The 57,671-nt window shown below is 69.2% G+C and carries 47 protein-coding genes, 1 tRNA gene and 1 pseudogene (2 of these 49 running past the window's edge); 31 read left to right on the forward strand and 18 right to left on the reverse strand.

Features of this window, described 5'->3' with window-relative positions; genetic code table 11:
- The 4 genes and pseudogenes from KZ829_RS36315 to arsM form a co-directional block, all read right to left on the reverse strand.
- On the reverse strand, positions 1–80 hold the 5' portion of the coding sequence (locus KZ829_RS36315; protein WP_220148364.1) for a hypothetical protein. It extends 475 nt beyond the left edge of the window; 80 of the gene's 555 nt are visible here — the first part of the coding sequence; its start codon is at positions 78–80; its stop codon lies off the left edge, out of view.
- 132 nt (positions 81–212) lie between these two features.
- Positions 213–503 (reverse strand): class I SAM-dependent methyltransferase, encoded by a 291-nt coding sequence (locus KZ829_RS36320; RefSeq protein WP_220148424.1) that lies wholly within the window; start codon positions 501–503, stop codon positions 213–215.
- A 119-nt stretch (positions 504–622) separates the two neighbouring features.
- Positions 623–776 (reverse strand): annotated as a pseudogene (locus KZ829_RS36325) (thioredoxin-disulfide reductase); the annotation flags it as partial.
- Between the two features lie 105 nt (positions 777–881).
- Entirely contained in the window at positions 882–1,781 is a 900-nt protein-coding gene (gene arsM / locus KZ829_RS36330; RefSeq protein ID WP_246636870.1) for an arsenite methyltransferase, read from the reverse strand.
- Positions 1,782–1,901: 120 nt separating this feature from the next.
- Here arsM and KZ829_RS36335 point away from each other — a divergent pair, with 120 nt between their 5' ends.
- On the forward strand, positions 1,902–2,198 hold the full coding sequence (locus tag KZ829_RS36335) for a YnfA family protein (RefSeq protein WP_220148365.1): 297 nt from the start codon (positions 1,902–1,904) through the stop codon (positions 2,196–2,198).
- A 45-nt stretch (positions 2,199–2,243) separates the two neighbouring features.
- Here KZ829_RS36335 and KZ829_RS36340 read toward each other — a convergent pair whose 3' ends face one another.
- Positions 2,244–2,618 carry an ArsR/SmtB family transcription factor gene (locus KZ829_RS36340; protein WP_220148366.1) on the reverse strand — a complete coding sequence of 125 codons (375 nt, stop codon included), beginning with the start codon at positions 2,616–2,618 and terminating at the stop codon, positions 2,244–2,246.
- Between the two features lie 96 nt (positions 2,619–2,714).
- On the opposite strand from KZ829_RS36340, the gene KZ829_RS36345 reads away from it, so the two are divergent.
- From KZ829_RS36345 to KZ829_RS36355, 3 genes are read left to right on the forward strand one after another with little or no spacing between them, the layout of a single operon-like run.
- Entirely contained in the window at positions 2,715–2,861 is a 147-nt protein-coding gene (locus KZ829_RS36345) for a hypothetical protein (RefSeq protein WP_220148367.1), read from the forward strand.
- Between the two features lie 47 nt (positions 2,862–2,908).
- Complete coding sequence (locus KZ829_RS36350; RefSeq protein WP_220148368.1) at positions 2,909–4,324, forward strand: FAD-dependent oxidoreductase; 1,416 nt, start codon at positions 2,909–2,911, stop codon at positions 4,322–4,324.
- 5 nt (positions 4,325–4,329) lie between these two features.
- Positions 4,330–5,649 carry an MFS transporter gene (locus tag KZ829_RS36355; protein WP_220148369.1) on the forward strand — a complete coding sequence of 440 codons (1,320 nt, stop codon included), beginning with the start codon at positions 4,330–4,332 and terminating at the stop codon, positions 5,647–5,649.
- Here the strand turns inward: KZ829_RS36355 and KZ829_RS36360 are convergent.
- Together KZ829_RS36360 and KZ829_RS36365 are read right to left on the reverse strand one after the other, a co-directional pair.
- Positions 5,582–6,412 (reverse strand): bile acid:sodium symporter family protein, encoded by an 831-nt coding sequence (locus KZ829_RS36360; protein ID WP_220148370.1) that lies wholly within the window; start codon positions 6,410–6,412, stop codon positions 5,582–5,584. The genes KZ829_RS36355 and KZ829_RS36360 overlap by 68 nt on opposite strands.
- The gene (locus KZ829_RS36365) at positions 6,409–7,476 is read right to left on the reverse strand and encodes a flavin-containing monooxygenase (RefSeq protein ID WP_220148371.1); all 1,068 of its coding nucleotides are present in this window, start codon (positions 7,474–7,476) and stop codon (positions 6,409–6,411) included. Before KZ829_RS36365 ends, KZ829_RS36360 begins: the two co-directional genes overlap by 4 nt.
- Positions 7,477–7,541: 65 nt before the next feature.
- Between KZ829_RS36365 and KZ829_RS36370 the strand changes: the two genes are divergently transcribed.
- The 9 genes from KZ829_RS36370 (at position 7,542) to KZ829_RS36410 (ending at position 27,195) form a co-directional block, all read left to right on the forward strand.
- Positions 7,542–7,868, forward strand: coding sequence for an ArsR/SmtB family transcription factor (locus KZ829_RS36370; RefSeq protein WP_220148372.1), 327 nt, complete (start codon positions 7,542–7,544; stop codon positions 7,866–7,868).
- 484 nt (positions 7,869–8,352) lie between these two features.
- Positions 8,353–9,963, forward strand: coding sequence for a recombinase family protein (locus KZ829_RS36375; RefSeq protein WP_246636879.1), 1,611 nt, complete (start codon positions 8,353–8,355; stop codon positions 9,961–9,963).
- A gap of 517 nt (positions 9,964–10,480) precedes the next feature.
- Positions 10,481–10,726, forward strand: coding sequence for a hypothetical protein (locus tag KZ829_RS36380; RefSeq protein WP_220148373.1), 246 nt, complete (start codon positions 10,481–10,483; stop codon positions 10,724–10,726).
- On the forward strand, positions 10,723–11,763 hold the full coding sequence (locus KZ829_RS36385; protein WP_308285814.1) for a tyrosine-type recombinase/integrase: 1,041 nt from the start codon (positions 10,723–10,725) through the stop codon (positions 11,761–11,763). Before KZ829_RS36380 ends, KZ829_RS36385 begins: the two co-directional genes overlap by 4 nt.
- 340 nt (positions 11,764–12,103) lie before the next feature.
- Entirely contained in the window at positions 12,104–18,490 is a 6,387-nt protein-coding gene (locus KZ829_RS36390) for an NIDO-like domain-containing protein (RefSeq protein ID WP_220148374.1), read from the forward strand.
- Between the two features lie 29 nt (positions 18,491–18,519).
- Positions 18,520–25,356, forward strand: coding sequence for an RHS repeat-associated core domain-containing protein (locus tag KZ829_RS36395; RefSeq protein WP_220148375.1), 6,837 nt, complete (start codon positions 18,520–18,522; stop codon positions 25,354–25,356).
- Complete coding sequence (locus tag KZ829_RS36400; protein ID WP_220148376.1) at positions 25,353–25,727, forward strand: hypothetical protein; 375 nt, start codon at positions 25,353–25,355, stop codon at positions 25,725–25,727. Before KZ829_RS36395 ends, KZ829_RS36400 begins: the two co-directional genes overlap by 4 nt.
- 571 nt (positions 25,728–26,298) lie before the next feature.
- The gene (locus KZ829_RS36405) at positions 26,299–26,583 is read left to right on the forward strand and encodes a recombinase family protein (RefSeq protein ID WP_220148377.1); all 285 of its coding nucleotides are present in this window, start codon (positions 26,299–26,301) and stop codon (positions 26,581–26,583) included.
- Positions 26,584–26,601: 18 nt separating this feature from the next.
- Positions 26,602–27,195 (forward strand): recombinase zinc ribbon domain-containing protein, encoded by a 594-nt coding sequence (locus KZ829_RS36410; RefSeq protein ID WP_220148378.1) that lies wholly within the window; start codon positions 26,602–26,604, stop codon positions 27,193–27,195.
- Positions 27,196–27,338: 143 nt separating this feature from the next.
- On the opposite strand, the gene KZ829_RS36415 is transcribed toward KZ829_RS36410, so the two are convergent.
- Positions 27,339–27,422 (reverse strand) — tRNA-Leu (locus tag KZ829_RS36415).
- A 174-nt stretch (positions 27,423–27,596) separates the two neighbouring features.
- On the opposite strand from KZ829_RS36415, the gene KZ829_RS45075 reads away from it, so the two are divergent.
- The 5 genes from KZ829_RS45075 (at position 27,597) to KZ829_RS36440 (ending at position 36,699) form a co-directional block, all read left to right on the forward strand.
- Positions 27,597–29,480 (forward strand): tetratricopeptide repeat protein, encoded by a 1,884-nt coding sequence (locus KZ829_RS45075; protein ID WP_220148379.1) that lies wholly within the window; start codon positions 27,597–27,599, stop codon positions 29,478–29,480.
- Positions 29,481–29,629: 149 nt separating this feature from the next.
- Positions 29,630–32,161, forward strand: coding sequence for a fibronectin type III domain-containing protein (locus tag KZ829_RS36425; RefSeq protein ID WP_220148422.1), 2,532 nt, complete (start codon positions 29,630–29,632; stop codon positions 32,159–32,161).
- Positions 32,155–33,129 (forward strand): AAA family ATPase, encoded by a 975-nt coding sequence (locus KZ829_RS36430; RefSeq protein WP_308285815.1) that lies wholly within the window; start codon positions 32,155–32,157, stop codon positions 33,127–33,129. The genes KZ829_RS36425 and KZ829_RS36430 overlap by 7 nt, the downstream gene beginning before the upstream one ends.
- A 43-nt stretch (positions 33,130–33,172) precedes the next feature.
- Positions 33,173–34,282 (forward strand): DUF58 domain-containing protein, encoded by a 1,110-nt coding sequence (locus tag KZ829_RS36435; protein WP_220148381.1) that lies wholly within the window; start codon positions 33,173–33,175, stop codon positions 34,280–34,282.
- Positions 34,283–34,287: 5 nt separating this feature from the next.
- Positions 34,288–36,699, forward strand: a complete 2,412-nt coding sequence (locus KZ829_RS36440; RefSeq protein ID WP_308285816.1) for a transglutaminaseTgpA domain-containing protein — start codon at positions 34,288–34,290, stop codon at positions 36,697–36,699.
- A gap of 98 nt (positions 36,700–36,797) precedes the next feature.
- On the opposite strand, the gene KZ829_RS36445 is transcribed toward KZ829_RS36440, so the two are convergent.
- The 5 genes from KZ829_RS36445 to KZ829_RS36465 are packed head-to-tail and all read right to left on the reverse strand — an operon-like array spanning position 36,798 to position 41,277.
- Positions 36,798–37,748 carry an ABC transporter substrate-binding protein gene (locus KZ829_RS36445; RefSeq protein ID WP_220148383.1) on the reverse strand — a complete coding sequence of 317 codons (951 nt, stop codon included), beginning with the start codon at positions 37,746–37,748 and terminating at the stop codon, positions 36,798–36,800.
- A gap of 30 nt (positions 37,749–37,778) precedes the next feature.
- Positions 37,779–38,135, reverse strand: a complete 357-nt coding sequence (locus KZ829_RS36450; RefSeq protein WP_220148384.1) for a 4Fe-4S dicluster domain-containing protein — start codon at positions 38,133–38,135, stop codon at positions 37,779–37,781.
- Complete coding sequence (locus KZ829_RS36455) at positions 38,132–39,709, reverse strand: FAD-dependent oxidoreductase (protein WP_220148385.1); 1,578 nt, start codon at positions 39,707–39,709, stop codon at positions 38,132–38,134. Before KZ829_RS36455 ends, KZ829_RS36450 begins: the two co-directional genes overlap by 4 nt.
- The gene (locus KZ829_RS36460; RefSeq protein ID WP_220148386.1) at positions 39,706–40,416 is read right to left on the reverse strand and encodes an ABC transporter ATP-binding protein; all 711 of its coding nucleotides are present in this window, start codon (positions 40,414–40,416) and stop codon (positions 39,706–39,708) included. Before KZ829_RS36460 ends, KZ829_RS36455 begins: the two co-directional genes overlap by 4 nt.
- Complete coding sequence (locus KZ829_RS36465; RefSeq protein ID WP_220148387.1) at positions 40,417–41,277, reverse strand: ABC transporter permease; 861 nt, start codon at positions 41,275–41,277, stop codon at positions 40,417–40,419.
- Positions 41,278–42,088: 811 nt separating this feature from the next.
- On the opposite strand from KZ829_RS36465, the gene KZ829_RS36470 reads away from it, so the two are divergent.
- Positions 42,089–42,829, forward strand: a complete 741-nt coding sequence (locus tag KZ829_RS36470; protein WP_220148388.1) for a DUF8817 family protein — start codon at positions 42,089–42,091, stop codon at positions 42,827–42,829.
- On the opposite strand, the gene KZ829_RS36475 is transcribed toward KZ829_RS36470, so the two are convergent.
- Together KZ829_RS36475 and KZ829_RS36480 are read right to left on the reverse strand one after the other, a co-directional pair.
- Complete coding sequence (locus KZ829_RS36475; RefSeq protein WP_220148389.1) at positions 42,769–43,746, reverse strand: hypothetical protein; 978 nt, start codon at positions 43,744–43,746, stop codon at positions 42,769–42,771. The two genes, KZ829_RS36470 and KZ829_RS36475, sit on opposite strands and share 61 nt — an antisense overlap.
- An 84-nt stretch (positions 43,747–43,830) precedes the next feature.
- A complete protein-coding gene (locus tag KZ829_RS36480; protein ID WP_220148390.1) occupies positions 43,831–44,166 on the reverse strand; it encodes a hypothetical protein in 336 nt (111 codons plus the stop codon).
- Positions 44,167–44,297: 131 nt separating this feature from the next.
- On the opposite strand from KZ829_RS36480, the gene KZ829_RS36485 reads away from it, so the two are divergent.
- A complete protein-coding gene (locus tag KZ829_RS36485) occupies positions 44,298–44,747 on the forward strand; it encodes a hypothetical protein (RefSeq protein WP_220148391.1) in 450 nt (149 codons plus the stop codon).
- Between the two features lie 36 nt (positions 44,748–44,783).
- Here the strand turns inward: KZ829_RS36485 and KZ829_RS36490 are convergent, their stop codons facing one another.
- Entirely contained in the window at positions 44,784–45,383 is a 600-nt protein-coding gene (locus KZ829_RS36490) for a hypothetical protein (protein ID WP_220148392.1), read from the reverse strand.
- Between the two features lie 408 nt (positions 45,384–45,791).
- Between KZ829_RS36490 and KZ829_RS36495 the strand changes: the two genes are divergently transcribed.
- From KZ829_RS36495 to KZ829_RS36505, 3 genes are all read left to right on the forward strand, one after another.
- Positions 45,792–46,319 carry a DUF3592 domain-containing protein gene (locus KZ829_RS36495; RefSeq protein ID WP_220148393.1) on the forward strand — a complete coding sequence of 176 codons (528 nt, stop codon included), beginning with the start codon at positions 45,792–45,794 and terminating at the stop codon, positions 46,317–46,319.
- A 112-nt stretch (positions 46,320–46,431) separates the two neighbouring features.
- Positions 46,432–47,571: a hypothetical protein gene (locus KZ829_RS36500; RefSeq protein ID WP_220148394.1), complete on the forward strand. Its 1,140-nt coding sequence runs from the start codon at positions 46,432–46,434 to the stop codon at positions 47,569–47,571.
- A gap of 58 nt (positions 47,572–47,629) precedes the next feature.
- Positions 47,630–48,235: a hypothetical protein gene (locus KZ829_RS36505; protein WP_220148395.1), complete on the forward strand. Its 606-nt coding sequence runs from the start codon at positions 47,630–47,632 to the stop codon at positions 48,233–48,235.
- Positions 48,236–48,581: 346 nt separating this feature from the next.
- Here KZ829_RS36505 and KZ829_RS36510 read toward each other — a convergent pair whose 3' ends face one another.
- Positions 48,582–49,733, reverse strand: coding sequence for a polysaccharide deacetylase family protein (locus KZ829_RS36510; protein ID WP_220148396.1), 1,152 nt, complete (start codon positions 49,731–49,733; stop codon positions 48,582–48,584).
- 7 nt (positions 49,734–49,740) lie between these two features.
- Here KZ829_RS36510 and KZ829_RS36515 point away from each other — a divergent pair, with 7 nt between their 5' ends.
- A complete protein-coding gene (locus KZ829_RS36515) occupies positions 49,741–50,235 on the forward strand; it encodes a hypothetical protein (protein ID WP_220148397.1) in 495 nt (164 codons plus the stop codon).
- 104 nt (positions 50,236–50,339) lie between these two features.
- On the opposite strand, the gene KZ829_RS36520 is transcribed toward KZ829_RS36515, so the two are convergent.
- The gene (locus KZ829_RS36520) at positions 50,340–50,858 is read right to left on the reverse strand and encodes a hypothetical protein (protein ID WP_220148398.1); all 519 of its coding nucleotides are present in this window, start codon (positions 50,856–50,858) and stop codon (positions 50,340–50,342) included.
- Between the two features lie 73 nt (positions 50,859–50,931).
- Here KZ829_RS36520 and KZ829_RS36525 point away from each other — a divergent pair, with 73 nt between their 5' ends.
- The 7 genes from KZ829_RS36525 to KZ829_RS36555 form a co-directional block, all read left to right on the forward strand.
- Positions 50,932–51,363: a PPOX class F420-dependent oxidoreductase gene (locus KZ829_RS36525; RefSeq protein ID WP_220148399.1), complete on the forward strand. Its 432-nt coding sequence runs from the start codon at positions 50,932–50,934 to the stop codon at positions 51,361–51,363.
- A 20-nt stretch (positions 51,364–51,383) separates the two neighbouring features.
- A complete protein-coding gene (locus KZ829_RS36530) occupies positions 51,384–52,259 on the forward strand; it encodes a DUF6929 family protein (protein ID WP_220148400.1) in 876 nt (291 codons plus the stop codon).
- Between the two features lie 180 nt (positions 52,260–52,439).
- Positions 52,440–53,213 carry a slipin family protein gene (locus KZ829_RS36535; RefSeq protein WP_220148401.1) on the forward strand — a complete coding sequence of 258 codons (774 nt, stop codon included), beginning with the start codon at positions 52,440–52,442 and terminating at the stop codon, positions 53,211–53,213.
- Positions 53,214–53,287: 74 nt separating this feature from the next.
- Positions 53,288–53,836 (forward strand): hypothetical protein, encoded by a 549-nt coding sequence (locus KZ829_RS36540; RefSeq protein WP_220148402.1) that lies wholly within the window; start codon positions 53,288–53,290, stop codon positions 53,834–53,836.
- Complete coding sequence (locus KZ829_RS36545; protein WP_308285817.1) at positions 53,833–54,513, forward strand: PIG-L deacetylase family protein; 681 nt, start codon at positions 53,833–53,835, stop codon at positions 54,511–54,513. The genes KZ829_RS36540 and KZ829_RS36545 overlap by 4 nt, the downstream gene beginning before the upstream one ends.
- Positions 54,510–55,841, forward strand: a complete 1,332-nt coding sequence (locus tag KZ829_RS36550; RefSeq protein ID WP_220148404.1) for a glycosyltransferase family 2 protein — start codon at positions 54,510–54,512, stop codon at positions 55,839–55,841. The genes KZ829_RS36545 and KZ829_RS36550 overlap by 4 nt, the downstream gene beginning before the upstream one ends.
- A protein-coding gene (locus KZ829_RS36555) for an ATP-grasp domain-containing protein (RefSeq protein WP_220148405.1) crosses the window boundary here: on the forward strand, positions 55,838–57,671 show its 5' portion. 305 nt of this gene lie beyond the right edge of the window; 1,834 of the gene's 2,139 nt are visible here — the first part of the coding sequence; it begins with the start codon at positions 55,838–55,840; its stop codon lies off the right edge, out of view. The genes KZ829_RS36550 and KZ829_RS36555 overlap by 4 nt, the downstream gene beginning before the upstream one ends.

The raw sequence follows: 57,671 nt of genomic DNA on the forward strand, positions 1-57,671 counted from the left end.
GTGAGGAACACGGTGCGCGCGATGCGGCGGTTCGTGGCAGGCCCTGGATTCTCCGACCCGTCGGTCTCGGCACCGTCCACAGTCGATCTCCTTCCGCGGCCCCACTCGGCAGGAGCCTAGTTGTAGCAGGCCCATTGTGTCTCGGTTGCGGTCGGGGCCCGGGAACGCCAAAGCTACGGCTAGGCCCGAGTGCGCAGCCACGGCTCGCGCCTTCAACCCGTTCCGCTACCTTGGAAGTGGAACAGGGCTCGGCGGCGGCCGCGCGGGTCGGCTCCACCATGCGCGGCGCAAGGTCGATGCCGGTGAACCCGACCCGGCGGCCCGGTGGCAGCGGCGGCCGGAAAGAGCACGGTGCCGCGCCCGCAGCCGACGTCGAGCACCCGTTCGCCGGGCGCGATGGCCGCCGCCTCGGCCAGGGCCGCGCCGAACGGGCTGAAGAAGTCGACGCCGACGCTGTCGTAGTCGTCGGCCGCCTCGTTGAAGATTTCGATCTGCCGCTGCATACGCCGAGAATGCCCGCGCCGGCCTGATCGGAGGAAGCCGATCTACGGCGGACAAAATCGGTACGCGAGCCGCCGTGGTCGATCATGTCGGGGTGTCCGGTGCCGGCCTCGGTCGGCTTGTCGGTCAGCTCGACCCGGGTGACGTCGTCGGTCAGGAACTCGGCGCCGAACCGCTCCGCCTGGGCGCGCATGTTGTCCATCAGCGCCGGGCCCATGATCCCGTCCCGGTTACCCGGGAAAGTTCTCCACCTCGGTGGTGGTCATCAGGGCGCCGACGACGAGTGATCGAGTCACCGCCGTCTCCTCGCGCTGCCGCGCACAGACCTGTACCCGAGCCCAAGGGCTCGGGTACAGGCAGCACCCGGCGCGTGCAGTGGGTCACGGCCGGCAGGCGCGAACGATCGCGGCGTGCATGCTTTCCGCGTACGCGCCGGTGAACTCGACGCTGACGTCGGTGAACCCGGCGGCGGTGAGGCCGGCGATGTACTCGCTACGGGAGAGCGCTCCGGCGATGCATGCGGACCAGTCGCCGATGACGCCGCGCTGCTGCGGGGTGAGGTGGTCCTCGGCGACGACGTCGGAGATGCCGATCCGGCCGCCGGGCCGCAGGACGCGGTGCATTTCGGCGAAGACGGCCGGCTTGTCGGCGGACAGGTTGATGACACAGTTGGAGATGATCACGTCGATCGAGGCGTCGGGCAGCGGGATGTCCTCGATGTGGCCCTTGTGGAACTCGACGTTGGTGGCGCCGGCCTCGGCGGCGTTGCGGCGGGCGAGTTCCAGCATCTCGTCGGTCATGTCCAGGCCGTGTGCGGTGCCGGTCGGGCCGACCCGGCGGGCGGAGAGCAGGACGTCGATGCCGCCGCCGGAGCCGAGGTCGAGGACGGTCTCGCCGGGGTTGAGGTCGGCGACCCGTAGCGGGTTGCCGCAGCCGAGGCTGGCGCGCAGGGCGGCTTCGGGCAGTTCGCCGCGTTCGTCGCCGTCGTAGAGTTCCTCGTTGCCGCACCGGTCGCCTTCGGCGGCGCGGGTGGCGGCGCTGGCGTAGCGGGCGCGGACCTGTTCACGGATCGACGCGCCGTCACCGCTGGTGCCGGTGGCGGTGCCGCAGCAGCCGCCGGCGGCCGGTTCGGTGCTTGCGGCGGGTCCGCAGCAGGTCGCGCCGGTGGTGACGGCTTCGGTCTTGGCGGCCGGGTCGCAGCAGGCTTCGGCCTGCTCGGCTGCCGCGGTGGTCCCGCAGCAGGGGTTGGTACTGGTGGAGATGGTGATGGGTTCGGTCATGGCGAACACCCCTCCTGATTTCGATGGCTGTCGAATCCACCTTCAGCCTGCACCGCTGTTTAGATGATTGTCAAACTAGATAAGTGCCGAAATCAGATTTGCTGAGCGAGCCGGACCGCTGTGCGCGATGGCGCCGAGTCGCTGACCGAGACGGGCGCCGTCACGCTGGCGCAGAGGTTCAAGGCGCTCGGCGGCCCGGCCCGTACGCCGCGATCGACTATTTCCTCGCTGGCAAGCGGCAAGATCGCTACTGAACCCCCGGGGGGTCCGAACGCCGCCCGGATCTTGGCTGCCGACGGCGGTGTCTTCGTCGCCGGTTCGCTGATCTGGCGCATGGTCGTGGACGGTTTCCGCCCCGATCGGTGGGATCTGTTCGGTGCCGAAATCTGGCCGCTCAACGTCGGTGTGATCATGTGAGTGCCTCGCGTGGCCGTCCGCTCTTGATGCCGATCGGCCTGGTTTTCAGCAGGCGGCAGAGTCGATGGTGAGCAGGGTGGCGAGCTGCCGCATGATGCCGGGCCGGGAGCGGTAGTACACCCAGCTGCCGCGGCGTTCCGCGTCGACCAGGCCGGCCTCGCGCAGCGTCTTCAGGTGGTGCGAGATGGTCGGCCCGGACAGCTCGAACGCCGGGGTCAGGTCGCACACGCACACCTCGCCACCCGGTGCGGACGCGATCATCGACATCAGCTGGAGGCGGACCGGGTCGCCGAGCGCCTTGAAGGCCGGTGCCAGGGCCGCGGCGGTCTCCGCCGGGATGCGGCTCTGTGCCAGGGGCGGGCAGCACGGCTCGTCCGCGGTGACATCGATGAGCGTGAGCGACACGGCTGGTTTCGACATACGTCTAGGTTGACAGCTGTCTAAGCCGTGTGCAAATCTCTGTTTCGAGAAACATCGAATTCGACAGGTGTCGAGACGAGTTGTGAGGGGTTCATCATGTTCCGTTTCACCCGCCGTACCCGCGTCGCCGAAGGCGTCCGCTTCTGCGACAGCTGCGCCGAGGTCACCACCGCCGACCAGCGCGCCGCACAGCACTACGCACGCGCCCGTGCCCACTGGCCGGCGTTCGGCCTGCCCCGCTGACCCGCCCGAACACGCCACCGACTGCTGACCGACTCAGGAGCTCTCTCATGAACAGCCACTTCCCGGAACTGCCCGTCGTGGTCATCGGCGCCGGGCCCGTCGGCCTCGCCGCCGCCGCGAATCTCGCCGAGCGCGGCCTGCCGTTCCTCGTCCTGGAAGCCGGGGACGGTCCGGCCGCCGCCGTCCGCGACTGGGGCCACGTGCGGCTGTTCTCGCCGTGGCGGTACAACATCGACCCGGCCGCCGCGCGCCTGCTCGACGACTCCGGCTGGGTCCGCCCCGACGACGACAAGCTGCCCACCGGCGCCCAGCTCGCCGCCGACTACCTCCAGCCCTTCGCCGACCTGCCCGCCGTCAAGCCGCACGTCCGCTACCGGGCACGCGTCGTCGCGGTGACCCGGCTCGGCCTCGACCGGGTCCGTACCCTCGGCCGCGAGCGGGCCCCCTACCTGGTACGCCTCGACGACGGCGACGACATCCTGGCCCAAGCGGTCATCGACGCCTCCGGCACGTGGACCGTACCCAACGTCCTCGGCGCCTCCGGCATCCCCGCGCACGGCGAGAACCGTGCTTCGGCGTACGTCGACAGCGCTCTCCCGGACGTCCTGGGCCGCGACCGTGACCGATTCGCCGGAAAGCGCACCCTGGTCGTCGGCGCCGGGCACTCCGCCGCCAACACCCTGCTCGCCCTGGCCGACCTCGCCGCCCAAGCCCCCGGCACCACGGTCGGCTGGGCGATCCGCGCGACCAGCCCGGCACGCACCTACGGCGGCGAGTCCGCCGACGCCCTGCCCGCCCGCGGCGCGATCGGCTCCCGCCTGCGCGCACACGTCGACAACGGCACGATCACCCTGCACACCGGCTTCTCCGTGCAGAGCATCAACATCGCCGGCGACGAGGTGCACATCTCCGACGGGCAGCGCACTGTCACCGCGGACCGGATCGTGTCCGCGACCGGATTCCGCCCGGACCACACGATCACCGGCGAGCTGCGCCTCGACCTCGACCCGATCCTCGGCTCCACCCGGGCACTCGCCCCGCTGATCGACCCCAACGAGCACTCCTGCGGCACCGTCCCGCCGCACGGCATCGACGAACTCACCCACCCCGAGCCCGGCTACTTCGCCATCGGCGTCAAGAGCTACGGGAGGGCGCCGACGTTCCTGCTGGCCACCGGCTACGAGCAGGCCCGCTCGGTGGTCGCCGCCCTCGCAGGCGACTGGGAAGCGGCCCGGGACGTGCAACTGGACCTGCCGGAGACCGGCGTCTGCAACAGCGACCCGATCTACGAAGACGACACCACCTCCGCCGGCGGCGGATGCTGCGGCACGTCCACCCCGGCGGCCGAACCGGCCGGCCGCGGGCTCGCCACCGGCATCGCCGGGGGACTGCTCACCGCCCCACTGAACCTCATCACCCTGGACGACAAGCCCGCCGAGGGACGATCCGGCTCCTGCTGCTGAACGGCATGACAACCACGAACCCGCCGGCCGCCGGCCGCGGCCGGCGGGTGTTCCACGGCTGGTGGATCGTCGTCACCTTCGCCGTCACGCAGACCATCGGATACGGCAGCCTCTACTACGCCTTCGCCGTCCTGCTCCACCCGATCTCCGCTGACCTGCACACCTCCCCGGCCGTAGTGACCGGAGTGTTCACCACGGCGATCCTCGCCCAGGCCGCGGCCGCGGTTCCCGTCGGCAGGTGGCTCGACCACCACGGCGGCCGCGCCCTCATGACCGCCGGCGCGATCCTCGGCGCCGGCATGCTCGTCGCCTGGGCACAGGCCCGAACCGTGTGGCAGCTATACCTGATCTTCGCCGGGCTCGGCGTCGCGAAGGCGATGGCACTCTACGAGGCCGCCACGCCGGTGCTGGTGTCCTGGTTCGACGCGACCCGCAGGCCGAGAGCGATCCTCGGGATGATCGTCGTGGCCGGGTTCGCGAGCACTATCTTCATGCCGCTCACCGGCTGGCTCAACGACCGGCACGGCTGGCGTGCCACACTGCTGATGCTCGCCGCCCTCTACGCGAGCATTGCCGTCCCGCTGCATGTGCTCGTCGTCCGCCGCGCACCGTCGGCCCTACACGTATCGCGGCACCATGGCTCCGTACACCGCCGGACCCTTATCCGGGCCGCGGTCCGCGACAGGCGGTTCTGGTGGCTGGCCGCCGCGTTCGTCGCCCATGCCGCCGCGATGACCACCATGACCGTCCACCTCGTCGGCTACCTCACCAGTCGAGGCCACCCACCGACCTTCGCCGCGAGCGTCGCCGGGCTGCTCGGTGTCCTGTCGGTCACCGGCCGGCTCCTGCTCACCGCCGCCGGACGCCGTATCCGGCTGCACCGGATCGTCGCCGTCGTCTTCGCCCTGCAAGCCGCCGCCGCGTTCACGCTGCCCGCGATCGCCGGCACCCGGCTCGGGGCGATTCTCGGGGTGACCGCCTTCGGGCTGGGCTTCGGCATCGCCAGCCTCGCCACCCCGCAACTGCTGGCCGACCGGTACGGCACCGGCGCGTACGCCAGCATCGCCGGCACCCTCGCCGCGTTCGTCACCCTCGCCAAGGCCGGCGCGCCACTGGCCGCCGCCGGGCTGCTCACACTGACGGGCGACTATCTGGCCGTGCTGTCCGCCATCGGAACCGCCGGCCTGATCGCCGTCGGCGGCATCCTGGCCCGCGCGGGCACGCCGCGGCCCGTGCCGCCGGTCGCTGACTCGACGGCTACCGCACCGCGACGGGCTTCGACCGGGCCAGGGCCAACGCCACCGGGACACACATTCCATACATGAGCAGGCCGTACGTCAGGACGGTGAGCGCGACGGTCGGGGAGGCTACGGCCGCGAAGAACAGACCGAGCGTCAAGTTGCGTACCCCGGTCGTCATCGCGACCGCCCGTCGCTGCGGCACCGACCCCAGCCACGGCAGCAGCACCGGCGTCACACTGACAGCGACCAGCACCGCGATCACCACGACACCCGCCCCGCCGACCTGCGGCAGCCGGCCCACACCGGTGATCAGAAAATACAGGACCAGACCGGCCAGCAGTACGTCGGCCGCGCGCCGTGCCACCGGATGGACCCACTCCGCGATCCGTGGCCGTGACCGGCGCAGCCACATACCCACCGCCAGCGGCACCACCTGACCGAGCAGCCCACCAGCCACCACCAGCAGACCCGCGTCACCCGCCGGAACCACATTCTGACCCGCGGCCGCCGCCCACACCGGCACCGCCAGCAGTCCCAGTGGCCCCAGCAGGACTTGCAGGCCGGTGCTGACCGCCAGGTCGCCGCGCGCGTGCAGCGTCAGCAGCGCGCCGGTGCCGCCGCCCGGAGCCGCAGCGGCCAGCACCACCCCGAGCGACACCTCCGGAGCCAACCCCGTTGCGCCGACCAGGCCGACCGCCAACCCTGGCAGGACGATCGTGTTGGTCGCGACCGTGAGCATCACCAGCCCACGCCGCCGCGCGAGGGCGCGGAATTCGTCGATGGTTGCTGTCGTGCCGACGGCCAGCATCGACGCGACCAGCAGGGCCGCGACCGCCGCCGTGCTCACCGAGCCGCCGCGGCATGACGGCCCACACGGCGCAGCACCCGATCCAGCACGAACTCGGCGTCCCGGCCGACGCCGCGCAGCGTGGCCGAGGCGAAACTGCGCTGTCGCTCCAGCCCCACGAAACCCAACCCGGGCAGCACTGTCGACATCTCGCCATCATGCAGCGGGACGCCCGCCTCGTCGACGGCGCCGGTTCCAGCCAGGTACGGCAGATCCGGCCGGTAGCCGGTGGCCAGAACCACCACGTCCACCTGCTCGGTCGTACCGTCGCTCCACACCACCCGGCCGCCGTCGAACCTCTGCGGGAGCGGGCGATGATCCGGCCGGCCATCGCTGATGGCGGCCCGGTACCGGCCGTCGTCGATCACCGGAACCGTCCCCGACACCAGCCTCGGCCCCCACCGCGAGGCGTCGAGTCCGGTGCGGGCCAGCCACCAGTGGAAGTCACGACCGAGGATCCGCTGCCGCTGGAACCGCAACGGCCCGCGCGTCGTGATGCTCACCGTCGCCACGCGGGCGAGTTCGGCAGCGATCTGCACCGCCGAGTTCCCGCCGCCGACCACCACCACCCGCGAGCCGGCCAGCCCGTCGGCATTGCGGTACTCGGCGGCGTGCAGCACCCGGCCGGTGAACGACTCCAGGCCCGGCAGCGCCGGCCGGAACGGCGTGCCGAACCCACCGGTCGCCGCGACCACCGAAGGCGCCCGCACGACTCCACCGTCCGTCGTCGAGACCACGAACCCGCCGTCCGCGAACGTGACCTGCTGGACACGGGCGCCGAAACGGACATCGGCGTCGAGGGCCGCGGTGTATGCGGCGAGGTAGTCGACGACCTCGTCACGCACCGGGTAACGATCCGGATCACCCGGGAACGGCCTGCCCGGCAGTGCCGAGAACCGGGCCGGAGAGAACAGGGTCAGGCTGTCGTAGTAGGCCGGCCACGACCCACCCGGCCCAGCGGACGCGTCCAACACCAGCGGGCGAAGCCCGCCTCGAGCGGCGACGTGGGCGGTGGCGAGACCGGACTGGCCGCCACCGATGACGACAAGGTCTACGGAAGTCATACCCAGCAATGTATCGTCACATCGGGAAATGACGAAATGAATGTTCGAGGGGACACTGGAAACCGATGACCACACCCACACCGCTCGACGGCCCCACCCAGGACTTCCTCAAAGCCCTCGCCAGCGAAACCCGCCAGCAGATCCTCATGCTGTTCATCGGCGGCAAGGAACTCACCGTCGGCGAGATCGCCACCACCTGCGGCCTCGGCCAGTCCACCGCCAGCGAACAACTCGCCATCCTGCGCCGCGGCGGCCTACTCACCTCCACCCGCCACGGCAAACTCGTGCGCTACCGCGCCGACCCCACCGCCATCGACGCCCGCATCACCGACCTCCAGGGATACCTCGCCTGCTGCTGCCCGCCCTCACCGGCCGACGCCACCACACCTTGAGCCCTACCCTGTGAGGGGATGCGCTCAGGTCGCCCGCCCATCGAGAGGTGACGTTCTCACCGCGCCATCCGGAGCGCAGGATGAATTCAGGTTGTATCCCGATTGGACAATCCCCGTAGAGCCGCAGTTTCGAAGGGCGAGACAAACGGAGATCCGGTCAACGTCGAATGCAATTCTTATGATTCAGCAGTCGGCGGAATCCGAATCTCGTGAACCAATCTGACGGTGACTCGTACGAGACGCCGTGCATCTTGGCCCTGGACTCGACTCCTGCTGAAGCGTTGGTACTGCCAGCGGGATCGGTGCCCGTCACCTTTGAGGATGGTGCCTCGCCTGCTGTGAGCGTCGTAAGGGTGAATGGTTTCGATGCCTCTATGTCTCGCAGGGCTCTGCGGCTGCTATCGATAGATAAGGGCTCGTTCCTCTCCATCGAGGTGGTTCGCGATGCCAACGCCTTTGCCTTCTCCTTCGCCGCCAACGGTTGATGCTTTCGATGCATGGCTGCAGAGCGGCCCGTCCGTACCACGGGCCCGCGGCCGTACGTATGCCCCGAGTACCGGTGGCATTCCGTTCGCCTTCTACGGGCGAATCTCGACGAGTGAGTAATCAGGATCCGGTGTCGTCGCGGGCGTGGCAGCTCGAGTCGGCGCAGCGGTTGGTTGCCGGCCGGGGCCGGATCGTGGCGGAGTTCTTCGACCCGGGTGCCTCGCGAAGCCTGCCGTGGCGCAGACGTCCGCAGGCGGCCGCGTTGCTGGCCGCTGCCGCCGGCCCGGACCGTCTTTTCGATGCTGTGGTGGTCGGGGAGTTAGAGCGGGCCTTCGCTGGCGGTGAGGCGCAACGGGTGATCGAGACTCTGCAGGGCCTCGGTGTGCAGGTGTGGTTGCCGGAGGCGCGAGGACCGGTCGACCTCGACGATGCCGAGCATCGGGCGTTGTTGATGATGCTGGGCCATCAGTCGCAGCGGGAGGTGCTGCGCAGCCGGTTTCGGGTGCGGTCGGCGATGGCGGCGCAGGTGCGCGAGCAGGGCCGCCATCTCGGTGGCCGTCCGCCGTACGGCTACCAGCTCGTCTACGCCGGCCCGCACCCCAACAAGGTCCACGCGAGTTGGGGCCGCCGTCAGCATCGCCTGGAGCTGGATCCGGTGACGGCCACTCACGTGCGGTGGATCTTCGCGCGGCGGCTGGAGGGAATGAGCACGGCGGGGATCGCCCGGGTGCTGAACGAGCGGCGGATCCTGTCACCGGCCGCCTATGACCGAGTACGGAACCCGCACCGTGATGGTGCGGTGTGGACGTTGCGGACGGTGGCGGCGATCCTGGCGAACCCGCGGTACACCGGCCGTGAGGTATGGAACCGGCAGTTCACCGACCATCGTGAGGCGGTGCCGGGGGACAAGCGGACCAGTCTGGGTCCGGTGCGGGTGTGGAATCCGCGGGAGGACTGGGTGGTCTCCCCGGAGCGGATGCATCCGGCGCTGGTCAGTGACGAGGACTTCACCGCGGCGCAGGCGATCACCGCCCGCGCGATGCCCGAGGACGGGCAGGTTCATCGGTATGCGCTGACCGGGTTGCTGGTGTGTGGCTTGTGTGGGCGGCGGATGTCGAGTCACTGGCTCCGCCGAGCGACCTACCGGTGTCGGCACGGGCGAACCAGCGCTCACCTGGCCGGTAGCCGGCCGAAGGCGGTGTACTGGGCCGAAGCCCGCATCACCGAAGAGATCCTGGCGGCGAACCCCGACCTGGCGCATCTGGCAGGCGCTGAGGGCGTGGCGTCGTATCTCCGGTCACGTGGCGCGGTGATCGTGTGCACGGCCGGCAGCTTGACGGTTCAGGACGCGAGCGCGGTCGTGGTCCAGGAGGAACTCTTCGCAGAATCGGAGCCGTCCCCCGAGAAGAGTGACGAGCCGGAAGTCACCGTCGCCGGCAGCGAGCCAGTGGAGGAGCCGAAGCCGGAGGAAGAACAGAACCCCGAGAACACTGCTGGCGAGGAGACGTCCCGGACAGAGCAGCGATCGCCGCACCGCCGGCCGCCATCACGACGGGTGTGGGCGGTGAAGAAGGCCTGGACAGCACAAACCCCACCAGGCACCACGTAAAACGTGAATGACCTGCGTGGGGTTTATCGTGTCCGAGGACTATTCCCCTCGATTGCGGCATTCCTTACACATTCGGACATCGGGTCAACGAGTGCGCCTGAACACCGTGGTGCGGCATCTATGCCACCCCGGGTTCAGGTCTTTCGCCTGTTCAGTACAGGCGGACCGGTCAACCGCCGGGCTGGCGAAGCCGCGGGCTGTGCAGTTGTCGAAGCGATCGTCCTGCTACTGACTGTAGCCCCGCAGCCGTGGTTGCGCAGTCGCTCAGGCGGGTGTTCGCAGTGGTGAGAGGAGTTCCGTTGCCTGCGCTGGTGCCGCGGATGAACACCGAGGACCGCGAAGGCCATCGCCGGGAGTCGGTCCGGCGGGCGAGGGTGAGCCGCAAACCGCTGCCCCTTCCCGACGCGCCGGCGCCGCCGCGCCGGGATGTCGTCTTCGGCATGTGCACCGTGGACGGTAAAGGCCGTATCTCCGATACCCGGGCCATGGCGACGCTCGGCTGGGTAGCCGGTTTGAGGTGTCGTTCACGGTCGCGCACAAGGTGATCGTGATCAGTGCTGACGATGCGGGCGGGCAAGGGGTGTGTGGCCGGCATTGTCTGCGGCTGCCGTCGAGCATGCGCCGAGCGGTCGGAATCGGTGTCAACGAGCGGGTGCTGCTGGCCGCGATCCCAAATCCGGGCCTGCTGGTGGTGCACCCTCTGGTCCAGTTGGATCACTGGTCGATGCCGATACACACGGCAGTGCTGGGCGGTGACCGGTGACCACGAGCCGGGTCAAGCCCGAGGTCCTCGAGGCGGCGCGGACGCTGCTGGATCAGATGGGCATCACCCCACAGGATCTACTACAGACACCGGGCATCCGGCCGCAGGTGCCGACGTTCGGCGAGTACGTGCCGGTGGTCTTGGCCGCGATCGGCGCCGGTGCGGCCCGCACGTACGGCAACTATCTGCGCAAGGTGGTGGACCGGTGGGGTGATCGGCGTCTGGACGAGGTCACCCCGACGGAGGTGGAGACGTTGATGCGGCAGGTGCAGGCCGAAGCGGTGCAACGCCGCAACTTCCGGGGCGGCACCGGCTCGGGTGAGCATCTGATCACCGCGTTGCGGTGTGTGTATCGGCGGGCGGTCGCGGACCGGCTGATCGCCGACGCCGACGATCCGGCGAGGAAGGTCGCCAAACCACGCCGGCCTGCCTCCCAGCGCATCGCGATACCAGACGAGCGCCTCGGCGAACTCGTGACCGCTGCGGCAACGCGGGGTCGGGATCCGGAACTGGACGCGTTGATCGTCCGGTTCCACATCGAGACCGCCTGCCGACGCGGCGGCCTGCTCCGCGTACGGCCGAAGGACCTGGACGTCCAGCAGTGCCTGGTCATGCTGCGGGAGAAGGGCGGCACGTTCCGCCGTCAGCCGGTATCACCGACGCTGATGTCGTTCCTGCTGCACCACGTCCACCAGCGCGGAGCACCGCCAGATGAGCAGCTGCTGCGGTATCTGACCGGCGGCCCGGTCGGGCGACGCCGCTACGACGGCCTGTTCATGCGGATCGGCCGCGAACTGCCCTGGGTGACCGCACAGGGCGTGTCCGCGCACTGGCTACGCCACACCACTCTGACCTGGGTCGAGCGGGTCTACGGCTACGGCGTCGCCCTGGCCTACGCCGGCCACGCCGAATCACCAAACGACACCGGCACCACCGCCCGCTACGTCAAAGCCACCCTGCAGGAAGTCGCCACCGCCCTGGCCGGCCTGACCGGCGAACCGCACCCGTTGGCGCTCAGCGAACAGATCGAGGAGTAGAGGTCCAGCCGGCACCGCGGTGGAGATCATCAGATTCCCAACCGGGTGCCCGCTGAACTGTCTGATTCAGACCACGATCCTGCCCGGTCGTGAATCGGCCCAGCAGCAAACGGCCAGGCCGACAGGCGGCCGATCTCCCGACTGCCATCGCGCGGCGCCGCTGCGCCTGGCCACGATGGCAATGTGCCGCTCGGAGCGCGTGCTATGGAACGTGACGATGCAATTGATCGATAGATCTCGAGGTTCTGTGCCTTGGTGCCTTCGAGCCCTTTACGTAGGTGATCTTGATTGTTTAAAGTCATCGATTGTTCGATCGTTGGGACTCTGCGGGGGAACGACAATGACTGCTGTCCATCTGCGGGTTTCGCAGCGTGTTGCCGTGCTTTGTGCTGCGACGATGGTGGCCGGTGGGCTACACGTTGTCGGGCTGCCAACACCAGCTTCGGCTGTGCCGCCGCCAGCGTGTGTTGCGGAGCAGGCTGACGCGACTGCTGCGAGCCGGATGGCGGTGATCTGCGGTCGCCCCGTGGAGATCCTCTCGGAGCGGACCGAGTACTCCCAGATCTTTGCCAACATGGACGGAACCCGGACTCTGGAGCAGAGTGTCGAGCCCCAGCGGGTGCGTCAGGGCGGCGGCTGGGTGCCGGTGGACACGACGCTGAAACGTACGGCCGACGGTGTGGTGCCGAAGGCTGCCTTGCTTCCGATGACGTTCTCCAACGGCGGCGACACCTTGGTGGGCCGGCTGGTCGACGGCGACCGTGAGTTCGCTCTGCGGTGGCCGAATGCGCTACCGAAGCCGAAGCTCAAGGGTGACACCGCCATCTATCCCAGCGTCTATCCAGGGGTCGACCTGCAGGTGACCGCATCGGCGACCGGGTTCTCCGAGGTGCTGGTGGTGCGAACCCGCAAGGCGGCGGCGAGTTCGAAGCTGGCGTCGTTGAAGTTCGGTCTGGAGACCAAGGGCATCGAGGTTCGCAAGAACGCGTCGGGTGGGTTGTCCGCGCACGATGCCTCGGGTTCGGAGGTTTTCTCCACGCCGGCGCCGTTGATGTGGGACTCGTCCAAGTCGATCGAAGAGTCGATGACGGTGCCGACGGCGGAGGACGAGGCCCCGCGCGACCTCGGCCCCTCGGGGGAGGATGTGCAGGGCGCCCGGTCCCGGCAGGCGGTGATACCGATCAGTGTTGGCGCCGAGTCCGTGACCATCACGCCAGACAAGGCGATGTTGTCCGATCCCCGCACCGAGTTCCCGGTCTACATCGACCCCGATGTGACCGGCTGGCTGTCGGGTGGGGCGTGGACGTCGGTGTGGAGCAAGTATCCGACGAAGTCGTTCTGGAAGAACACGACCGCGTTGACCGATGGCTCGATCACGGGATCCGCGGGCGTGGGGCGGACCGAGGACTGTGTCGGGTGCGCGGATCACATCATCCGATCGTTCTTCCGGCTGGACATGACGCGCGTCAAGGGTGAGATCAGCAGCGCCACGTTCTATATCCAGCAACGCTGGTCGTGGACGTGCAGCCCGGCCAGCTACGCCAAGGTCTGGCGGATGGGCAGCGACATCTCCTCGGCGACAACCTGGAACAACGCGCCGAAGAAGTGGGGTGAGTCCGCGCAGTCCGGGTCTAAGGCCAACCATAAGTACGGCGCGGTACACGGCTGCGACGGTGTTGGCGACATCGAGTTCAATGTCAAGGGCTTGGTCAGCAACGCGGACACCACCGTGACGCTGGGTATGAAGGCGATCGACGAGTCGACGAAGAACCAGTGGAAGCGATACAAGCCGTCGACGGCGCGGCTGTCGGTCACCTACAACGCGGCGCCGCTGCCGCTGGCGAACCAGCAGACTCACACCTCGAAGAAGTGCGCCACTGGCTCCAGCCGTTCCTATGTGACGACGACCACCGACGTCACGCTGTCGGGATATCAGGACGACCCTGACCCGGGGGATACGCACCTTACGACGTACTTCTACTATTGGCCGATCAGCCCACCGCAAACGGTCAGCTCCGTGTCGCAAAAGAGCAAAAAGGGCCTAGTGACGGGCACCTTGCCGATGCTTGTCGATGGTGCCACCTATGCGTGGAATGCGAAGACCATCGACCGTGACCCCAATGACAAATTGCGCATGGAGACCTGGTCGCAGAAGACCTGCGAGTTCACCGTCGATGCGACGCGGCCGCCAAAGCCCGGCCCGCTCAGTTCGCCCAACTACTCGGCAACCGATCCGAGCGGCGGGGTCGGCTATCCCGGTGCCTTCCAGATCGCTGCTCCAGTGATCACCGGCGTGTCTGAGGCGGTGGCTCTCAAACAGAAGCAGGACATTAAGGAGTACGCGTGGAGTTTTGATGGCGGCTCTCAGAAAGACGCCCCGACTGTGCCGGTGAACGTCGATTTCACCGGTTCGATCCCATCGTGGACCCCGAGGACCGACGGCATCAAAACCCTTTACGTTTGGGCGAAGGATCGTGCCGGCAACTTCTCGGCGGAGGCGGCGACCTACCGGTTCCAGGTGTTGAACGGCTCCGGTCCCGCCGCGGATTGGGATTTCGACGACGCCGGGAACACCATCACCGCGGATGACAAAGCTGAGCACAACAACACGTTGACCCTGACCGGAGGCACCCGGGTTCCCGGCCGGGGCAACGTCGGCAGCGCTCTGTCGCTCAACGGCACCTCCGCCCGGTCGGCTACCACCAGTGCGACGGTCACCTACCCGAACATCAGCGCTGGAACGTCGGTCCCGGTCCGCACCGACGCGAGTTTCACCGTGACTGCCCGGGTCAAACTCGCCACGACGACCGGGGTCACCGGGCAGCAGGTGGCGGTCGCCGCCAGTGGCAACCTGACATCGGCGTACACGCTCGGCTATGACGGGCCCGCCAACAAGTGGCGGTTCACCATGGCCGGCTCCGATGCGGCCAGCCCGGCGTTGCGCTCGGCAAATTCTGTTGCCGCGCCGACCGCGGGTAAGTGGACTCATCTAACAGGTGTCTACGACGCGACGACCAAGAAGCTGACCCTGTACGTCAACGGCGTTGCGCAGCCCAGCTCCGAACCACTGGTCGGCGGCTTCAACACGACCGGCCCGGTCACCATCGGCAAACGCAAGTGGAACGGCGCCGATGACGGATTCTTCAACGGCCTTCTCGACGATGTGCAGGTGTACCCCACTGTCGCCACGACCGAGGCGATCGAAAAGCAGGCCATGCCGCTGAAACCGGTGATCAGCTTTCCCGATGGGGCCAAGGTGACGGCCAACGGCACGTTGCGGGTCACCTTCGACGCCGGCGGTGACACCAACGTCACCAAATTCTGGTACAGCACCGTCAGCAGCAGTTCGGGGGATCCCGTCAACGCCACCACAGCCGGCGGCACCGCGACGGTGAGCATCCCCGCAGGATCCCTTCGTGGCCCTAGGCAGGTGTACGCCCTTGCGGAGGATTCCGTCCGCAAGGGCCCTGCGAACCAGGAGCAATTCGTGGTGATCGCGCCTGCCAGCCTGAACGGTAATGTCACCTACGACGGTGGGAAGGCCGTTGCGAACGCGGTGGTGGTGATGACACCGAGCATCGGTGGATCGTCGTACACCACGCAGACCGACGCCTACGGTTTCTACGACTTTCCGGATGTGGTGCCCGGCAACTACATCGTGAGAGCCACCGTTGACGGCCGTTGCGGCTCGGCGGGCAGTCAGCCGAAATCCGTCGACGAGACCGGCCCGGAGCTGCGGATCACCCTCTACCGGATCAAGGACGAGGCGAACTACCTCTGCACGGTGCGGACCGCGACGTTCGCCACCGGCAGCGCGGTGCTTCCGTTGACCGGCGACGACGCGTCTACCAAGGTGACCCTGCCGTTCGCGTTCCCGTTCTACGGCGGCGCCTTCCAGGATCTGTGCGTCGATACGAACGGTCTGATCGTCTTCAGTACGACGTGTACGTCCTTCCCGAACATCGGCAACCGGCAACTGGGATCGACCACCGATCCGAACGGCGGCCTGATCGCCCCGTTCTGGGACGACCTGGTGGTCGACGCGTCAGCGAACGTGCGGACAGCGGTCAGCGGCGCCGGTGCCACCCAGCAGGTGCTGATCGAGTGGAACAACGTGCACCGCAAGGGCGACACCGGCCAGCGGCTCAGCTTCTCGGTGACCCTGGGCGTGGACGGCGTGGTTACCACCAACTACTCGGGTCTGGACAACGCGGCCGAGCAGGGCGGCAACGCGCTGGTTGGTACCGAGTCGCCGACCGGTGACGTCGGGTTCTCCTACTCGGCCGGGGACCCGGTGCTGGCCAACGGAACGGCGGTCGTGTTCGCCGAGGAGAACGCGGCCCCGCTGGAGGTGCACAACCTGACCGGCAAGGTAACCAACGCCGCCGGTGCAGGAGTGGCAGGCGCGACCGTCAGCCTCGACCCGGGCGGGCTGACCGCGACCACCACCGCTGACGGCAGCTACGCCTTCTACGGGCTGATCGCCGACAGCTACACCGTCACCAGCAAGCAGGGCAGCCGCTGCGCGGCCAAGGCGGAAGCGGTCGTCGACCTGGCCGCCGACACCGTCCGGAACCTGCAGTACGGCCCGGACTACGGGCTGATGGGTTACGCCTGCACCGTCGGCGCCTCCGGCTACGCCGCTGCCGACACCAATACGTGGCTGACCGGAGACGACGCCGAAACGACCGTGTACCTGCCGTTCTCGATGCCGTTCTACGGCCGTTCCCACAACTACGCGACCGTCTCGACGAACGGATGGATCGGTATCGGCGGCGGCTACCTCACTCCGCTCTGGGGTGACCTGATCATCGACGATCAGGCCGGCGTGTACACCGCATCCCGGGGGACCGCACCGAACCGGTCCTTCGTGATCGAGTGGCGCAACGCCCAGTTGGGCGGCAGCAGCGACCGCACTAACTTCCAGGCGGTCCTGCACGAGGACGGCCGCATCGCCTACCACTACGGGGCGATGAGCACCGACGTGCAGAAGGGCAGCACGTCCACGGTCGGCATGGTGTCCATGTCCTTCCGGACCACGGCCTACTACTCCGACTGGGAACCGGCACTGACCGCCAACAGTTCCATCACCTACACCCCGGCCGCGTCCGGTGTTATCGCCGGTGTGCTGACCGAGGCGGTCAGCACCGAACCGATCGCCGGCCGGACGATTACCCTCAACCCCGGCGGACAGACCACGACCACCGGTGCCGACGGCAGCTATCAGTTCACCAACATCGCACCCGGCGCCTACTACGTGCTCGCCTCCGCCACAGACGATCGCTGCCTCGGCCAGTACGCCACCGCTGAGATCTACAAGACCCGTGGCGACGCGAAGGCCGACCTGACGGTGAACAACGACGCCGACCCCTTCTACACCTGCACCGAAACCGCCCGGCCGTTTACCGCCGCCGACACCGTGCAGACGTCCTGGACCGGCGACGACGCCGCGTGGAAGACCACCGCCCCGTTCCCGATCAAGCTGTACGGCGAGTCCACCACCACGCCGTGGATCAGCAGCAACGGCTTGCTGACCTTCGGCCCCGAAGGCGCGACCAGCCCCGACCACACCGCCATCCCGGCCCCGGCCGAGGACGGCACCCCCAACACCGCCGCCTATCCGTTCTGGCATGACTGGGTCGTCGATTCCTCCGCAGCGATCGCTACCAAGACCAGCGGCACCGCCCCGAACCGGCAGTGGATCGTCGAATGGCGCAACGTCGCTTCGTACGGCAACGGCGAGGTCCGCGCCTCCTTCGAGATCATCTTCGGGGAGGACGGGACCGTCGCCTACGCCTACGACGGCATCGACGACAACCCGATCGAACGCGGCGCCGAAGCCACCGTCGGCGTCGAAGGCCCCGGCGGTGCCGCAGGCTTCCAATACCTGTACAGCGCCGACCTGCTCCACAGCGGCCTGGGCGTGACGTACACGCCCAAGGTTACGGAGACGGGCTACGTCAACGGCACGATCACCTGCGCTGGCCAGCCTGTCGGCGGTGCCGTCGTGTCGATCGCGGGACAGAGCCTGACTACCGAATCCGACGGCGGCTACTTCATCGGCGACATCCCGGCCAAGACCCAGACGCTGCTCGTCACCATCCCTGACGGCGACTGCGCCGGAACGGTGACGAGGACCGTCCTGATCGGGGAGCCGATGCAGCCCGTCGACGTGACCCTCCACGCCACTGCGCAGGGCACCGGTTACACGCTGACCGAGACCGACACCGCCTACACCGCGCTGGGCAGCGACACAACCCTGGCCGGCGCCGACGGCTACCACACCTGGACCACCGTCGAGCTGCCGTTCGCGATACACCTGTACGGCCAGGAACACCACAGCATGTCCGTGGGCACCGAAGGCACGCTCGACTTCGCCAACGCATCCCTGTTGCCGTTGCGCGGCGACTGGGAGGCTGACAGCCAGTCCAGCGTCCGTACCACCGTCCGGGGCACCGCCCCGAACCGGCAGTACGTGGTGGAGTGGCGGGACGTCAGGCTCCACACCGACACCGACACGCGTGTCACGTTCCAGGCCATCCTCGACGAGACCGGCGGATTTACCTACGTCTACCCCGGCACCGACAACTCGTACATCCGTAGCGGCGGCGTCTCCACCATCGGCCTGCGTGCCAAGGACGGACTCACCGCGCTGATCTACGCCGACCGGCTCCCCGCCCTGCGTCCCGGCGTCGCCCTTCGGATCGACCCCCCCACCGCCGCATGATCCGGCTCTTTGCTTCCTCGGAGCGTCAGATGAACTCATCCCCGCCCGCCGACCGCCGGCTGGTGTCCAAGCCGCGCATCACGATCGCTGCGAGCCTCGCGGTCACTCTGGTCCTCGGGCTGGGACACGCCCCGGCCATGGCCGCCGAGCCGACACCGTACAAACCGCAGGCGGCCACGCCGGTGCCGACGGTACCGGTGAAACCCGTCAAGATCACTCCGCCGGCGAAGCGCGCCGACCCGCCGCCGGCTTCGGCAAGGCCCGCACCCGTCTGGCCGAAGGCCGCTGGCGAGATCATCAGCGTGCCCGCGCCGGGCATCGCCGCCCGGCAGGCCGATACCCTTCCCGTACGCGTGGAACAGCCCGCGAAGAAGCAGAACGTGCCCTCGCAGGTTCAGCTCGAGGTCCTCGACCGCAAGGCCACCGAACAGGCGGGCGTCCGCGGGGTGCTGTTACGGCTCGGCCGCGCCGACGGGGTCACCACGGCCGGCACGACCAAGGTCACTCTCGACTACAAGGGTTTCGCCGCCGCCTACGGTGCCGACTGGTCGAGCCGGCTTCGCCTGAGGTCGCTACCAGCGTGTGCGCTGACCACCCCGAGCAAGCCCGGATGCGAAGGCACCCCGCTTACCACCGACAACGACGTCACAGCACAGACCCTGTCGGCAGAGGTCGCCGTATCCAGCGCGTCGACGCTGGTCGCCGCCACCGCGGCGACGTCCGGGCCGGCCGGTGACTTCGCGGCGACCAGTTTGAACGCGTCGTCGACCTGGTCGGCCGGCGGTAACTCCGGCAACTTCTCCTGGAACTATCCGATGGCCGTGCCGCCGTCACTAGGCGGGCCCGCACCCCAGCTGGCGCTGGCGTACTCGTCACAGTCGGTCGACGGCCGGCACGCCGCCTCGAACAACCAGCCCTCTCGGGTCGGTGAGGGATTCGACGAACCGTCGGGCGGCTTCATCGAACGCCGCTACAAGGGCTGCGCCGACGACATGAACAAGTCGGCGAACAACGACAAGAAGACCGGCGACCTCTGCTGGGAGACCGACAACGCCACCCTGTCACTGGCGGGCCACTCCGGTGAGCTCATCTTCAACACCAGCGAGAACCGCTGGCATCTGCGCGGCGACGATGCCAGCAGGATCGAACGCAAGACCGGCGCCACGAACGGTGACAACAACGGTGAATACTGGATCCTGACCACCAGCGACGGCACCCAGTACTGGTTCGGCATCAACCGGCTCCCCGGCTGGACCAGCGGCAAGACGTTGACGAACTCGGTGCTGACCGCACCCGTGTTCGGCAATGACCCGGACGAGCCGTGCCACGCCACCGCTTTCATCGACTCGGACTGCATGCAGTCCTGGCGCTGGAACCTCGACTACGTCGTCGACACCTCCGGCAACTCGATGTCCTACTGGTACGTCAAGAAGACCAACAAATACGCCCGCAACCTCGAAAAGTCGGACGCCGCCTCCTACGACCGGGAAGCCCTGCTCGACCACATCCGGTACGGCACCCGCCGCAGCGGCGGCATGGACTCGGCCCACAAGACCGCGGCGCCGATGCGGGTGAACTTCACCTACCAAGACCGCTGCCGGAGCGAATGCGATACCCACAACGCCATCCGCTGGCCGGACGTGCCCTGGGATGCCGAGTGTACCGGCGCCACCTGCGAGGACCAGTACTCGCCCACCTTCTGGTCCACCCAGCGGCTGCACACCGTCACCACCCAGGTCCGTAACGGGACCGGCTACCGTGACGTGGACCGGTGGACCTTGACCCACACCTTCCCGGACCCCGGCGACGGCACCCGGGCTGGCCTATGGCTGTCGAAACTGGCACACGAAGGACTGGTCGGCGGCACCCTTGCCACCCCCGACGTCGAGTTCACCCCCGTGCAGCGAGCAAACCGGGTCGACACCACCGGCGACTTCGCGGGCAAGCTGACCTGGATGCGCATCGGCAGCATCCGCACCGACACCGGCGCCACGATCAGCGTCGAGTACTCCCAGCAGGACTGCACAGCCGGGGCAACACCATCCCCGGCAACCAACACCAGCCTCTGCTACCCCGTGAAATGGGTGCCCGAAGGCAAGACCGAGCCTGTCACCGACTGGTTCAACAAGTACGTCGTCACCGAAATCTACGAGCACGACAACACCGGTGGCGTCCCGCCGCTGGGCAGTCCCCGCAAGGTATACAAGTACACCTACTACAACGGCGCGGCCTGGCACTACAGCGACGACGACGGACTGACCAAGAAGAAGTACCAGACCTGGTCGGACTACCGCGGCTTCGCCAAGGTCGGCGTCACCGTCGGCGATCCCGGCCAGTCCAGCTACACCGAGACCCGCTACTTCCGCGGCATGAACGGCGACCGCCTCGACACGAACACCACCCCCGAACGCAGGGACATCAACGTCGACGGAATCGCCGACGAGGACTGGTTCGCCGGGCAGACACGCTCGTCGACGACCTACCTCAACGGCCCGAACAGCGCCATCGTCTCCCAAACCCTCCACAAGCCGTGGGCGTCGGCGGCCACCGCCACCCGCACCATCAACGGCGACACCGTGACCGCCCGCTACACCGGCGTCGAATCCACGACCAACCGCGTCACCCTCGACGGCGGCCGCGGCGAACATGTCACCAAGACCGTCAACACCTTCGACGAATACGGAATGATCGAAAGCATCGACGACCTCGGCCAGGACGGCGTCAACGGCGACGAACAATGCAAGCAGAAGACCTACACGCCACGGAACACCGACGCGTGGATCCTCGACCGCGTACACAGCGTCAAGTCCTACGCGGTCGGATGCGACGACATCACCTGGACCCTCACCGAAGCGAAGGTCATCGGAGAGACCCGCACCAGTTACGACAACCAGGACTTCGGCACCGCACCGACGAAAGGCCTGCCCACCCAGGTACAGGAGATGTCCGCCTGGAACAACGGAGCACCCAGCTTCGTCGTGACCGGCAAGACCATCTACGACGTGCACGGCCGGCCGACCTCCATCACCGACGCTCGGGGTTACGCCACCACCACGGACTACACCCCCGGGAGCGACGGTCCGGTCACCTCGACATTCACAAAGAACTACCTCGACCACAGGACGACGACGACGCTCGAGCCCGCGTGGGGCACGCCGACAGCGACTGTCGACGCCAACGACAAACGAACCGACACCGAACATGACCCACTCGGCCGGCTGACCGCGGTGTGGACACCTGGACGTACCAAGGGCAGCGACACGGCGAGCATCAAGTACGGCTACGCCCTCAACATCGACAAGCCGTCTGTCGTCAGCACCTCGATCCTCAACGCCGCCGGCGGCTACCTCACCTCGTACGCCCTCTATGACGGGTTGCTGCGCCCCCGGCAGACCCAATCACCGTCGCCGTCCGGAGGACGGATCCTCACCGAGAACTTCTACGACAGCGCCGGTCGGCAGGTTCTGGAGTACAGCGCCTACCATGCCAACGGCAGCCCCGACGGCACCCTTCTCACCAGCTCGGATGCGGCGACCATCCCGACGCAGACCCGCACCCTCTACGACGGTGCAGGCCGCGCCGTCGCGAGCGTCTTCCAGCCCCACGGTGTCGAACGCTGGCGAACCACCACGGCCTACGGCGGCGACCGCACCGATGTCACCCCGCCCTCGGGCGGCACCGCCATCTCCACCGTTACCGACGCTCGCGGCCGCACCATCGAACAACGCCAATACGCGGACGCCACGCCCACTCCGTACACCGCCGACAGTTGGGTCAGCACCGAATACAAATACGACGCACGCGGCTACCAGACTCAGCTCATCGACGACCTCGGCAACGACTGGAACTACACCTACGACATCCGCGGCCGACAGACGGAGGTAGACGACCCCGACAAGGGAATCATTAAGTACACCTATGACGACCTCGGCAACATGCTCACCTCGACCGACGCACGCGGCAAGAAGATCGCCTACGCGTACGACGCGCTCGGCCGTATGACCGACGTCTTCGATGACCGAATCGGTGGCGTCATCCGCGCCCAGTGGACCTACGACACCCTTGCCAAGGGCCTTCTGTCGTACTCCACCCGCTTCGTCGGCTCAGCGATGTACCAGGTCAAGATCCACGACTACAACGACCGCTACCAGCCCGGCACCACCGAGATCACCATCCCGACCACCGAGACCGGCCTGAGCGGCAACTACTACTACACCAACACCTACAACCTCGACGGCTCCATCAAGACCACCAACATCCCGAACCTCAACACCGACCTGGCGTCAGAGGAATTGACCTACGAGTACGACTCACTCGGTCAGCCCACGACCGTCGACAGCCTGTACGGCTCCACGAGCCAGCCATACGTCACCGGAACCGACTACAACGCCCTGGGCCAACTCGACCAGGTCAAACTCCAGACCGGAACCGGCGACGGCAGGATCTACACCCAGTACAAGCGCGAACTCGAAACTGGCCGGCTTACCGGAATCCGCACCGACCGCAACTCCGTCGCCCCCTACATCCTCACCGACACCACCTACCAGTACGACAACGCCGGAAACATCACCAAGATCGCCGACGCTGCACCCGCAGGCGACGACGACACCCAATGCTTCACTCACGACCACCTGGCCCGCCTGACCCGGGCATGGACACCCGGCAGCGGCGACTGCACGGTCGAACCTTCAACAGACTCACTCGGCGGCCCGGCCCCGTACTGGCAGAGCTGGACCTTTGACACCATCGGCAACCGCACCGAAGAGACCCTGCACACGACCGCCGGAGAAACGAAAACCGGCTACGTTTACCCCCCGTCGGGCAGCACCAGCGTGCGACCTCACGCGGTAACCAGTACCACCGGCGCCCGCACCGGCACCTACACCTATGACGCCGGCGGCAACACTCTCACCCGCCCCACCGAATCCTCGGGAACCCAAACACTGACCTGGGACCCCGAAGGACACCTCAACACCGCCACCGACAGCACCGGCACCACCACCTACATCTACGACGCCGACGGCAACCGCCTCATCCAACGCGACGCCAAAGGCCGCTCCCTATACCTGCCCGGCCAGGAAATCCGCTACGACAACAGCACCGCTACCACCAGCTGCACCCGCTACTACAGCCACGCCGGCACCACCATCGGCTCCCGCACCAGCACCGGACTCACCTGGCTGTCACCCGACCACCAAGGCACCGCCGGCATCGCCATCGACGCCACCAACCAGCAGGCCACTGTCCGACGGCAAACCCCCTACGGCACCCCCCGCGGCATCACCGCCGACACCTGGCCCAACAACCGCGGCTACGTCGGCGGAACCCTCGACAACACCGGCCTCGTCCACCTCGGCGCCCGCGAATACGACCCCACCAACGGACGCTTCATCTCCGTCGACCCCATCCAAGACCTAACCAACCCGCAACAATGGAACGGCTACTCCTACGCCAACAACACTCCCGTCACTCTCTCCGACCCTGGCGGCACCGACCCCGGCGGCGGCCAATGCGCCGAAGACCCGAAATGCAACCCTGGCGGTGACCCCCAACAGACGCCCGCCAACGACGACTCCGGCGGCGGCGAGGGTGGAGGAAACAGCGGCGGTGGCGGATGTGACCTCAGTTGTCAATCTGAGCCAGCGCCGAACCCGAAGCAAATTTCCTGGGAAGCGATGCACAACTCCGGCTACCAGGGAACCCGCGCCTACACCATGGGCGAGGCCCTCGCCTGGGCAGATCAATCAGAATCCGGATACCTCTTCGTCTGCCTAAACACCTTCGGGTATTCGCTGGACGTTTGCGACAAAGGAAACCCTTGGAAGAATCCTAATTCCGGAGTTGGCACCACAAAATCGCTCGTGGAAATCGCAGGCGTAATGGCCGCTACCGGCGGGATTGTGGGCTGTGCGGCTACCGGTGTCGTGCTCTGTGCCGCAGCCCTCGCGGATGACACGGCCGCCTTCGCCATGTACGGCGGAGGTAGCGTGCTGGGGCTCTCCGCAACGATGAGCGGAGTCAGAAGCGGAACGAAGATCTACCAAGGCTTGTGTGGGTTGAAAAGCTTCTCAGGAGACACGGAAATCCTCCTCGCCAACGGCACAACCAAACCATTGTCTGAGGTAGGGACAGGAGACGTGGTTCTCGCAACCGACCCCGAGACCGGAGAACAAGGTCCCCGCAGAGTCGAAAAGGTCTGGGTTCACGACGATGACCTGTACGAGCTTTTCATCGACGGTCAACGCCTGGTTACAACTGAGGATCATCCGTTCTGGAGCGAAACCGACCAGGCCTGGCGAGATGCTCAACTACTCGAGCGCGGCGACCTCATTCGAACCCCAACCGGTACCGTCGTCGTTGACGGGATGGATGAGGAGAGCCGCGAATACGCCCCCGCGTACAACCTCACCGTTGCTGACCTACACACGTACTATGTGCTTGCCGGTAAAGCCCCAGTCCTTGTACATAACACCCCATGTAAGCCAGGTCTATTTGATTTTCGTGCACCTAACGCCGCCCATCCGCCAAATGCAGCTGTCACCGAGGCTATGCGTCGCCAAAACATCAATGACTATTGTCTCGACTGCTCAGAGATTGCAAGTAGCCTGATGAGATCGGCCGACGGTAAGGGTCGTATCGTATCGTTCGTTGCTGGTTCAAATAATTGGTTGAAGGTCGCCGAAGACGGGGGTCGGTCAATCGCTGACTTTTCTTATCATCATGTGTACACTGACGGCCAGTACGCGTACGATCCGCGGCTTAGTATGACACCTGTCCCCTGGGGGGATTATATGAAAATGATGCGTGGTATTAATTCAGGTGGCATCAGGTTCGGCCCACCGGGATTTTCGGGATCATTCTCGTGATTGAAAGCGAAAAGGTTTTGGCTGCACTCGGGCGGCTTGGCGTTATTGAATGGTTTCGGATTTCTGTAGGCCTGGATCCGGCGGATGATCTAGTTCGGCCTGCGCTGATCGTCTGGCGATATTCAGTTCCACGACCGGAGGCCATTCTGGTTATTCGTGACGCTATTGGATCGCTGGACGGATCTGTTGAATGGCATTTCTCTGCTGGTCAGAGAAATTGGGGCTTGATGCCGGCGTTACTGAAGAGAGAGTTGGATCGCCATTTGGGGGACTCGTACACCGGCGTACTTGCTGATTTCAAGAGGTCTAACCAGGATCTGTGTCGTGCCGCAAATCGTGACCTCGAGGTTATGATCCAGTTCTTTGGATAGGTCATTTTTAATTCTAGGTAGCTGTCGACCGGCGGTTGTTTAGTATTCCAGCAGGAGATCCGTTCTACGGCTCTGCGAGGGCTTGGCCTCGACCTCGATCCGTCAGAGGGTTTGATCCTTCGCCGCCCGTTTCAGTTTGCCTGATCGAGACTCTGCGCAGCTTCGGTGTGCAAGTGTGGATACCCGAGGCGCTGGGGCCGGTCGATCTCGATGATGCCTAGCATCGGGCGTTGTTGATGCTGCTGGGTCATCAGGGCTCTTCGAACTTGAGCGGGGTGCGTTGATCGATCTGCCCTGGGGATGAGGGCTCGCAGCTCTTCGGTGATCATCTGAGTGTCGATTTCGGATGGTCACAAGTGAAGAGCTGCGAGCATGGTCAACGATACGACCCGGCTGCTGGGCCTGGACGGCCTGGTAGCTGATCGGGTCGAGCTGCGCCCGGACGGGTGAGCAAGGCAGTCATCTCGGTGGCTGGCCGCCGTACGGCTACCAGTTGGTGGATGCGGGCCAGCACCCGAACGAGGTGCGCGCGAGTTGGGACCGGCGTCAGCATTGCCTGGAGTTGGATCCGGTGACAGCCTCTCACGTGCGGTGGATCTTCGCGCGCAGGCTGGAGGGTATGAGCACGGCGGGGGTCGCGCGGGTGTTGAACGAGCGGCGGGTCTTGTCGCCGGCCGCGTATGACCGGATGCGGAATCCTCATCGTGAGGGTGCGGTGTGGACGTTGCGGACGGTGGCGGCGATCCTGGCGAACCCGCGGTACACCGGCCGTGAGGTGTGGAACCGGCAGTTCACCGACCACCGCGAGGCGGTGCCCGGGGACCGGCGCACATGCCTCGGCCCGGTGCGGGCCTGAAGCCCACGGGACGAGTGGGTGATCTCCCCGGAACGCATGCATCTCGCGCTGATCAGCGACGAAGACTTCACCACGGCGCAGGCGATCACCGCCCGGGCGATGCCGGAGGACGGACAGGCGCGCCGGTACGCGCTGACCGGGCTCCTGGTGTGCGGTGTCTGCGGGCGGCGGATGTCCGGACACTGGCTGCGGCGGGCGGCCTACCGGTGCCGCCACGGGCACACCAGCGCGCACCTGCCCACCACCGACCGGGTGCGGGCGGTGTACCGGCAGGAAGCCCGCCTGGCCCAAGACCTCATCACCGCCAACAGCGACCTCGCTCACCTCGGCGGCGTCGAGGACCTGGCGTCCTACCTGCGGGCACGGGACGCGGTGATCGTCTGCGGGTTCGGCACCCTCACGATCGAGGACGCGGCGGTAATGCCAGTGCAGGAGCTCTTCGCCGAGCCTGCCGAGCTCGCACCTGTGGAGGTGCCGAGCCTGGGGAGCAGGTCACGATTCCCGTCGCGCGCATGGACGACCTATCCGACCAACTTGCGGTATCCGACGAACTCGAGATTCTTGCCGGAGCCCTGGAGGCGTCTGCGTCGTGCGGCGAAGGGGGTGAGGTGATCGAGATGTCAGCAGTGCCAGCGCCGCGATCGCCGCATCGGCGGCCACCGGCCCGGCGGGTGTGGACCATGAAGAAAGGATGTAAAGCACAAAACCCCACCAGGTATCACGTGAAACGTGAATGACCTGCGTGGGGTTTATCGTGTCCGAGGGGGGACTTGAACCCCCACGCCCGTTAAGGGCACTAGCACCTCAAGCTAGCGCGTCTGCCATTCCGCCACCCGGACCTGCTCTTGCTCTGTACAGCTTACCGGGGCCGTCACCGGGGTTTTCACCTGGGGTTTCGGCTGCCCAGCGGGCCGCACAGGTCAGAACTATATACGGCTCCCGGGCGGGGTCGAAGCGGGGGTCGGGACCGTCACTGGGATCGGATGTGGCGTTGGGCGGGATGAGCGGGCAGCATGGCGGGCGTGTCGCAGCCGTCCCCTCTCACTCCGGCCCTCGAACGGGCCCGTGGTCTGATCGCCGCGGGCAACCTCGACGCGGCTCAGGTGCTGCTTGAACGGGCTGTCGAGCTCGGGCGGGAGAAGCTCGGGGAGGACGAACCGGACGTGCTCACCGCTCAGCGGGAGCTTGCCGGGGTCTATCTGCGGGCCGACGATCCGATGGGCGCCCGCCGGGTGCTGGAGGACGCCTACGCGGCCGGGCAGTGGCGGCTCGGGGACGCTGATCCGCTCATGCTGCGCATCTCCCATGATCTGGGCGTCGTCGCTCAAGAACTCGGGAACCGGCATGAAGCGCGCAAAGCCTTCGGGCGTGTCGCCGAGCACGGGCCGGCGGCTCTCGGCGCGGGGGACGGGCTGGTCGCCCGGGCGCAGGCTTATCTCTCCGAAGATCCTTCAACCGCGACGGTACGGACGACAGCACCGCCCCCACCCGCCCCCACACCCACTCCGCCGGCCTCGGTGCCCGGCCCCGCCTCACACCCGGCCCCCGGGCCCACGACGACTCCAGCCCTAGGCCCAGTTCCCGGACCGCATCCGGCCCCAGCGCCCGGTCCGGTCCACGGCCAGGGGCTGTCTCCCGTGCCCAGCCCGGCCCCAGCGCCCGGTCCGGTCCACGGCCGAGGGCCATCTCCGGCCCCCGTTCCTGCTCCGGGTCCGGGATCGGGGTCACTGCCTGCGTCCGGGCCCGGGCCAGCGCCGATTCGTGGCCCTCAGCCGACCTCGTCGCCGGATTCGCAAGGGGCGATGGAGCGGGCGACCGAGATGTTGCCGCTGGTTCGTCCGGAGTCGGTGGCTCCCGCGCGGCCTGACCCGGTCACGCCTCGGCCTGAGACGCCGCCCGCCGGACCGTGGATCGGTGCTCCCGCGCCCGGCGTCGATGGCCGCGACGGGCACGCGCACCCCGCTCCCTTCCCGGGCGACGCGACGGCGAGCCCGGCCGTCCCGCCGGTGTCCCAACCGGGCCAGCCGTATGGCTATCCGGCGAGCTGGGCCGGTCACCCGGCATCGCAGCCGGCCTATTCGGACCCGGCGTCCGCACACACGGGCACACACGCGGGTCAGGCGCCGGCGGGCTATCCGGATCCCGTGTCCGGGCGTGCCGGTGTTCAGCCTGGTCGGCCGGTGTCGGGGCCTGCGGGTGGTCACGCGGGTCAGGGCCAGCCGGGGTATCCGGGTCCGCAAGCGGGCCAGGCGAGCACGTACCCGAACGGCGGCGCTGCGAGCCAGATGCCGGCCCCGCACCAGGGGGCGTACCCGGGGCCGGGAAGCGGGGGCCATCCGGGGTATGCGGCGGGGCAGCCCGGAGTGTGGCAGCAACTGCCCGGGGGCTACCCGGGGGCGGGGCAGGCCGCGGCGGGTGCGCTCAGCCCGTACCCCATCGAAGGAAACAGGAGCGGGAGCCGCGGGATCGCGGTGGCCCTCACCGTGCTCGCGACGCTTGTCGCCATTGTCGCTGTCGGGGCGCTCGTCGTGGTGCTCGCGAACCGGTCGCAGGAGCCGGTGGCGCGGGAGACCGAGGGGACCGTCGCGCCGAGCGTGCCCGTTCTGGGTGGGGCGCCGCCGACCGGGCTGGAGCTTGACGACCGCGGGACCAGTGTGGGGCTGACCTGGGGTGATCCGGCCAGGGGCAAAGCGTCGTTCATCATCACGATGGCCCGCCGGGGGGAGCAGTTGAAGCCGGTCGGGCACGTCGGGCCGGGGACGGTGGAGTTCGTGGAGCTGGGGCTCAACAAGAACCTCGACTACTGCTTCGCAGTGGTGGCCGTCTATTCGACCAAGCAGGTCTCCAGTTCTGTCCAGGAGTGCACGAAGCGGGGGACCGCTCGTCCACAGCGATGAGACACGGGTACCCGCGGGCCAGCGGCTTTCCCTATGATGGCCTGCGTCCTTGAGGCGGATTGACCGGAATCGACAGGAGGACAGCCGCGGTGACCAGCGCAGAGGCGGTACGGAGGCGACGCCTGCCCAGCCGTGGGCAACTGGTCACGATGGCCACCGTGCTCGTTCTGGTGGCCGGGCTCGGGCTCACCGTGCGGGGGCTCGGCACCGCTGACAAGGCGCTGGCCAGCTTCGACGCGGCCTCCTGGGTGTGGAGCAAGGGCAAGGGCGAGCTGGCCCGGATCAACGGCACGGCCGCCCGCATCGACACCCGCGCGGACGTCAACCAGGCTCGCGGGCACGCGTTGCAGGTGAGCCAGAGTGACCGGTTCGTGCTGCTTCGTGACGTCAACACCGGAGCGATCGCCTCGATGGACCTCACCGATCTTCAGGCGTACTGGAATGCGCAGTCGGAGCCGGGCATCGGCGTGAGCGTGGCCCTGCACGACGACAGCGCCTTCATCGTCGACGCCGTTCAGGGCAAGGTGCAGCAGGTCGACCCGGGCAGCCTGCAACCCGTGGGGGAGGCGTTGCAGTTCCCGCCGGGCATCAGCGCTGGCATCTTCGACGGGGCGGGCCGGCTGTGGATCGCCGCGCCCAGCGAGGGCACCGTCACCGCGATCGACCCGGGTGCGGCCGCCCCGGTGCGGGTCCGCACCGACTCGGTGGCCGCCGCCAGCCACGACCTGGCTGTCTCCGCCCTGGACGAGGGCGTCGCCGTGCTGGACCGGACCACCAACGCGCTCACCGTGATCGGGGAGAACGGGCCGGGCCGGCCGACCACGCTGCCGCTGACCGGGCCGGGTGAGCTGCCCGAGCGCACCGACGGTGACGTCATCGCGATCACCGTGCCGGACGAGCGGCGCGTCTACACCGTCGGCACCGACGGGCAGGGCGTGCGTGACGTCACCGTCCCGGACGACGGCGGCGACCTCGGGCCGGCCGTGCCGTACGAGGGTTATCTGTATGTGCCGGAGGACGACGGCACGGTGCACGTCATCAACCAGGACGGCCGGCCGGAGCAGCCGATCGACTTCGAGCGGCCCGGCGGCGACCTGGAGCTGGAGGTGCGTGAGGAGCACCTGTTCATCAACGCGCCCGGCGCCACCACGGCCCGCGTCGTCGACGGCAACCACACGGTCCGCCCGGTCAACAAGGAGCGCGACGACGTCTACGGCGGCGACCCGCCCAAGGTGAAGACGCCGCCCGCCCCGCCGAAGCAGGAGAAGCCGAAGAAGCCGGTCGCCGCCAAGCCGGGCGCGCCCCGCGGTGTCCGTGCCGCCGCAGGCAACGCCGAGGTCCGGGTGTCGTGGCAGTCGGCGGCGGACAACGGCGCCCCGATCACCCGGTACGTGGTGGCCGGCGCCGGGCGCACGTTCCCGGTCGGCGCCGACCAGCGGTCGCTCGTCATCGACGGGCTGACCAACGGGCAGACCTACCGGTTCGAGGTGCACGCCGTGAACCGCAAGGGCGACGGGCCGGGCCGGATGAGCAACGCGGTCATGCCGACCGCCGAGGTGCCGGATCCGCCGGGCACGCCGGTCGCCGAGGCGAAGACCGACGGCACGGTCGGCGTCACCTGGCCGGCCGCCAACGGCCAGGGCCGCAAGATTCAGCGGTACGCGGTGACCGCCATCTCCGAGGGTGTCAGCTCCCCGATCGGCGAGTCGACCACCACCACCCTCGCGGTGGCCGCCGGTCAGCTCGAATTCGGCAAGCAGTACGCGTTCACCGTCGTCGCGGTCAACGACAAGGGCGCCGGCTCGAAGGCGTCCGCGGTCAGCAACACGATCGTGCCGTTCAGCAAGCCGGCCAAGCCGGAGAACGTCGAGGCCGCCACGGTCGCCGCGCAGGCGGGCGCGATCAGCGTCACCTGGACGGCGCCGGCCGACAACGGCCGCCCCATCACCGAGTACGTGGTGAAGGCCGGCGGTAGGGAGACGAAGGTCGCCGAGACCTCGGTGACCCTGACCGGGCTCGGCACCGGCGCCACCGTGCAGGTCGAGGTGACCGCGGTGAACGAGGCCGGCCCGAGCGACGCGGCGACCGCCACCGCCCGCACGGTGGCCGCGCCGACGGTCACCATGACCGGGGTCGACCCGACCTTCAACACGGCGAAGGTGTCGTTCACGGTGAACAACGGCGGCGGCACGGCCACCTGCACCCTCACCGTCTCCGGCGGCGGCAAGGGCTCCAGCGGCAGCTGCACCAGCCTCAGCGCCAGCGGGCTGAAACCGAGCACCGCCTACACGTTCACGGTCACCGCCAAGAACGCGGCCGGCAGCGCCGCGAAGAACATGGCCAAGACCACCGACGCCCTGTACGGCACGGCCACCTGCATCAACGGTGACAGCGGCGACCAGAGGACGTACTGCGACTCCGACGTGTCCGGCCGCAACGGCAACGAGATCTTCAAGGGCACCCGGCAGGACGACGATCAGCAGGCGGGCTGGGTCAAGAACGGGACCCGGCTCCAGGCGTACTGCAAGAAGACCGGTGAAGAGGTCTTCGCGTACGTCTACAACAAGAACAAGAGAAGCACGTGGTGGATCCAGGTGAACTACGAGGGCAAGACCTACATCCCGTGGGCGTGGCTGAACCTCGACGGCGGGGACGACCTGGCGGACCTGCCGACGTGCTGACGCCCGCTCACGTACAGGGATTCTCCGAGGTCGCCGGGGAACTGGCCGCCCGGATCGGCACCGTCGTCCTCGGCAAGCCCGAGGTGGTCCGGCTCGCCCTCACCGCGCTGTTCGCGCAGGGGCACGTCCTGCTCGAGGACGTGCCCGGCGTCGGCAAGACCACTCTGGCCCGGGCGCTCGCCGCGTCCATCCGCGGGCAGTGGCGGCGCATCCAGTTCACCCCCGACCTGCTGCCCTCCGACGTCTCCGGCGTCACCGTGTTCAACCAGGCCAGCCGTGGGTTCGAGTTCCATCCCGGCCCGGTCTTCGCGAACCTGGTGATCGCCGACGAGATCAACCGGGCGTCGCCGAAGACCCAGTCGGCGCTGCTCGAGGTGATGGAGGAACGCCGGGTCACCGTCGATGGCGTGCCGCACCCGGTGCCGCAGCCGTTCCTGGTCGTCGCCACGCAGAACCCGGTCGAGATGGACGGCACCTACCGGCTGCCCGAGGCCCAGCTCGACCGCTTCCTGGTCAAGCTGTCCGTCGGCTACCCCGACGAGGACGTCGAGATCGAGGTGCTGCGCGGCGCGGCCGTCCGGTCCCCGGACACCCTCGAACCGGTCACCGACACCACCATGATCGGCGAGATGGCGCGGATGGTCGCGGCCGTCCACATCGCCGACCCCCTTTATGCGTACGCCGTGCGCCTCGCCGCCGCGACCAGGAACCATCCGCAGGTCCGCGTCGGCGTCAGCCCCCGTGGGGTGATCGCGCTGACCCGCGCCGCCGGCGCCTATGCGCTGATCAACGGCCGGGCGTACGTGCTGCCCGAGGACTTCAAGGACCTGATCGAGCCGGTCTTCGCCCACCGGGTGCTGTTGTCCGCCGACGCCCAGCTGCGCGGGGTGACCGCCGCCGACGTGCTGGCCGACGCGCTGCGGTCGGTGAACGTGCCGCTGCCCGACCACCAGCATTCCCCGGCCTGATCCGTTGCCCGGCCCTCACGACCCGAAACGTCAGCGCAGTGGCATGACCGCCCGCGGCATCGCGCTCGCGGCCGCCGCCGGGATCCTGCTCGGCACCGGATTCCGCTACGGCTACCCCGACCTGGCGCTGCTGGGTTCGGCCGCCGGGATCGCGGTCGTCACGGCGCTGGTATTCGCGTTCTGGCGGCCCCGCCTCGACGTCGCCCGCGTCGCCGAACCCGACCGGGTGGCCCGTGGCGAACCCGCCGACGTCACCCTCACCATCAGCAACACCAGTAGGGTGCGGGCGGCCAGCCTGATCGCCACCGACCGCTGCGGCGCCGCGACCGTCGACGTGCCGCTGCTGCGCCTGCGGGCCGGGCACGACACCGTGGAGAGCTATCCGGTGCCCACCCATCGGCGCGGGCTCGTACCGATCGGGCCGCTGTACGTCACCCGCCGTGACCCGCTCGGGCTGATCACCCTGAAACGGGCCTACGGTGGCACCACGATCGTCCGCGTCTACCCGCGCGTGCACCCGATGCGGGCCGTCCCGGCGGGGCTCACCCGCAGCCTCGACGGGCGCGTCGACAAGGTGCCGCAGGGCACGATCACCTTCGACACGCTGCGGGAGTACGTGCCCGGCGACGAACTGCGGCGGGTCCACTGGCGCAGCAGCGCCAAGGTCGGCGAGCTCATGGTCCGCGAACAGCTCGACACCTCGGAGCCGCAGATCGTCGTCCTGCTCGACGACCGGGCCGCCGCCCACCGCGGGGACAGCTTCGAGGACGCCTGCGAGGCGGCCGCGTCGATCGTCGTCGCCGCGGTGCGCGAGGACCTGCCGGTCACCCTGCACCTGGTCGCCGCCACGCTCAGCGGGCCGCACCTCGACGTGCTCACCGAGGCGACCCTCGGCGACGGGGACCTCGACGCCACCCTGCGTCAGCTGCGGGCGCAGAAACTCGGCGACACACTGATCTTCCTGACCGGGCCGGGCGGGCGCGACGATCTCGGTGCGCTCAGTGGACTGCGCTCGGCGTACCCCGTCGCTCTGGCCGGAATCCTCGGCGACCGCGACTCCTCGCCCGCCGCGCCCACCGACCGCCTGTTGGTGATCGAGGCCGCCGACGGCGCCGAGTTCGCCGCCGCTTGGGACGGGGTCCGCGGATGGTGACCCGGGTGTTGCGGCGTGCTGTCGTGCCGGCCGCGCTGGCCGGGATGCTGATGCTGGCCGGGGCGGCGCTCGGCGGGATCTATGCCGACGGTCTGCTGTTCCGGCTGGTGGCGGGCGCGGCGATCGGGTCGGTGGCGGTCGGGGTGGCGGCCCGGCGGCTGCCCTCGTGGACGGTGGCGCCGATCTCGGTCGCGCTGCTCGGCGGGTATGCGGCGCTCGCCCTGTATCTGGCCGCCGGGGATGGCGGACTGACGCTCACGGTCGCCCGGGACGCGCTCGCCAACGGGATTCCGCGCCTGCTCACGGCCATGATCCCGATCGAGCCGACGCCGGACACGGTGGTCATCGCGGTGGGCGCGGTGTGGGTGGCGGGTCTCGCCGCCACCGAGATCGCGGTACGCGGTGGGCGGGTTCTGCTCGGCTGTCTGCCGCCGGCGCTGGTCTACGCGGGGGCGCTCTACGTGGTCGGGCCCAACGCCTCGGCGGCGACGATCTGGACGCTGACCTTCGCGGGGCTGGTCGTGGCCGCTCTCGCCGGCACGTCGGTGACCGGGGCGAAGACGCACGCGGCCGTGCGGGTGCGGGCGCTCGGTGGCGCGGCCGCCGGGCTGGCGGTCGTTCTCGGCCTGATCGCCGCCACCGGTCCGTGGGTCGCCGGCCGGGTCACCGCGACGCCGGTCGACCCACGACGGTACGTGCAGCCGCCCCGCGTCGACAGCCTGGACGAGAGTCCGCTCAACCGGATCTCGGGGTGGGCGCTCGACCCGGCCCAGCAGTTGCTGGAGTTCCGGCCGGGCCTCGTGCCGGCGGCCGCTCCGTCCGCTGGTGCCGCGGCCTCCGCCCCGGCCGCCTCGGGAAAGCCAGGAAAGCCTGGTGCCTCCGGCAAACCGGGCGCCTCCGGGAAGCCCGCCCAGCCTGATGTGCGGCTGCGGCTCGCGGTCCTCTCCGACTACGACGGGGTCACCTGGCGGGTCGGCGGCATCTACCGCAACGCCGGACGGGTGCTGCCCCCGCCCACCACGCCGGCCGGCACCCAGGTCAGCGAGTCCCAGCAGCAGATCACCATCACCGGGCTGACCGGGAGGCTCCTTCCGGCTGTGCCGACGCCGACCCGAATCACCGGGGCACGGGTCGCCTACGACGCGGCGACCGGCACCCTGATCCGCCCCGAAGGACTGACCGGCGGGCTCCGCTACACGGCCATCTCCCAGACACAGACGCCGGACCTGAACCTGCTGCCGATCGCCGAGGTGCCGTCCGGGGACGCGTGGGTCCGCTACCTGACGGTCGGTCAGAACACGCCCAAGCAGATCGAAGGGCTCGCCGAGCACCTCGCCGAGGGGTACAGCGCCGCCTACGACCGGGCCGTGGTGATCGAGCAGTTCCTGGCCGAGCACTACCGGCACGTGGCCGACGCGCCGAGCGGGCACGCCTATCCGAACCTCGCCCACTTCCTCTTCGGGCGCCGTGACCTCGGCGGGCAGAAGGGCACCTCGGAGCAGTTCGCGGCGGCGTACGCGCTGCTGGCGAGACTGACCGGTCTGCCCAGCCGGGTGGTCGTCGGGTTCACGGCGCCGGCCGCGGGTGGGGCGGTCACCGCCGGTGACGCGCTCGCCTGGCCGGAGGTGTACTTCGACGGGGTCGGGTGGGTGGCCTTCGACCCGATGCCGAAGAGCGACACCGTACGGCCGGTCGAAGAGGACTACACCCCGCCGAAGCCCACCCCGCCGCCGTCACCGTCGGACACCCCGGCGCCTACGACCGAGGAGTCGTCGGCTCCACCGTCCGCGGTCGTGGCCGCGCCGACCGCGGGTGGGCCGTCCACCGTGCTGGTCGCCTCCGGGGCGTCGGGTGGTGTGGTGTTCGTGCTGGTGGGTGCGGCTCTGGCGGTGGTGGCGCTGCGGTCCGCCCAACGGCGGCGGCGGCTCACCTTCGGGGATCCGGCACAGCGGATCACCGGGGCCTGGCTGGAGTTCACCGACGCCCTGCGGTTGGCCGGGCATCCGGTCTCATCGCATCTGTCGGCCACCGAGGCGGCCGGGCACGCGTCCGTGCTGCCACCGCCGCCGAAACGAACCGGACTGCTCCGCCGGGCCGTCCCGGTCGCACCACCCGCGTTGCCGACCGGCCCGCTGACACCGGTCGCAGGCGGATCGGAACCGGCACCGGATCCGGAAGCGCATTCCGCGGAACCGGCACCGCTGCCCCCACTGGACGCTTTGGTGGACGCGATCAACACGGCCGGATTCGCGCCGGAGGCCGCCGGCGGGGGGCAGGCGGACCGGGCGGGGGAGCAGGTGGTCGCCTACGCCACCGCGCTGCGGGCACGCCGCAACTGGTGGCAACGGATGCTGTGGACCGTACGCCCAGGGCCGTTGCGGTGGAATCGCTCACCCGGCGGCAAGCCGCCGCGCTGATGTGGCGCTGAGAGGGTGGCGGGAACCGCGCGGCCGTCGGCGAATCGCCTTGCTGAAAGACGGTGAGGGCCAGCACGTGATCGCGTGCCGGCCCTCGATCAGGCCGGATCCTTGACGCGCCAGGCGTCGAGGTCGAAGTCCTTGCGGATGAACTTCTGCTCGACCAGGAACTGCTTGGTGCCGGCGAGCAGCGCCAGCCCCTCCTGCGAGAACGGCTCCTCCACCCACTGGTCCTGCTTGAGGGACTGCTCCAGCACCGCCTTCGGGAAGCCCTGGATGCTCACCGAATAGTCGACGAACCCGGGCCAGTCACCCTTGGCGGCCTTGACCGCCGAAGCGTGCGCGCCCTGCCACGCGTCGACGACGCCCGGCTTGGCGGCCAGGAACTTCTCGGTGACCACCACCGAGCTGGTGCCCAGATACCTGGCGTGGGTCTCCGACGCCAGGTCGACCACCGGATATCCCTTGCCCTTGAGGGCGACGAAGTTGGCGATCGGCACCGCGGCCGCGTCCACATCGCCACGTTCGAGGGCCGCCTCCACGTCGGAGCTGTAGATGTGCACGACCTCGGCCGGTTTCACGCCGGCGTCGGCGAGCGCACCCAGCAGGTAGCGGTGGATGTAGGAGCCGGTCTGCACCGCCACCTTCTTGCCGGCCAGGTCGGCGATCGACGCGGGTCCACCGGACTTCTTGGCGAGAATGCCGGCGTCCAGGTTGATCTGTGACTGGGCGATCAGCCGGGTCGGCTGGCCGGCGCCCTTGGCGACCAGGGCCGGGGTGTCGCCGTACAGGGCCAGGTCGAGTTCGTCGGCGACCAGGGCCTGGTTGAGGTCCGGGCCGTTCGGGAAGGTGACCACTTTCAGGTCGGTGACCCCCAAGGACGCCAGCGCCGGCACCAGTTTGCCCTGCTTGTGCCAATAGCCGACTGGCCCGCTGATGGCGTTGGAGTTGCCGATCGCGCCGACCCGCAGCACGAAGCTGTCACCCGGCCCGGCGGCCTCGGATTCGCCGCCGCACGCCCCGGTGGCCAGGAGGAGAAACAAGACCATCACACGTCGCAACATGGTGCCGTCTCCCAATCAGGTCAGTGCCGGGGTGATGCGGGCCGGGCCGAGTTCGGGGCCGACCGCCAGGCGGGCGCCCGGTTTCCGGCCACGGCCCCAGCCGAGTTCGCGGCGGTAGCTGCCGAGCAGCCCGGCGCCGGCCAGATGCTCCTCGTCGCGCAGCGGGGAGTCCGCCGGCACCGGATGCGTGTGCGGGGCGACGAACAGGGCGTCCGCCGGGCAGTGCGCCTCGCACATGAAACAGGTCTGGCAGTCGCTCTGCCGGGCGATCACCGGGATCCCGCCGGGGCCGGCGTCGAACACGTTGGTGGGGCACACCGCGATGCAGACGTCGCAGCTCACGCAGCGTTCGGTGGAGACGAGCTCGATCACGAGGCCACCGCCAGCTCCCGGCCGGTGACCGCCTCGGGGCGGGTCCACAGCCGGTCCAGGCCGCCGACCGTGAGCCGGTGGTACTGGTTCGGGTCCAGCTGCGGGAACTCCTCGCGACGGGCCATCCCACGGCTTTCGGTACGGGCGAGCGCACTCGTGTACATCCACCGGGCGTGCGCCACCATGGCCGCCGCCTGCCGCACTCCTGGCAGGTCACCGCCGGTCACGATGTTCCCGCCACGCCGGCCGTCCCAGACCGCGTCGAGGTGGGCGAGGGCCGGTTCCAGGCGGGAGGCCGTACGCAGGTAGTTCTTGTCGTACGGGTGCACCTCACGCCGGATGACGTCGAGCGCCTCGGCCCTGTCGAAATGCCGCTGGATACCGGCCTCCCCGACCCCGGTGAGCTTCCGCCGGTTCGCGGCCGCCCCCAGCGCGGTCGCGAAGGCGGCGGCACCCCGCCCGGCGAACGTGCCGGACGACATGGCCCACGCCGAGTTGTGGCTGCCGCCGCCGGTGAAGGCGCCGCACACCAGCTCCCGGGTGGCGGCGTCACCGGCCGCGTACAGGCCGGGCACGGTGGTGGCGCAGTCGTCGGCGACGATCCGGATGCCGCCGGTGCCCCGGACCGTGCCCTCCAGCAGCAGCGTGACCGGGAACTTCTCGGTGAACGGGTTGATCCCGAGCCGGTCGAAGGTGAGGAAGAAGTTCGGCTGCCCGAGCCGCATCTGCTGCTGCTGTTCCGGGGTGGTCTGGTCGATCTGGCACAGCACGACCCCGGTACGCAGCAGCTCCTTCGCGATCACCGAGCGGCCGCCCTGGCTGCCGGCGCCTTCCAACAGCGTCCCGTCGCCACGGAAGAACGTCGCGAACCCGTAGTAGGCGGTCTTGGTGACCGAGGTGAACGCGGGCGCGATGGCGTACGCCGTGGAGAACTCCATCCCGGACATCTCGGCCCCCGCCTCGGCCGCGAACAGCGCGCCGTCGCCGGTCGCCACGTCGCAGCCGAGCGCCTTGCTCAGGAACGCGCACCCACCGGTCGCCAGCACCACCGCCCCGGCCCGGACCCGGTAGTCGGTGCCGTGCTGCCGCCGGTGCCCGCGCACCCCGGCGACCGTGCCGGTGCCGTCGACAAGCAGTTCGGTGGCCGGGCTGTGGTCGAGGATCCGTACTCCGGCCCGTTTGATCCAGGACCGCATCCGGCGCATGTACTCCGGCCCCTGCACACCCCGCTTGTGCGGCACCCCGTCGACGATCGGGAACGGGTAGCGCGCCTCGGCCTCCAGGCGGTTCATGTTCTCGTACGTCTGATCCAGCACCCGGGCCATCCAGCGCCGGTCCTGGAGGAAGCCGCCGAGCTTCTCCCGGCTGGCCATCGCCTTCTCCCGCTGTTCCGGATCGGGTTGCACGTACCAGACGCCGGTGCCGCCGGAGGCGGTCGGCCCGCTGGTGCCGCAGTAGCCCTTGTCCAGCAGCAGCACGTCGGCGCCGGCCTCGGCGGCGGTCAGCGCGGCCCACGTGCCGGCCGGGCCGCCGCCGACCACGACCACGTCGGCGGTCAGATCCAGATTGATCATCGGGGGTCCTCCGGTTCGGTGGTGACGCCCAGCCCGGCCAGCAGTTCGCGGCGCAGGGTGAGCAGTCGGGGGTGGTCGATCAGGCGGGGCCGGGGAACGTCGACGATGAATTCCTCGGCGATCCGCCCGTCGCGCAGCAGCAGCGCCCGGTCGGCGAGCAGCAGCGCTTCCTCGACGTCGTGGGTGACCAGCAGCACCGCCGGCCGATGTTCGGCCCAGAGCCGCGCGACCAGGCCCTGCGCCTTGAGCCGGGTGAGCGCGTCGAGCGCCCCGAACGGCTCGTCCAACAACAGAAGCTCAGGGGTACGGACGAGCGCGCGCGCCAGTGCGACCCGCTGGGACTCGCCGCCGGACAGGGTGCGCGGCCACGCGTCGGCACGGGCTTCGAGGCCCACCTCGGTCAGCGCGTCGATCGCCCGTTTCCGCAGGCCGGAGCCCTCCAGTCCGAGGGTGACGTTGCGCCACACCCGGCTCCACGGCATGAGCCGGTGCTCCTGGAAGACGACCGCCCGCCTGTCCGGGACGCCGAAGTCGCCGGTGGCGCCCCGGTCGAGCCCGGCGAGCGCCCGCAGCAGGGTGCTCTTGCCGGATCCGCTGGCGCCGAGCAGCGCCACGAACTCGCCCGGCGCGATGGTGAGGTCGACCCCGTCCAGCACGACCCGGCCGTCGAACTCCCGCCGGGCGTCCTCCACGACCACCGCGCTCACCTATTCACCCGCGAATCCGCGGCGCCACGCCAGCGCGCGCCGCTCGATCAGCCGGACGAACTGGTCGGTGGCCAGCCCGAGCAGCGCGTACAGGACCAGCACCACGAAGATGACGTCGGTGCGCAGGAACTCGCGGGCGTCGTTCATCAGGAAGCCGACGCCGCTGGTGGTGGCGGTCTGCTCGGCGACGACCAGGCTCAGCCAGCCGATGCCGAGGGCCTGGCGCAGCCCGACCAGGATCTGCGGCAGCGCGCCGGGCAGGATGACCCGCCGGATCAGCCCGAACCGGCCCACCCCGCAGGAGCGCGCCGACTCGACGAGCCGCTCGTCGACGCCCCGGATGCCGTGCAGGACGTTGAGATACAGCGGGAAGATCGGCCCGATCGCGATCAGCGCGACCTTCGCGGACTCGCCGATGCCGAACCAGATGATGAAGATCGGTACGAGCGCCAGGTGCGGCAGCATGCGCAGCGCCTGGATCGGGGCGTCGACGAAGTCCTCGGCGAGCCGGAGCAGCCCGGCCGCGAGACCGAGCAGCAGCCCCGCCGACAGCCCGATGGCCAGGCCCTTCGCCACCCGGGTCAGCGAGACCCCGAGGTGGTGGGCCAGCTCACCGGAGGCGATCAGCTCCTTGGCGGCGGCGAACACCTCGGCCGGGCTGGGGGTGGTGCTGCCCAGCCATCCGGAGGTGGAGCCGACCTGCCACAGGGCCAGTACGACGATGAGCCCGGTGAGGCGGCGGGCCGGGGTGAGGGCGGCGGCGATCCGGCGCCACGGCGGCGGTGCCGTGGGACCGGTGCCGCGGGGTGCGGCGGCCGGGACGACCGGTGGACTGCGCCGATCGAGCACGGAAGACGACATGGAGGCTCCTTCGCATTCCTACGGAAGCAGGAGGAATACGTAGAGCCTTAGCCTCTAAATCCCATCTGTCAACTAGGGTATTGGAGGATGGGAACTCGCCGGGGCGACCGCGAAGCGGCTGGGGGCGGCCGCCCCGGCGAGCGTCTACGGGCCGGTCACCCCGGTCGCGACACGGGCCGTGCCGGCTCCCCGGAAGGTGGCCGCGTCCTCGCCGACGTCCTCCCAGTGTGCGAGGCGAAGTTCGTGAAGACGTCCGCCGTCCCGATCACTCTCCTTCTGGCCAGCCGCAATTGCGCCATCACGTGCCTTTCGGTAGCGGGGGCGGGTTTCACTCCATAAGCACGGATCCGGATGGAAAGCGGTTTCCTCAAGGTCGCATAGTTAAGGATCAATTAAGGTACGTCCTCACCGTCAGCCCCCGGATCAGCCGCTCCTTCGACGCCCGGGCCCGCGTCGCCGAATACGCCGACACGCTCACCGCCACCGCCCGTACCGCCGCGGCACCGCATCGACTACCGCGACGCGGCCGCCGCCCTCGACTTCGTCGTCACCCACGACCTGACCGGCGCCTACAACGCCGTCCCCGACACGGACATCCCGCCCACCAACCGTGGCTTCTTCGCCGGCATCACCACCGGGCACGGCCGGCCTGAACTCGCCTACCGAGCCGAGATCGCCACCCCGCTGGTCCCGGTCAGCTCATCGAAACTACGAGCCGCCGGCTTCCACTTCGCTCACTGAACGCCCCTGCTGAGGGCCACTTTGTGCCAACCCATGTGCGCCACCGTCCGGATTCCGCGAAACTCCGGCGATGACCAGCGATTCGATCCCACCCACCGAGACGATCGTGCCGTTACTGCCGTGCCTCGACCCGGACCGGACCCTCGCGTTCTGGCGGGCGCTGGGCTTCACCGTCACCTGGGAGCAGCACCGGCCGTACCTCTATCTGGCATTTCGATGGAGCGGTTTCGACCTGCACTACGGGCGCCCTCCGGAGGGTGTCGACCCGGCCCAGGAGCGCACCGGCGGCTGCCTCGTGATGGTCGACGACGTCGCCCCGTACCACGCCCGGTTCACCACCGCGATGCGCGGCGCCTACGGCAAGGTCCTCGCCAAGGGCCTGCCCCGGATCACCCGCTACCGCGCCGGCGCCTCCCGCTTCACCATCATGGACCCCTCCGGGAACTCGATCGTCTTCATCCGCCGCGACGAACCGGAAGACCTGGAGTACGGCGGATCCAAGCAGCTCACCGGCCTCGCCAAAGTCCTCGACAACGCCCGAATCCTGCGCGAGTTCAAGACCGACGACCGTGCCGCCTTCCGGGCGCTGAACTCAGGGCTGCGCCGGCACGGCGACAGTGCGCCCGCCGTCGAACGAGCGATGGCCCTGGCCGCACTCATCGAGCTGTCGACCGTGCTGAACGAACCGGAACGAGTGCCGGAGTGGGGCGAGCGCCTGCGGCGGATGGCACTGAGCGCCGAGGACCGCGATCAGGTCACCGCCTTCGTCGCCGACCCCGCGCTGATCACACCGTGGCTGGACGCGCGGTAGGCGACCGCCGCCAGCGTCACCGCCAGTAGGACGACGACAACATCGCTCACCACCCCCAGCACGGCGGACGTCGGCACATAGGCCGGGGCGAAGGCGGCCCCGGCCGCGGCGGCGACCAACCCGGCCGACCAGCCGGCGACCACATGACGGGGCGACCACCCGGCCCTCCGGGACCAGGCCGGCACCAGAACGACCACCGACACGACGACGGCCACCCGCACCCCGACACCGAACCAGCCGGTCACGAACCACAAACCCATGTGGACGGCCAGCAGCACCGACCCGAACAGCAGAGGATGCGGCACCCACCCCACACCCGGCCGCGGCGCGCGCCGCCACCGGGGCAGCAACGCCACACCGGCCAGCGCGACGATCACGGCCACGGCGAGCCCCAGCTGCTCCGGAGACAGCACGAACCCCTTCCGGCCGTCCTCGTCATCCGCGAATATCATCAGGCTGCCCAGCAGGTAGAGCACACCGACACCGAGCAGACCGCGTCCACCCAGCCAGGGCCGGTGCCGGTACGGCGTACGCAGAAACGCCTCCACCAGCATGATCGGCGCACAGATACTCAGCAGAACGTGATTACCGACGTAGTCGAGCGCTTTCTCGGCGAACCCCGGAGCCGACCCCGCGAACTCGGTGTCGTCCAGAAACCCCGGATTGAACAGCGACTGATCCACCAGCCCCGCCTGCACCACCCCGAACGCCGCCGCGAGCAGCACGATCACCGGCCAGCCGCCCCCGCTACGACGGGCGGCCTCCCGAATGAGCACCGCCGCACCACCGTAGAGCGGCCCCAGAAACAGAACCAGAAACGGATACCAGGTGACCGGAAAGCCACCCCACGACGCTTCCGCCGCCCACGGTGCCAGCACCAGCAGCGCCACCACCGGCACCCAGCGCGCACGCCCCATCCCGTCGCCTCCCGTCCAGTCCGCGAGACCTCAACTCTCGCGAACCGTCCGGAAGCCCAGAACCGACCAAAGTCGATGAGGACGTCAACCGACGTACATATAGCTGTAGAGCAACGCGAACAACCCCACCGCCGGAAGCAGGCTCAGCGCCCATCCCGAAGCCGCCGCGATCTTCGCTCCCCGGAACCGGTACAGCATCGCCCCCAGGAACAACGCCAGAAGAACCGCCCAGGTCAGGGCAGTCCCGATGACCGAACCCGTCCCGTTGTCGCTGAGCCCCTCCATCCACGCCACCTCGGCCCCCGCGGCCAGATAGAAGAACGGAATCGCCCCCGCGATCACCCACAACGTCCTGCCGAACACCGATGCCGTAACCCGCGAACCCCGTTCTTCCCCGATCATGGCGACATTCTCACCCATCACTTCAACCCCCATTTCCGGTACGGCTACCCGAACCCGCCGTACCAGACCCGCAAGCCGCTGCCCACTCCCGCCTTTGCCGCGCCCGCCGGGCTCAGCTGCCCACTCACCCGTACATATACGATTCGCCGATGTCGTCCATCGCCTCGCTGTACATCGTGAAGATCGGTGCTCTGCCGGCAATCGTCGGCGCCGCGGGTCAGGAACGCAGCTGGGAGGCGATCCAGCAGTCCGGCAGGGAACCCGGCGAGGAATATGGCTGGTCCGGCTACGTCATGATGAACATCCTGGACAATCTGGACGGCCTGAACGTGACTCTGGAGAACCCCGATCTCCATGAAGCGGCCCGGGCGATCAGCGCGGACTTCGGCCACACCACGCTGATCACCGGCAACGCCAGAGAATTCCTCGACCGGCTCGACCCGGCCGCCTACGAAATCGATGACCTGCTCGACGGCCCCATCGACCTGCAACTCGACGACGAGGAATCCCGCAGCGCGATGGAGGACACGCTGTCGCTGTTGCGGGCGGCCATCACGAGCCTATCCGGCGACGAGGTGCTCCTGATCGCCATCGGCTGACCTCTGCCCCGTAGTGGTGGGCCGCGTCGCCCGAACTCAGGCGGGCCCGGCGACCTCCAAGTCGACGAGAAAGCCCCGGGCCTGCCACTGCTCTGCGGGAAGCTGGTCGCGGGCCAACCGGAAGTACTCCTCGGGACTCATGATCCGCATGGTGCCGGGCTCGGGTTCCCCGTCGTCCGGCATGGGTTCGCCGAAGGACGGTTCGTCGCGCAGGCGGGTGGGGCAGGCATCGGGAACGTCGGTCAGGCGCACGCCCCCGGGCCGGCGGATCCACTCGCTGGTGCCGCGATCATGCAGGTCGTGCACAACGCGGACCCGCCGGACGATGCCCACCGTGACGGGCAGATCATCGATGATCCTCAGGAAGGCGTCGAAGCCCAGGCATCCGTCGAGCGTGACGTCACCCGCCCGATGATCACCCTCCCGAACCGCGCGCAGACCGCCGGCCCCGATGAGCTGAGCCCAGGGCTGTCCGTCGAAACCGAGCAGCGTGCCGGCCCGCACGACGGTCTGCTGCAGCACCAGGTCCTCGGGGAGATCCGGGGCGTCGAGCCATCTGAGGCGGGTCGAGACCCGTTCGCCCAGTGACCATGTGGTGTCGCGCGGAGCAGAGTCGAGCAGGACCGGCCAGAGCATCGACCCATCGTTTCACTGACGGCGGGGACATCCGCATTCGCATGCGGCTCCGGCCGTTCACGCAGTCCTGGACGATCAAGATCTGCGAGCCGTTCGGGAAACCGTCACCGAACGATTCCGTCCGGCCGAGCAAGCGCGAGATTGGCTTGAACTGCGGAAACAGGTTCAAAGAATTCCACTTACGGCGAAAGCCTCCGGCGGCGGCACTGGCTGACCTCGATCGGCCTCCCCCGGCGCTTTCAGGTCGCTCGCCCGCCGGCACGTGACGCCTTGAGCGCCGTTCACCAGCGACTACGAATCAGGGGAAGGGCTTGCCGAATCGCCGCATTCTCCGCGGCGTCGGAGAGGACCGGATTCGCCCCGTGCTCGGCAGCCCAGCCATTCGCGATCGTGCTCTACAGTCACGCCATGATCGGTGAGTCGACCTGGTGGCACTACGTTGTGACAGCCCTTTTCGTGGGCGTCCCGGCCCTGGTGGGCGCCGCTTTGATCGTCGCCGCGACGAGGCGCTGGACCAGGTTGAGCAGCCTCACCGCCTCAGGCCGGCAGACGACCGCCCGCGTGGTCGACAACCAGTTGGAATCCTGGTCGGACGGCCGAACCAGTTTCCGGCCGGTGGTCACGTTCCAAACCGATTCGGGCCAAGAGGTGACGACAGCACTCGCCGACCTGGACGGGTTCCGATCCCACATCATCGGCACCGAAGTCCCCGTCGTCTACGACCCCCAAAAGCCTTCCGACGCGACACCGGCGCACAAAAGCGGCGGACGGCTCGTCACTACGGTGGTGGTCGGCGTGCTCTTCCTGGCGTTCGCCATATGCGCGTACCCGGTGGTCAGCGCGGTACTGGATGGGTTCGGCGACTTCGGCAGCTCCGTCGATTCGGTCGACGTCTCAGACCCCGACTTCGACTTCGGCGACCTGGAGACACCGTAGTACCGGCAATGACCTGATGGCAGTCAATGGCCTGGGGTGCATGCTTGGTCATTGCCCGAACGTATACGGTGCGCCGTCACTAATTTCTAACATCGGGGTTCATTATTTCTGAATGTCGATGAAAAAGGATGGCATGATCATCCGCTTACACTTCGCGATCGGAGTGCGAAAGAATTCGTTCATGAGGCAGGGATCGCTGTTCAGCAGGGCGCACATCGCGGAGATGCGCAACCCCGCGAAAGCGCGTAACCATTCTCCCGAGCGCGAGGAATTCCGTCGCGCGCAACAACGGCGTCGCGTTTTCGGTCTTGAGCGCCGCCACGCCGAAAAGCTCCGCCGCCTCCGTCGCGACGTCGCCGCCGCACCGGCGCCGACCAACCCAGGCCACCCCGCCGCGCCCGCCGTGCCTGCCGTGCCGTCCGCCGCGCCCGCCGTGCCGTCCGCTGTGCCCACCGTGCCGCCGGTCGTTGCCGCTCCGCGGGACACGGCCTGCCGCACGGTGTGCACCGAACAACCGGAGACTGCCCGCCGCAACCGAGTCCCTCCGCACGACCGTAATAACGCCGCCCAGGTCGCCCAGGTCGCCCAGGTCGCCCACGCCGCCCAGACCGCCCGCGCCCAAGACGCCGTACCCCGCGAGCCCGCCGACGCGCCCGACAGTGATTCCGTCTGCACAGGTCAGGCAACCGGACGCGGCATCGCCGCCACGCCGGCCGGTGGGGTCGGTTCCCCGGCTTCACCGGCGCGGCGCCATCGAAATCCGCGACACCGGGTCCGCGGCCTGCAACGGCGATGCTGTGCCCTACCGGAGTCCCGCCCCCACCACGGCTCGCCGGCTGCTGACAGCCCTGAGCCGCAAACCGGCAACTCGATGCCGGGCGCGGCCATCGAAGCCGCCCGACGACCCACTGTTCGAGGTGGCATCGTCACGAATGAGCCCGACCAGCACCCGATCACGGGCTCAGTAGCGCCGCGGGCTCCGCCGCTGTCGCATTCACCTCAGCCCAACCACGGAAAAGAACGGAAGAACCACCGAATACAACCGGTATCCGACCAGCTCTTCAACGGACCCGCAAAACCGGGAGATGTTCGAAAGAAATCGCTCGCCACCCGGCTCGTGGGTGACTGGCGCTCCGCGACGTTGTGCGCACACATCGGCACGACAAAACGCGGTTGGAACACTCGGCCACGGCTCGTGACGGCGGCGCCGGCCGGAGGCAGATCGACGGCCGAGACAGATCTGAGCTGGTAAGGCATCATTGCCGGGCCGCACTCCAGAGCGGCACAGTGGGAAGGCACGAATGCTATCGATGCGTGAGAAGGCCGCTGCGACGACGACCGGCACTCAGCCATGGCAACCGTGGCGAGGGCTGGCCGTGCTGGTCGCCGCCGCGCTCGTTCTCCTCGCCGCCGTCGTGTGGTGGGGGCACCCTCGACTCGGCGCCGGCGGTCTCGTCGGTCTAGGGAACGGCATGACCTGGGCGAACGACGGGGTAATGGACACCCGGATGCTGGTCCGGGGGAGACCGGTCGACACCGTCACCGCGACCTTCAGCATCCGCAACGACGGCCGTCTGCCTTTCACGGTGCGTGGACTGGACCTCGCCGACGGTACCTGGTTCGACCGGCAGCAGGTCACGTTCCTGCCCGGGCTCGACGCCGAGGACGGGAACGCGACACCGGCCCGCGAGGTGACGCTGAGCGCCGGGGACGCGGCAAGGGTCTTCTGGTCGCTCGACATGGCCTGCCAGGCGGCGATGCCGGAAGGCGGTACCCGGGAGATCACCACCCTGCCGTTCGAGGTCAGCTGGTGGGGCTTCACCACCACCCGTGAACTGGCCCTGAACCGGCCGATCACCTTCGTCGGCGACGACATCGGCCGCCCACCGGCCCCGAGCGGCTGCCGCACCGACTGACGAACACCGTCGCTCAGTGATGGCGAGCCGCCTGGCCGGCGCGATGAACCCATCGGGTGGCGCCGTGCCCAGCCGGGGCCGCCGTACCGCCGGGCGGTGACTTGAACAGCCGGGGCCGCCGTACCGCCATGCGGCGACTTGAACAGCCGCGGCCGTCGCATGGCCGGGCGGTGACTTGAACAGCCGGGGCCGCCGCACCGCCGGGCGGTGACTTGAACAGCCGGGGCCGCCGTACCGCCGGGCGGTGACCTGAACAGCCGGGGCCGCCGTACCGCCGGGCGGTGACCTGAACAGCCGCGAGACCGCGGGTTTGTCAGAGCCGGTCCCAGGCCGGGCGCGTCGACCGTCACATGAGGGCGACGAACTTCAGGCCCTTGGCCTGGAGGGCCGGGATGACGGTCTTCAGGGAGGCCAGCGTCTGGGAGCGGTCGCCGCCGCCGTCGTGGCAGAGCAGGATCTGGCCGGGTTTGGCGGCGAGTAGACGCTTGGTGATGTGGGCGACGCCGGGGCGGGCCCAGTCGCGTGGGTCGGTGGTCCAGTCCATCGGGATCACGCCGCTCTTGGAGACCGACTCTGCCAGCCCGTTGGACCAGGCGCCGCCGGGGGAGCGGAACAGGTTCGGGGCGACCCCGGTGGTGCTGTAGATCTTGTCTTGAGCCCGGTGGATCTCCTTGAGCATCACGTGCGGCGGCAGCTTGGCCAGCTTGAGCGGGTGGCTCCAGGTGTGGTTGGCGATCAGGTGGCCGTCGGCGGCGACGTCACGGGCAGTGGGCTCGTGGCCGAGGACCTGGTTGCCGATCATGCAGAACAGGGCCGGGACGTGGTGCTTCTCCAGCAGGCGCAGGATCTGGGGCGTCCAGACCGGGTGCGGCCCGTCGTCGATGGTGAGCGCGATGGCGTCGGTGGGGAACGGATCGCCCGGGACCAGCTTGCGGAAGTCCTTCAGCGTGTGCACCGGAACCTTGATGACCGGGGTCGTGGGCTTGGGCGTGGTGGGCGCCGGGGTCGGGCTCTGCGAGGGGGCGGGCTCGCTGACGACCAGGTTGGGAGTTTTGGCCGCTTCCGGCTCGCCGCGTCCGGCCAGGGCGGCGACCGTGCCACCGATCAGGGCGGCGCCGGCGGCGGCCGGGATCGCCCAGAGCAGGCGGCGGCGGGCGACAGGCTTCGACGTCGGGGGTACGACGGTAGGGGCCGCCGGCGCGGTCGGCAGGGCGATCGTCGGCTCGGCGGGCGGCGGGGCGACGGTCGGCGCGGACCGAGGGGCCGGCACGGACGGCAGGGCGACCGTCGAATCCGACGTGGGCTGGAGCGCCGGGATCGGCAGGGCGACCGTCGAATCCGACGTGGGCGAGGACTCCCGGCTGACCGGCAGCGCTACCGTCGATTCCGGCGAGAGCCGGGGCTTGGGCAGCGCGATCGTCGGCTCGGCCCCGACGGAGATCACCGTGGTCGGATCGGACTCCTCCGCCGTGGACGCGGCGGCTGTTGCCGCGGCCATCTCCTGCATGGAGAGGGCGACGGTCTCCTCGGCGGTCTCAGCCGTTGCTGTGGCCTTCTCCTCTGTTGAGAGGGAGACCGTCTTCTCGGCCTTGTCCTCTGTTGAGAGGGAGACCGTCTTCTCGGCCTTCTCCTCTGTTGAGAGGGAGACCGTTGCCTCGGCGACCTCCGCCGTTGAGGGCGAGGCCGCCGACGAGGTCACCGTCGGCTCGGACCCATTTTCCACCGGGACGGAACCCGCGGCCGGGGAGACCGCCGACAGATCAGCCGTCGCTTCGGACCCCGCCGAGGACGACGAGCCGTCCGGCAATGCGACCGTCGGCTCACCCTCACCGGAGTCGCCGGGTTCGTTCAAGGCGACCGTGGGTTCAGCCGACTCGGGTTCCGCGGGCGTGCTGTCCTGGGGCGCGGGGGTGGGCCTATCGGTGTTCATCGGTGGGATTGTCGCGCCCACGGTCAAATCGGTCTTCATCTGTGTCCCGCCTGTGAACCACCCGAAATGACCGGCCCGCGGCCGCCCAACCTGCGACAGGAGCAATAGGTGATCATGTGGTCACCGCCCGGCGGGAGGGTCGGCCGAGAAAGTGGCGTCCACCACATCCCGCGATCAGCGGATGCGAATGTCCTGGCGCGAGCGGGTCGGGGTGGTGAGTTGGACCAGGTCGTCGCGGTGCAGGGGCGGCTCGGCCAGGAACAGATCCGTGGGGGTGAGGCCGGGCAGATAGGCGACGTTGAGGACCCATTTCTGGTAGCGCCAGTCGCTGTCCTCCTCCCACAGCCGGAAGTTGAGGCGCCAGCGGCCCCACGTGCCCGGCGGCAGTTCGAGGACGACACGCTCGGGACGGCGTGGGAAGACCATGACGCACTGGCACCACACGTCGGTGGCACCGGTGACCGTGAGGCGGCCGTCCGGGGAGCGGGCCAGGCGCACACCGGCCCGTGCGGGAACGATGTCGCCGACCGTCGCCGCCGGCGTGAAATCGTTCTGCTCGTACGCCGTCACCTGGTGGAACACGGCACCCGGCGGGAGCGGGAAAGCCTCCGGGACGGCGTTGCGGCGAACCGCGCCCGGCGCGCCCCGGGAGCGTTTGGTCCACTCGGTGAGGACGCGCTGCACGACGATCACCCGGCCACCGTGGCGGAACGGACGGCCGTGCGGCAACCGGAATACCGTCGTGTCACGGGGACTTGGCAGGTTCATGAGCGCTGACCAGTTCGATCCTCGTGAGTTGCTTGCCGCCGCCCGGCTCGGTGTGCTGGCGACGATCAAGGCCAACGGCCTGCCGCAGTTGTCGCCGGTGACGCCCTACTACGACCGGGACGCCGACACGATCTACGTGTCCATCGTCGAAGGGCGGGCCAAGACCGCCAACCTGCGCCGTGATCCACGGGCCGTCCTCGAGGTGACCAGTGCGGACGGCTGGTCCTGGGCGACCGCCGAGGGGCCGGTGACGCTCACCGGGCCGGGCGCCGATCCGTACGGGCCGGAGGTCGAGGCCCTGGTCGGCTACTACCGCAGTGCGGCCGGCGAGCACCCGGACTGGGAGGAGTACCGGCAGGCCATGGTCTCCGACCGGCGCGTGCTGATGGCCCTCCGGGTGAACCGCGTCTACGGCGCGAAACTTCGCTGAACAGTGGCAGGATCAGGGTCGTGCGACTGGAGATCGAGGACAGCGCGACCCTGACCTTCGACGACGGCTCACCGGTGCGGTCCGCGTCGGCGATCGCGCCGTTCGGCGACGGCTGGCTGGTGGTGCAGGACGACGCCACCCACGCCGCCTGGTGGCGACCGGATTCGATCACCCCGGTCCGCGTCATCGACCCGATCGACGGGCTGGACGAGTTCAGCGAGGCGGCCGGCACCAAACACTTGAAACCGGACTTCGAGGCGGCCTGTGCCCTGGCCGGCGGGCAGGTGCTGCTGCTCGGCTCCGGCTCCTCGCCGAACCGGATGCGCGCCTCCCTGGTCGGCTCGTCCGGCTACACGGTCGCCGACCTGCGGCCGGTCTACCTCGCGGTCGCCGCCGCCCTCGGCCTCACCGAGGAGCAGCTCAACCTGGAGGGGGCCTGCCTGGTGGGGGACCGGTTGCGGTGGTTCCAGCGCGGCAACCTGACGGCCGGCGCGCCGAGCGCCTCCGCCGACGTGGACGCGGTCGCACTGCTCGCCGCGGTCCGCGGTGAGGCCCCGCCCGACCTGGTCCGGGTCGGCGAGGTCCGGGTGCACGACCTCGGCGACGTCGACGGTGTGGCTTTGGCGGTGACTGACGCGGTCAGCCTGCCGGACGGGCGGGTGCTGGTCAGCGCCGCCGCCGAGGACACGCCGAACGCGGTCGACGACGGCCCGGTCCTCGCTTCCGGGCTGGCCCTGCTCGACGGCGGTTTCGTGGAGATCCCCGGCGCCGAGAAGGTGGAGGGGCTGACGATCCGGGAGGTCACCGGCGACGGCGTACGCCTCCATGCGGTGGTCGACGCCGACGACCACGAGGCGCCGTCACGGCGGCTGGCGATGCGGCTGATATTGCGTTGAACGTACCGCCGGGGGTTTGCCATGCTCGGTGCGGCCCCGGCGGCTTCAGAAGAAAGCGCCTAAGCAGCGTGCGCACTGGCGATGAAACCACGCTTGTTCGCTGCCATCCTCCGCGACCGATCCTTCACATCGGAACCGCTACGGGGCCACCCTTTCTCGTAGAAGTACAGAGGTGTGCCCATGTCCAGTGAGGTGATCATTCGTAGCGGTTTCCGTGGCCTGCGCTACGTCGACGGCCGGTTCGACCAGGTTCTCGATCCCGGCCGGTACGACGTGCCGGTCAGCCGGTTCGGCCGCCGGGTGCCGAAGGTCGAGATCCTCATCGTCGACCTGCGCGAGCGTGAGCTCAACATCAAGGGCCAGGAGATCCTGACCGTCGACAAGGTCGCGGTCCGCGTCAACATCATCACCCACTTCCGGGTCGTCGACCCGGTCGCCGCCGTGGAGCGGGTCGCCGACTACGGCGACCGCGTCTACAGCGACGTCCAGCTCGCCGCCCGGCGTTCGCTGGCGTCCATGACGCTCGAGGGCATCCTCACCAACCGCAACCAGCTCAGCGAGGACATCCTGCGCGACGTCGAGGGCGTCTCGGCCGGCTACGGCGTCGAGATCATCCGCGCCGACGTGAAGGACCTGATCTTCCCGGGCAACCTTCAGGACGTCATGAACCGGGTGCTGACCGCCCAGCGGCTCGCCGAGGCACAGATGATCGAGGCGCGCACCAAGGCGGACCGGGAGCGGCTCGCCGCCGAGGCCGATGCCGAGGCGAAGCGGATCCGCGCCGACGCCGAGGTCGACGCGCTGCGCCGGCTCGCCGACGCGGCCCAGGCGTACGCCGAGCATCCGGCCCTGCTGCGGCTGCGCGAGCTGGAGACGCTCGGCGCGCTCGGCGCCAACGCGGCGGCCCGTCTGTACATCGGCTTCGACAAGCACAGTGATCAACTGAACGACTAGACCTCCTCAAGCCGGTGACGGCGCGACCGATCTGACACGTCGCGCCATCACTCGGACCCCGGAGGTCATCTGTCATGCGTCTCGTACCACCCCTGCTACGCCGGCCCCGGGCCGCGCTGGCGGCCGGCGCCGTCGCCCTGGTCGCGGCCGTCGTGGCGGCACTGCTGTTCAACGGCGGCCCGGCCGCGGCCACCTGGAAGACCCTGTCCGGCACCCCGACCTGCGACTGTGTCGTCAAGGACAGCGGCTCCGGGAAGTACCGGGCGGTCTTCGGCTACGTCAGCAACGCCTCCGCCAACGGCACCATCGCGGCCGGCGACAACAACAGGCTCGCGCTGGACGGCGGCACCACGTCCACCGACGCCAAGGTCACCACCGTCTTCCAGCCGGGCACCCACAAGGCGTCCTTCACCACCGGCTGGGTCACCAAGGAGACCAGCGTCACCTGGAAGGTCGGTGGCAAGGAGGTCACCGCCAACTGGAAGCGCCCCACCTGCGGCAACGACGTCAGCCTGCCCGCCGGCGGCAACGGCTTCGGCCCGATCCTGGCGTTCCTGGCGGCCGGTGTCGTCGCCGGCGCGGTGACGGTGTGGCGCAAGCGCCGGGGGGCCCGGGTCTCGTGACGCGCAGCGTGCTGGCGGTCGGGGCGCACCCCGACGACATCGAGCTCGGCTGCGGCGGAGCCCTGGCGGCCCACCGGGCCGCCGGGGACGCGGTGACGATGCTGGTGGTCACCGGTGGCCAGAGCGGCCCCGGCGCCACGGCCGGCCGGCGCGCCGAGGCGGAGGCCGCCGCGTGCAGCCTCGACTGCCTGCTCATCTGGGGGAACCTGGTGGACTGCGCGGTCAACGCCGACGCCGCCACCATCGCCCTCGTCGAACGGGCCCTGGAGCAGACCAGGGCCGACGTCGTCTACGTGCACGCGCCCGACGACTCGCACCAGGATCACCGGGCGGTCGCCGCGGCCACCGTCTCGGCGGCCCGGCACATCCGCCGGGTGCTGCACTACCGCAGCCCGTCCACCACGAGGTTCGAGCCGTCGGTGTACGTCGACATCGCCGCCCACCTGGACCGCAAGCTCGACGCCCTGTCGTGTCACCGCAGCCAGGTGGAGAGCTCCGCGATGGTCGACCCCGAGGTGGTGGCCGCGTCGGCCCGCCACTTCGGGGCGCAGGCCCGCGTACGGTACGCCGAGGCGTTCGTACCCGGCCGTTTCGTCTGGGATCTGGCCCCGCTGCCGGTCCTCCCCGACGACCTGGTGGGGGCCGGCGACTACCTGATGACCAGGGCAGCGGCATGACCGGGCGGGGGCGCCGCCGGGCGGTGTCCCCGCACCACCGCCTCGGGCTGCTCGCCCACCTCGCCGTCTTCGCGGTCACCGTCGCGGTCCTCGGGCTGGACTCCACGCTCGGCTGGATCGCGACCGTACTCAACGTGGTCTTTCTGCTGTTCTTCTTCCGGCACCTCGGGTTCGCGGTCGCCGCGGCCCGCTGGACCGAACGCGACCTGGACGCCCCGCTGGTCGGCGCCGAGTCGTTCACCCCGCCGGTGGCCGTGCTGGTCGCCTGCAAGGACGAGGAACTCGTCGTCGACGGCATGGTCGCGGCCATGCTGGCGCTCGACTACCCGCATTCGGCGCTGACCGTCGTGGTCGTCGACGACGCCTCCACCGACGGCACCGGCGCCCGCCTGGACGCGCTCGCGGCCGCCGACCCGCGGCTGCGCGTGCTGCACCGGCGGCCCGGCGCGGGCGGCGGCAAGTCGGGTGCGCTCAACGACGCCCTCGCCCTCGTCGACGGCGCCCAGATCGCGGTCGTCTTCGACGCCGACCACCAGCCCGAACCGGACGTGCTGCGCAGGCTGGTCCGCCACTTCCGCGACCCCAGGGTCGGGGCCGTCATGGGCCGGTGCGTGGTGCGCAACGGCGTCGAGTCGTCGCTGGCCTCCACCATCTTCATCGACTACCTGTCCGGCTACCTGGTCAACGAGTACGGCCGGCAGGCGCTCTTCGAACTCCCGGCGTACGGCGGGGCGAACTGTGCCGTGCGGACCGACCTGATCCGGGCGCTCGGCGGCTGGAACCCGCACACCGTCACCGAGGACACCGACCTCACCCTGCGGCTGCTGCTCGACGGATGGCGGGTCCGCTACGACCCGTCGGCGGTCGACTTCGAGGAGGCGGTGCTGTCCTCGCGGCGGTTCTGGAAGCAGCGCTACCGGTGGGCGCGCGGCCATCAGAAGTGCCTGCGCGACTACTGGCGGCCGATCCTCACGACCCGCCACCTGTCGCCGATGGAGAAGCTCGAGACGATGCTTTTCCTCTGGGTCTACCACGTACCGGTGCTGTGTGGTCTTGGTCTTCTCCTCATCGTCCTGCGCGCCCTCGGGATCGGCGGCCAGTCGGCGGTCTCCATGGTGTCGCTGTCGGCGCTGCTCTTCGCCGGCCCGTTCACCGAGCTGGCGGTCGGGCTGGTGCTGGGCCGGGTGGAACGGAGGGCGGTGTGGATGCTGATCGGGTTCATCCCGGCGTTCGGGATGTCCATCCTGACCGCCACCAAGGCCTACCTCGACGGCATGTGGGGCACCCTATACACCTGGTCGAAGACGGCCCGGTCGGGTGTGACATGAGCCGTGTCGAGGAGCGTCTCAACCGGACGCTCGCCCGGCGGGAACACCGCTGGAAGCCCGCCGCCACACCGCTGCGCCGCCGGCTCGTGCTGCTCGAGATGATCGGCGCGGTGGTCGGCTGCGTGGGCGGCTACCTGCTCTTCATCGACCCGGTACGCCGCTTCGAGGTCACCCTGGCCTCCCGGATCATCGACCTGCTCGGCGTCGACCGGGTCTCCGGCGCGCTCGGCGACGGCTTCATCGTCTTCGGCCCGAACCTGGAACCTGTCGTCGCCGAGATGACCGGATCCTGCTCGATCCTGAGCAGTGTGCTGGCCCTGGCCGCGCTGGCCGTGGTCGCCCTCCGGCAGCGCCCGCAGGCCCTTCCCGGCTTCCTGGCGGCCGCCGTCTTCGTCCTCGCCGCCAACCAGGTCCGGCTGCTCGGCTCCCTGCTGGCCGGCCGCTACTTCGCCGTCGACGCGCTGGTCTTCTTCCACGACTGGATCGGCGCGGTCCTCAACTTCGCCTACACCCTGATCGGACTCCTCATCATGATCGGACTGACGATGTACGACGCCCAGCGCGCCGAACAGGACCGCACCGGCCGCCACACCGCCGACCGTCCGGCCGCCTGGGCCCGCCCGGGGCTCGGCCACCGGGTGCCCGTCGAGGACACCCGGGAGCCCGGTGTGCGGATCGCCGCCGTGGTCCACCGGCGGATCCTGCCCAAGGCGGTGTCGCGCCGCCTGGCCCGCCGCCGCGAGCAGCGCCGCATCGACTACCGGGTCGGCCACGAGACCCCGGCCCGCCGCGCCGAGATCATCCGCGAGCTGGCCGGCAGGGGCCTCGGCGTGCACACCGCCACCCTGCTGGCGGTCGCCTCGTACGAAACGGATCCTCTGGTCCTGGACACCCTGGCCGGTGTGGTCGCCGCCCGCCAGTGGGAGCCGGTCGCCGGCGGCGACGTCATCGCGCTGCGCCTGTGGGCCCGCGCCTGGCTGATGCGCGCGCCCGGGCAGCGGTCCATCGCCGAGACCGGCCGCCTCGTCGCCGTCACCGGAGCGGGCGGCCCGGCCGGTGTCGCCGTCGTCAAGGCCCTCCAGGCGGCCGGCGACCACGTGCTCGCCCTGGACGCCAACCCCGACGCGGCCGGGCTGCGCCTGGCCGGCCGCAGCGCCGTACTGCCCTGCGCCGGCCACCCCGGCTACGCGGAGGCCCTGCTCGCCGTCCTCGACGAGCACCGGCCGGCCGCGCTGATCTGCACGGTCGCCGAGGAGTACGCCGCCCTCGCCCCGCTCACCCCCGCCATGGACGAGCTGGGCGTGAGGACCTGGCTGCCCGACCCGGCCGCCGCGGAACGCTGCATCGACAAGATCGCCTTCGCGAGGACCATGCACGCCGCCGGTGTGCCGCACCCGGCGACCGCCTGGACCCCGGCCACCCTCGGCCTCGTCCCCGGCCCCTGGATCGTCAAGCCGTCCCGCGGCCGCGGCAGCCGCGACGTGGTCAAGGTCGACGACCCGGCCGATCTCGGCCGCGCCTTCGCCTCGGTGCCCGGCGCCGTCGTGCAGACCCGCGTCACCGGCCGCGAATTCACCGCGGACGCCCTGGCCGGGCCGGACGGCACGCTGCTCGCCTGCGTACCGCGCTGGCGTGACGAGACCCGCGGCGGCGTCTCCGTGCGCGGCACCACGTTCGCCTCGGTCGCGGTCACCGAGATCGTCGCCGCCACCCTGCGCGTGGTCGGGCACACCGGGCCCGCCAACGTGCAGGGTTTCGTCGCCGACTCCGGGGACGTCACCGTCGTCGAGGTGAACCCGCGCTTCTCCGGCGGCCTGCCGCTCACCCTCG

This window comes from Actinoplanes hulinensis (assembly GCF_019429605.1).
Classification (GTDB): domain Bacteria; phylum Actinomycetota; class Actinomycetes; order Mycobacteriales; family Micromonosporaceae; genus Actinoplanes; species Actinoplanes campanulatus.

Bases quoted from the DNA above. Each gene is read 5' to 3' on its own strand.
- KZ829_RS36510 (WP_220148396.1), bottom strand. From the start codon at position 49,733: ATGGCCGCGGCAACAGCCGCCGCGTCCACGGCGGAGGAGTCCGATCCG.
- KZ829_RS36470 (WP_220148388.1), top strand. From the start codon at position 42,089: ATGACCAGCGATTCGATCCCACCCACCGAGACGATCGTGCCGTTACTG.
- KZ829_RS36345 (WP_220148367.1), top strand. From the start codon at position 2,715: ATGTTCCGTTTCACCCGCCGTACCCGCGTCGCCGAAGGCGTCCGCTTC.
- KZ829_RS36490 (WP_220148392.1), bottom strand. From the start codon at position 45,383: ATGCTCTGGCCGGTCCTGCTCGACTCTGCTCCGCGCGACACCACATGG.
- arsM (WP_246636870.1), bottom strand. From the start codon at position 1,781: ATGACCGAACCCATCACCATCTCCACCAGTACCAACCCCTGCTGCGGG.
- KZ829_RS36355 (WP_220148369.1), top strand. From the start codon at position 4,330: ATGACAACCACGAACCCGCCGGCCGCCGGCCGCGGCCGGCGGGTGTTC.
- KZ829_RS36500 (WP_220148394.1), top strand. From the start codon at position 46,432: ATGTCGATGAAAAAGGATGGCATGATCATCCGCTTACACTTCGCGATC.
- KZ829_RS36435 (WP_220148381.1), top strand. From the start codon at position 33,173: ATGACCGCCCGCGGCATCGCGCTCGCGGCCGCCGCCGGGATCCTGCTC.
- KZ829_RS36485 (WP_220148391.1), top strand. From the start codon at position 44,298: ATGTCGTCCATCGCCTCGCTGTACATCGTGAAGATCGGTGCTCTGCCG.
- KZ829_RS36505 (WP_220148395.1), top strand. From the start codon at position 47,630: ATGCGTGAGAAGGCCGCTGCGACGACGACCGGCACTCAGCCATGGCAA.
- KZ829_RS36550 (WP_220148404.1), top strand. From the start codon at position 54,510: ATGACCGGGCGGGGGCGCCGCCGGGCGGTGTCCCCGCACCACCGCCTC.
- KZ829_RS36525 (WP_220148399.1), top strand. From the start codon at position 50,932: ATGAGCGCTGACCAGTTCGATCCTCGTGAGTTGCTTGCCGCCGCCCGG.
- KZ829_RS36320 (WP_220148424.1), bottom strand. From the start codon at position 503: ATGCAGCGGCAGATCGAAATCTTCAACGAGGCGGCCGACGACTACGAC.
- KZ829_RS36495 (WP_220148393.1), top strand. From the start codon at position 45,792: ATGATCGGTGAGTCGACCTGGTGGCACTACGTTGTGACAGCCCTTTTC.
- KZ829_RS36425 (WP_220148422.1), top strand. From the start codon at position 29,630: ATGGCCACCGTGCTCGTTCTGGTGGCCGGGCTCGGGCTCACCGTGCGG.
- KZ829_RS36515 (WP_220148397.1), top strand. From the start codon at position 49,741: ATGGAGAGGGCGACGGTCTCCTCGGCGGTCTCAGCCGTTGCTGTGGCC.
- KZ829_RS36455 (WP_220148385.1), bottom strand. From the start codon at position 39,709: ATGATCAATCTGGATCTGACCGCCGACGTGGTCGTGGTCGGCGGCGGC.
- KZ829_RS36375 (WP_246636879.1), top strand. From the start codon at position 8,353: ATGCTTTCGATGCATGGCTGCAGAGCGGCCCGTCCGTACCACGGGCCC.
- KZ829_RS36365 (WP_220148371.1), bottom strand. From the start codon at position 7,476: ATGACTTCCGTAGACCTTGTCGTCATCGGTGGCGGCCAGTCCGGTCTC.
- KZ829_RS36445 (WP_220148383.1), bottom strand. From the start codon at position 37,748: ATGGTCTTGTTTCTCCTCCTGGCCACCGGGGCGTGCGGCGGCGAATCC.
- KZ829_RS36370 (WP_220148372.1), top strand. From the start codon at position 7,542: ATGACCACACCCACACCGCTCGACGGCCCCACCCAGGACTTCCTCAAA.
- KZ829_RS45075 (WP_220148379.1), top strand. From the start codon at position 27,597: ATGGCGGGCGTGTCGCAGCCGTCCCCTCTCACTCCGGCCCTCGAACGG.
- KZ829_RS36350 (WP_220148368.1), top strand. From the start codon at position 2,909: ATGAACAGCCACTTCCCGGAACTGCCCGTCGTGGTCATCGGCGCCGGG.
- KZ829_RS36465 (WP_220148387.1), bottom strand. From the start codon at position 41,277: ATGTCGTCTTCCGTGCTCGATCGGCGCAGTCCACCGGTCGTCCCGGCC.
- KZ829_RS36395 (WP_220148375.1), top strand. From the start codon at position 18,520: ATGAACTCATCCCCGCCCGCCGACCGCCGGCTGGTGTCCAAGCCGCGC.
- KZ829_RS36390 (WP_220148374.1), top strand. From the start codon at position 12,104: ATGACTGCTGTCCATCTGCGGGTTTCGCAGCGTGTTGCCGTGCTTTGT.
- KZ829_RS36340 (WP_220148366.1), bottom strand. From the start codon at position 2,618: ATGTCGAAACCAGCCGTGTCGCTCACGCTCATCGATGTCACCGCGGAC.
- KZ829_RS36540 (WP_220148402.1), top strand. From the start codon at position 53,288: ATGCGTCTCGTACCACCCCTGCTACGCCGGCCCCGGGCCGCGCTGGCG.
- KZ829_RS36535 (WP_220148401.1), top strand. From the start codon at position 52,440: ATGTCCAGTGAGGTGATCATTCGTAGCGGTTTCCGTGGCCTGCGCTAC.
- KZ829_RS36480 (WP_220148390.1), bottom strand. From the start codon at position 44,166: ATGGGTGAGAATGTCGCCATGATCGGGGAAGAACGGGGTTCGCGGGTT.
- KZ829_RS36475 (WP_220148389.1), bottom strand. From the start codon at position 43,746: ATGGGGCGTGCGCGCTGGGTGCCGGTGGTGGCGCTGCTGGTGCTGGCA.